Annotated in this window: 57 protein-coding genes (2 of these 57 cut by a window edge); 51 read left to right on the forward strand and 6 right to left on the reverse strand. The window is 44.4% G+C overall.

The window, feature by feature from the left end; translation table 11 throughout:
* From ADIAL_RS09715 to arcA, 22 genes are all read left to right on the forward strand, one after another.
* Positions 1 to 428, forward strand: the 3' portion of a protein-coding gene (locus ADIAL_RS09715; protein WP_034303035.1) for a prepilin-type N-terminal cleavage/methylation domain-containing protein. Its footprint begins 13 nt before the window's first position; 428 of the gene's 441 nt are visible here — the last part of the coding sequence; its start codon lies off the left edge, out of view; it ends in the stop codon at positions 426 to 428.
* A complete protein-coding gene (locus ADIAL_RS09720; protein ID WP_034303037.1) occupies positions 425 to 1,867 on the forward strand; it encodes a pilus assembly PilX N-terminal domain-containing protein in 1,443 nt (480 codons plus the stop codon). Before ADIAL_RS09715 ends, ADIAL_RS09720 begins: the two co-directional genes overlap by 4 nt.
* A gap of 15 nt (positions 1,868 to 1,882) precedes the next feature.
* Positions 1,883 to 3,508 carry a GspE/PulE family protein gene (locus tag ADIAL_RS09725; RefSeq protein WP_034303039.1) on the forward strand — a complete coding sequence of 542 codons (1,626 nt, stop codon included), beginning with the start codon at positions 1,883 to 1,885 and terminating at the stop codon, positions 3,506 to 3,508.
* 14 nt (positions 3,509 to 3,522) lie between these two features.
* Positions 3,523 to 4,557, forward strand: a complete 1,035-nt coding sequence (locus tag ADIAL_RS09730; RefSeq protein WP_034303041.1) for a type IV pilus twitching motility protein PilT — start codon at positions 3,523 to 3,525, stop codon at positions 4,555 to 4,557.
* A gap of 18 nt (positions 4,558 to 4,575) precedes the next feature.
* Complete coding sequence (locus tag ADIAL_RS09735; protein WP_034303043.1) at positions 4,576 to 5,778, forward strand: type II secretion system F family protein; 1,203 nt, start codon at positions 4,576 to 4,578, stop codon at positions 5,776 to 5,778.
* Positions 5,779 to 6,014: 236 nt separating this feature from the next.
* Positions 6,015 to 6,347, forward strand: coding sequence for a competence type IV pilus major pilin ComGC (locus tag ADIAL_RS09740; RefSeq protein WP_034303045.1), 333 nt, complete (start codon positions 6,015 to 6,017; stop codon positions 6,345 to 6,347).
* Between the two features lie 104 nt (positions 6,348 to 6,451).
* On the forward strand, positions 6,452 to 7,204 hold the full coding sequence (locus ADIAL_RS09745) for a prepilin peptidase (protein WP_034303047.1): 753 nt from the start codon (positions 6,452 to 6,454) through the stop codon (positions 7,202 to 7,204).
* A gap of 47 nt (positions 7,205 to 7,251) precedes the next feature.
* Positions 7,252 to 8,328: a type IV pilus biogenesis protein PilM gene (gene pilM, locus ADIAL_RS11160; protein WP_051503852.1), complete on the forward strand. Its 1,077-nt coding sequence runs from the start codon at positions 7,252 to 7,254 to the stop codon at positions 8,326 to 8,328.
* Positions 8,328 to 8,867: a hypothetical protein gene (locus ADIAL_RS09755; protein WP_034303049.1), complete on the forward strand. Its 540-nt coding sequence runs from the start codon at positions 8,328 to 8,330 to the stop codon at positions 8,865 to 8,867. The genes pilM and ADIAL_RS09755 overlap by 1 nt, the downstream gene beginning before the upstream one ends.
* Entirely contained in the window at positions 8,864 to 9,445 is a 582-nt protein-coding gene (locus ADIAL_RS09760) for a hypothetical protein (RefSeq protein ID WP_034303051.1), read from the forward strand. The genes ADIAL_RS09755 and ADIAL_RS09760 overlap by 4 nt, the downstream gene beginning before the upstream one ends.
* A 402-nt stretch (positions 9,446 to 9,847) precedes the next feature.
* Positions 9,848 to 11,110 (forward strand): tetratricopeptide repeat protein, encoded by a 1,263-nt coding sequence (locus tag ADIAL_RS09765; protein ID WP_034303053.1) that lies wholly within the window; start codon positions 9,848 to 9,850, stop codon positions 11,108 to 11,110.
* Between the two features lie 45 nt (positions 11,111 to 11,155).
* Positions 11,156 to 11,725, forward strand: a complete 570-nt coding sequence (locus ADIAL_RS09770) for a ReoY family proteolytic degradation factor (RefSeq protein WP_034303055.1) — start codon at positions 11,156 to 11,158, stop codon at positions 11,723 to 11,725.
* Between the two features lie 22 nt (positions 11,726 to 11,747).
* Positions 11,748 to 12,098, forward strand: coding sequence for a nucleotide pyrophosphohydrolase (locus tag ADIAL_RS09775; RefSeq protein ID WP_034303057.1), 351 nt, complete (start codon positions 11,748 to 11,750; stop codon positions 12,096 to 12,098).
* 57 nt (positions 12,099 to 12,155) lie between these two features.
* Positions 12,156 to 13,361, forward strand: coding sequence for a CCA tRNA nucleotidyltransferase (locus ADIAL_RS09780; RefSeq protein ID WP_034303458.1), 1,206 nt, complete (start codon positions 12,156 to 12,158; stop codon positions 13,359 to 13,361).
* 62 nt (positions 13,362 to 13,423) lie between these two features.
* Entirely contained in the window at positions 13,424 to 16,222 is a 2,799-nt protein-coding gene (locus ADIAL_RS09785) for a helicase C-terminal domain-containing protein (protein WP_034303059.1), read from the forward strand.
* 84 nt (positions 16,223 to 16,306) lie between these two features.
* A complete protein-coding gene (locus ADIAL_RS09790) occupies positions 16,307 to 16,780 on the forward strand; it encodes a cell wall elongation regulator TseB-like domain-containing protein (protein ID WP_034303061.1) in 474 nt (157 codons plus the stop codon).
* A gap of 20 nt (positions 16,781 to 16,800) precedes the next feature.
* Positions 16,801 to 18,096 carry an asparagine--tRNA ligase gene (gene asnS, locus ADIAL_RS09795; RefSeq protein ID WP_034303063.1) on the forward strand — a complete coding sequence of 432 codons (1,296 nt, stop codon included), beginning with the start codon at positions 16,801 to 16,803 and terminating at the stop codon, positions 18,094 to 18,096.
* A gap of 81 nt (positions 18,097 to 18,177) precedes the next feature.
* The gene (locus ADIAL_RS09800) at positions 18,178 to 18,891 is read left to right on the forward strand and encodes a DnaD domain-containing protein (protein WP_034303065.1); all 714 of its coding nucleotides are present in this window, start codon (positions 18,178 to 18,180) and stop codon (positions 18,889 to 18,891) included.
* Positions 18,892 to 19,057: 166 nt separating this feature from the next.
* On the forward strand, positions 19,058 to 19,699 hold the full coding sequence (gene nth / locus ADIAL_RS09805) for an endonuclease III (RefSeq protein WP_034303460.1): 642 nt from the start codon (positions 19,058 to 19,060) through the stop codon (positions 19,697 to 19,699).
* Between the two features lie 105 nt (positions 19,700 to 19,804).
* Positions 19,805 to 21,061, forward strand: coding sequence for an aminotransferase class I/II-fold pyridoxal phosphate-dependent enzyme (locus tag ADIAL_RS09810; RefSeq protein WP_034303067.1), 1,257 nt, complete (start codon positions 19,805 to 19,807; stop codon positions 21,059 to 21,061).
* Between the two features lie 5 nt (positions 21,062 to 21,066).
* Positions 21,067 to 21,372: a YtxH domain-containing protein gene (locus ADIAL_RS09815; RefSeq protein ID WP_034303069.1), complete on the forward strand. Its 306-nt coding sequence runs from the start codon at positions 21,067 to 21,069 to the stop codon at positions 21,370 to 21,372.
* Positions 21,373 to 21,471: 99 nt separating this feature from the next.
* A complete protein-coding gene (gene arcA, locus ADIAL_RS09820; RefSeq protein ID WP_034303071.1) occupies positions 21,472 to 22,713 on the forward strand; it encodes an arginine deiminase in 1,242 nt (413 codons plus the stop codon).
* A 132-nt stretch (positions 22,714 to 22,845) separates the two neighbouring features.
* Here arcA and ADIAL_RS09825 read toward each other — a convergent pair whose 3' ends face one another.
* Positions 22,846 to 23,274: a DUF2188 domain-containing protein gene (locus ADIAL_RS09825; RefSeq protein WP_034303073.1), complete on the reverse strand. Its 429-nt coding sequence runs from the start codon at positions 23,272 to 23,274 to the stop codon at positions 22,846 to 22,848.
* Between the two features lie 88 nt (positions 23,275 to 23,362).
* Between ADIAL_RS09825 and ADIAL_RS09830 the strand changes: the two genes are divergently transcribed.
* The 4 genes from ADIAL_RS09830 (at position 23,363) to trmL (ending at position 27,290) form a co-directional block, all read left to right on the forward strand.
* The gene (locus ADIAL_RS09830) at positions 23,363 to 24,199 is read left to right on the forward strand and encodes a putative RNA methyltransferase (protein WP_034303075.1); all 837 of its coding nucleotides are present in this window, start codon (positions 23,363 to 23,365) and stop codon (positions 24,197 to 24,199) included.
* 328 nt (positions 24,200 to 24,527) lie between these two features.
* Complete coding sequence (locus ADIAL_RS09835; RefSeq protein ID WP_034303077.1) at positions 24,528 to 25,550, forward strand: D-alanine--D-alanine ligase family protein; 1,023 nt, start codon at positions 24,528 to 24,530, stop codon at positions 25,548 to 25,550.
* Positions 25,551 to 25,598: 48 nt separating this feature from the next.
* Entirely contained in the window at positions 25,599 to 26,765 is a 1,167-nt protein-coding gene (gene queG, locus ADIAL_RS09840; protein ID WP_034303080.1) for a tRNA epoxyqueuosine(34) reductase QueG, read from the forward strand.
* Positions 26,766 to 26,780: 15 nt separating this feature from the next.
* Positions 26,781 to 27,290, forward strand: coding sequence for a tRNA (uridine(34)/cytosine(34)/5-carboxymethylaminomethyluridine(34)-2'-O)-methyltransferase TrmL (gene trmL, locus ADIAL_RS09845; RefSeq protein WP_034303082.1), 510 nt, complete (start codon positions 26,781 to 26,783; stop codon positions 27,288 to 27,290).
* A 511-nt stretch (positions 27,291 to 27,801) separates the two neighbouring features.
* Here trmL and argS read toward each other — a convergent pair.
* Positions 27,802 to 29,496 carry an arginine--tRNA ligase gene (argS, locus tag ADIAL_RS09855; protein ID WP_034303085.1) on the reverse strand — a complete coding sequence of 565 codons (1,695 nt, stop codon included), beginning with the start codon at positions 29,494 to 29,496 and terminating at the stop codon, positions 27,802 to 27,804.
* A gap of 292 nt (positions 29,497 to 29,788) precedes the next feature.
* Here argS and argR point away from each other — a divergent pair, with 292 nt between their 5' ends.
* Both argR and ADIAL_RS09865 read left to right on the forward strand, forming a co-directional pair.
* Positions 29,789 to 30,250, forward strand: a complete 462-nt coding sequence (gene argR / locus ADIAL_RS09860) for an arginine repressor (RefSeq protein ID WP_034303087.1) — start codon at positions 29,789 to 29,791, stop codon at positions 30,248 to 30,250.
* Positions 30,251 to 30,432: 182 nt separating this feature from the next.
* Positions 30,433 to 31,950, forward strand: coding sequence for a phosphoglucomutase (locus tag ADIAL_RS09865; RefSeq protein ID WP_034303089.1), 1,518 nt, complete (start codon positions 30,433 to 30,435; stop codon positions 31,948 to 31,950).
* A gap of 859 nt (positions 31,951 to 32,809) precedes the next feature.
* On the opposite strand, the gene zwf is transcribed toward ADIAL_RS09865, so the two are convergent.
* Entirely contained in the window at positions 32,810 to 34,264 is a 1,455-nt protein-coding gene (gene zwf / locus ADIAL_RS09870) for a glucose-6-phosphate dehydrogenase (protein WP_034303091.1), read from the reverse strand.
* Positions 34,265 to 34,574: 310 nt separating this feature from the next.
* On the opposite strand from zwf, the gene ADIAL_RS09875 reads away from it, so the two are divergent.
* Positions 34,575 to 35,894, forward strand: coding sequence for a DEAD/DEAH box helicase (locus ADIAL_RS09875; RefSeq protein WP_034303093.1), 1,320 nt, complete (start codon positions 34,575 to 34,577; stop codon positions 35,892 to 35,894).
* A 55-nt stretch (positions 35,895 to 35,949) separates the two neighbouring features.
* Here the strand turns inward: ADIAL_RS09875 and ADIAL_RS09880 are convergent, their stop codons facing one another.
* Positions 35,950 to 36,738: a DUF1189 family protein gene (locus ADIAL_RS09880; protein ID WP_034303095.1), complete on the reverse strand. Its 789-nt coding sequence runs from the start codon at positions 36,736 to 36,738 to the stop codon at positions 35,950 to 35,952.
* 226 nt (positions 36,739 to 36,964) lie between these two features.
* On the opposite strand from ADIAL_RS09880, the gene ADIAL_RS09885 reads away from it, so the two are divergent.
* Together ADIAL_RS09885 and ADIAL_RS09890 are read left to right on the forward strand one after the other, a co-directional pair.
* Positions 36,965 to 37,573 carry a superoxide dismutase gene (locus ADIAL_RS09885; RefSeq protein ID WP_034303097.1) on the forward strand — a complete coding sequence of 203 codons (609 nt, stop codon included), beginning with the start codon at positions 36,965 to 36,967 and terminating at the stop codon, positions 37,571 to 37,573.
* A 349-nt stretch (positions 37,574 to 37,922) separates the two neighbouring features.
* Entirely contained in the window at positions 37,923 to 40,088 is a 2,166-nt protein-coding gene (locus ADIAL_RS09890) for a penicillin-binding transpeptidase domain-containing protein (RefSeq protein ID WP_034303099.1), read from the forward strand.
* A 177-nt stretch (positions 40,089 to 40,265) separates the two neighbouring features.
* Here the strand turns inward: ADIAL_RS09890 and rpmG are convergent, their stop codons facing one another.
* Positions 40,266 to 40,415, reverse strand: coding sequence for a 50S ribosomal protein L33 (gene rpmG, locus ADIAL_RS09895; RefSeq protein WP_034303101.1), 150 nt, complete (start codon positions 40,413 to 40,415; stop codon positions 40,266 to 40,268).
* Between the two features lie 359 nt (positions 40,416 to 40,774).
* Between rpmG and ADIAL_RS09900 the strand changes: the two genes are divergently transcribed.
* The 9 genes from ADIAL_RS09900 to ADIAL_RS09940 all read left to right on the forward strand — a co-directional run bounded on the left by ADIAL_RS09900 (position 40,775) and on the right by ADIAL_RS09940 (position 50,039).
* Positions 40,775 to 42,640, forward strand: a complete 1,866-nt coding sequence (locus tag ADIAL_RS09900; RefSeq protein ID WP_034303104.1) for a BCCT family transporter — start codon at positions 40,775 to 40,777, stop codon at positions 42,638 to 42,640.
* Positions 42,641 to 43,410: 770 nt separating this feature from the next.
* Positions 43,411 to 43,773: a hypothetical protein gene (locus ADIAL_RS09905; protein ID WP_034303106.1), complete on the forward strand. Its 363-nt coding sequence runs from the start codon at positions 43,411 to 43,413 to the stop codon at positions 43,771 to 43,773.
* 19 nt (positions 43,774 to 43,792) lie between these two features.
* Complete coding sequence (locus ADIAL_RS09910; protein WP_034303108.1) at positions 43,793 to 44,323, forward strand: hypothetical protein; 531 nt, start codon at positions 43,793 to 43,795, stop codon at positions 44,321 to 44,323.
* Between the two features lie 73 nt (positions 44,324 to 44,396).
* Positions 44,397 to 44,654 (forward strand): hypothetical protein, encoded by a 258-nt coding sequence (locus ADIAL_RS09915; RefSeq protein WP_034303110.1) that lies wholly within the window; start codon positions 44,397 to 44,399, stop codon positions 44,652 to 44,654.
* A 196-nt stretch (positions 44,655 to 44,850) separates the two neighbouring features.
* Positions 44,851 to 45,540 carry a rhomboid family intramembrane serine protease gene (locus tag ADIAL_RS09920; RefSeq protein WP_034303113.1) on the forward strand — a complete coding sequence of 230 codons (690 nt, stop codon included), beginning with the start codon at positions 44,851 to 44,853 and terminating at the stop codon, positions 45,538 to 45,540.
* Between the two features lie 42 nt (positions 45,541 to 45,582).
* Positions 45,583 to 46,569, forward strand: coding sequence for an ROK family glucokinase (locus tag ADIAL_RS09925; protein WP_034303115.1), 987 nt, complete (start codon positions 45,583 to 45,585; stop codon positions 46,567 to 46,569).
* 59 nt (positions 46,570 to 46,628) lie between these two features.
* Positions 46,629 to 47,735 (forward strand): hypothetical protein, encoded by a 1,107-nt coding sequence (locus tag ADIAL_RS09930; RefSeq protein ID WP_034303117.1) that lies wholly within the window; start codon positions 46,629 to 46,631, stop codon positions 47,733 to 47,735.
* A 70-nt stretch (positions 47,736 to 47,805) separates the two neighbouring features.
* Complete coding sequence (locus ADIAL_RS09935; RefSeq protein WP_034303118.1) at positions 47,806 to 48,207, forward strand: rhodanese-like domain-containing protein; 402 nt, start codon at positions 47,806 to 47,808, stop codon at positions 48,205 to 48,207.
* Positions 48,208 to 48,557: 350 nt separating this feature from the next.
* Complete coding sequence (locus ADIAL_RS09940; protein WP_051503853.1) at positions 48,558 to 50,039, forward strand: MDR family MFS transporter; 1,482 nt, start codon at positions 48,558 to 48,560, stop codon at positions 50,037 to 50,039.
* An 81-nt stretch (positions 50,040 to 50,120) separates the two neighbouring features.
* On the opposite strand, the gene ADIAL_RS09945 is transcribed toward ADIAL_RS09940, so the two are convergent.
* Entirely contained in the window at positions 50,121 to 50,963 is an 843-nt protein-coding gene (locus ADIAL_RS09945; RefSeq protein WP_231492163.1) for a pyruvate, water dikinase regulatory protein, read from the reverse strand.
* Positions 50,964 to 51,085: 122 nt separating this feature from the next.
* On the opposite strand from ADIAL_RS09945, the gene ADIAL_RS09950 reads away from it, so the two are divergent.
* The 11 genes from ADIAL_RS09950 to glyQ all read left to right on the forward strand — a co-directional run.
* Complete coding sequence (locus ADIAL_RS09950; protein WP_034303119.1) at positions 51,086 to 51,508, forward strand: Fur family transcriptional regulator; 423 nt, start codon at positions 51,086 to 51,088, stop codon at positions 51,506 to 51,508.
* Positions 51,509 to 51,732: 224 nt separating this feature from the next.
* A complete protein-coding gene (gene rpsU, locus ADIAL_RS09955; protein WP_034303120.1) occupies positions 51,733 to 51,912 on the forward strand; it encodes a 30S ribosomal protein S21 in 180 nt (59 codons plus the stop codon).
* 40 nt (positions 51,913 to 51,952) lie between these two features.
* Positions 51,953 to 52,399, forward strand: coding sequence for a GatB/YqeY domain-containing protein (locus tag ADIAL_RS09960; protein WP_034303122.1), 447 nt, complete (start codon positions 51,953 to 51,955; stop codon positions 52,397 to 52,399).
* Positions 52,400 to 52,728: 329 nt separating this feature from the next.
* On the forward strand, positions 52,729 to 53,721 hold the full coding sequence (locus ADIAL_RS09965) for a PhoH family protein (protein ID WP_034303124.1): 993 nt from the start codon (positions 52,729 to 52,731) through the stop codon (positions 53,719 to 53,721).
* The gene (ybeY, locus tag ADIAL_RS09970; protein WP_034303126.1) at positions 53,699 to 54,172 is read left to right on the forward strand and encodes an rRNA maturation RNase YbeY; all 474 of its coding nucleotides are present in this window, start codon (positions 53,699 to 53,701) and stop codon (positions 54,170 to 54,172) included. The genes ADIAL_RS09965 and ybeY overlap by 23 nt, the downstream gene beginning before the upstream one ends.
* Positions 54,156 to 54,557, forward strand: coding sequence for a diacylglycerol kinase family protein (locus ADIAL_RS09975; protein ID WP_034303128.1), 402 nt, complete (start codon positions 54,156 to 54,158; stop codon positions 54,555 to 54,557). The genes ybeY and ADIAL_RS09975 overlap by 17 nt, the downstream gene beginning before the upstream one ends.
* A 13-nt stretch (positions 54,558 to 54,570) precedes the next feature.
* Positions 54,571 to 54,975, forward strand: a complete 405-nt coding sequence (locus ADIAL_RS09980) for a cytidine deaminase (protein ID WP_034303130.1) — start codon at positions 54,571 to 54,573, stop codon at positions 54,973 to 54,975.
* Complete coding sequence (era, locus tag ADIAL_RS09985; RefSeq protein WP_034303132.1) at positions 54,972 to 55,886, forward strand: GTPase Era; 915 nt, start codon at positions 54,972 to 54,974, stop codon at positions 55,884 to 55,886. The genes ADIAL_RS09980 and era overlap by 4 nt, the downstream gene beginning before the upstream one ends.
* 26 nt (positions 55,887 to 55,912) lie before the next feature.
* The gene (gene recO, locus ADIAL_RS09990; RefSeq protein WP_034303134.1) at positions 55,913 to 56,689 is read left to right on the forward strand and encodes a DNA repair protein RecO; all 777 of its coding nucleotides are present in this window, start codon (positions 55,913 to 55,915) and stop codon (positions 56,687 to 56,689) included.
* Positions 56,690 to 57,205 carry a hypothetical protein gene (locus ADIAL_RS09995; protein ID WP_034303136.1) on the forward strand — a complete coding sequence of 172 codons (516 nt, stop codon included), beginning with the start codon at positions 56,690 to 56,692 and terminating at the stop codon, positions 57,203 to 57,205.
* 405 nt (positions 57,206 to 57,610) lie between these two features.
* Positions 57,611 to 57,671, forward strand: partial view of a glycine--tRNA ligase subunit alpha gene (gene glyQ / locus ADIAL_RS10000; RefSeq protein WP_034303138.1) — the start only. It continues 869 nt past the right edge of the window; only the first 61 of its 930 coding nucleotides appear in the window; it begins with the start codon at positions 57,611 to 57,613; its stop codon lies off the right edge, out of view.

Here is a 57,671-nt window from a genome sequence, read left to right on the forward strand (position 1 = left end):
AAAAGGACCAGGGAATTACCTTGATTGAATTACTTGCAAGTCTTGCTATTTTATCACTAGTCATTCTTCTTATTGCCTCTGTACACTTGTTCGGGCAAACTCAGTTCGTCGATCAGGCTCAGTCAGCTAGTCAAGGCAATAATTTGAGGTATGGCCTGTCAGTACTGTCCCGGGAGGTTAGAAGAGCAGAAACAGCGTCTTGGGATGACAACAAAAAAACCTTGACTACTGACAATGACATTTTCATATGGTCAGGAAGTAGGCTGACAAAAAATGGCGAAATCCTTATCGAAGATATAGGGAAATTTGATGCTTCTGTTGATGCAAATGAAGGAAAAGTTGATATAACGTTGGCAGGAAGGGAGTCCAAGCAGGGAAAAGTTAAATCATACAGCACGACCATATACTTCAGGGGGAGTGCTAGATGAAGCGTTACTTGTCAGAACTAAAAACAGATGAAGAGGGAAGCGGTCTAATTCTGGCCCTTATGACCCTGGTGGTTCTCGCCGTATTGGGGGCCTCTTTGGGCGCCATAACCATCGGCAGTCATCGCTTGAGTGCTACCAACCGCGACGACAGCTCAGCCTATTACATAGCAGAAGCCGGAGCCAATCAGGCTTATGATGAGATTGAAAGGCTAGTATGGGAGAGCAAGACAGCAAGTAAACATTCCTTTTTCTCAAAGATTGACAATCACACATTCAAAGAGGGAACGATTATAAAAGACTTTGCAAAAGAACTGAATCGTTCTGTTTTTTCTGAAGTTTCTCTAAACAAAATCAGCGAAGTGGGGAACAGCAAGACGTACGACATTATTTCTGAGGGGAATGTTGATGGAAGTAAAAGAATAGTTGTAAAAAAAATCATTATCACTTGGATGGATAATACTGAAGAATCCTCTTTTCCATCAATACCTGAAGGAGCTAGTTTAATTGCAAATGACTATTTGTTTGTTGGCGGTAACATACTGTCGGGTAACGTAATAATCAATAATACAAAAAGAGAGAGTGCAGAAATTACTTATACTAATGTGGATAATGCCACATTTTTTCACCCAGCTGAAACCAGTGCTTCAGAAGTCATTCGTTATCCAAGTTGGAACAAGCCTAAGACACAGCCACTACCTCAGTTGATTGAATGGAATCACTACAAGAATGCAGCATTAGAATTTCCTGATATTCCAGTATTTCATTCGGTAGAAGGGAGTAAATCTATTCGGTTAGATGGAGGTCTTCCACCTGCGGTTGTGCAATTAAAAGAGAATGTCTCTTATGACAAAATTGAACTAAATAGTGAGAGGGTACTCAGGTTTGATATCGGGGACAGGAAATTAAAGTTAACAGTAAATGACCTGTTGATTAATAATGGCCATATTGAAATTGTAGGGGACGGATCTCTAATACTTTATGTTAAAAACAAGATGTATTTTGGATCATCCAGTACACTAAACAGAAAGGCTAATCACCCTGAACTATTATTGTATTATGGAGGAGCGCCGGCTATAAGCTTATCAGGAAATCAAAGACTCAATGGATCAATTTTTAGCCGGAAAGCCAATATCCATATTACGGGAAGTGCAGAAATTAAGGGTGTGATTGTTTCGGGTGGGGAAAAAGTGACATACTCAGGAAATACGTTCTCGAGTCCTTTGGTATTTGCACCTTTTGCAGATATAGAGCTGACTGGGAGCGGTGCAGTAAATGGAATAATTGTTGGCGATACTGTTCGGATGGGAGGAGGATCAGTTGTCAGACATAGTCCTTATAACTTTAATGAGTTTCCATTTAAACTGAATAGGAACTCAGAAAATCAGAAGGACTTCAGCAAAGAAATAATTTCTTCTGATCCAATAATAGAAACAAAATAGGATGTGTATGTTTACATGCAACAGTCAAAACGAAAGAAACTGGGAGATTTACTAAAAGAAGAAGGCTTGGTCACTGAGATCCAGATTGTCGAAGCACTCAGCCAGAAAAAAAGTAATCAGAAATTGGGAGATGCCCTTGTTAATCAAGGGTACATTACTGAAAAACAGCTCCTGGAGGGTCTTGAGATTCAGCTAAAACTGGAAAGCGTTTCGCTTTACCAGTATCCCATTGACAAAACCTTGATTGAGATTATCTCTAAAGATTTTGCCCGCTCGAACCTGGTCCTTCCCATTCAGCGTGAAAATACCCGCCTGATTGTTGCCATGAATGATCCACTGGATTTTTATGCTATTGAGGATTTGGAGCTGTCTACTGGGTACACTGTTCAGCCGGTTATTGCAGCCAAAGATGATCTCCTGCAGACCATTAATCGCCTGTATGACAGCAATAACCTAGATATCGAAGGCACCGAAGGGGAGGATGCACCAGCTGTTCGCATATTCGATCAGCTGCTCGAAACGGGTGTGGCCATGCATGCATCTGATATTCATCTGGATCAGAAAGAGAAATCTGTGACCGTACGCTATCGGGTAGATGGCGTGCTGCGGACAGACCGTACGCTACCAAAGGGCTTGATGAATGCTCTGGTTGCCCGGATTAAGATCATGGCCGGCTTGAATATCACTGAAACACGCCTGCCCCAAGACGGACGAATCAGCACTGAAGTGATGGAAAAGCGCGTCAATTTACGAGTCTCGACACTGCCGACCGTTTTTGGAGAGAAAGTGGTTATCCGTATTCTAGATATGTCCAATATATTTGAGAAGATAGATGATATCGGCCTTCAGGAGGATACACTTGCTGATTATGAGCAGCTCATCAGACAGCCGTCCGGCTTGATTTTACTGACGGGACCCACAGGTTCGGGCAAATCGTCCACCCTTTACGGATCGATCAATGAGCTGAACTGTCCGGAGAGCAATATCGTGACGGTCGAAGACCCTGTTGAGTATCAGCTGGAAGGCATCAATCAAGTTCAGGTGAACACAGCGATCGGACTGACATTTGCCGCTGGCCTGCGGTCGATTCTGCGTCAGGATCCCAACATCATCATGGTGGGTGAGATCAGAGACAAGGAAACAGCTGAGATTTCAATCCGTTCAGCTCTGACCGGGCACCTGGTATTTAGTACGCTGCATACAAACAGTGCGATCGAGGCCATCCCCCGTCTGTTCGACATGGGAATCGAACCCTATTTGGTCGTTTCCGCTTTGAGTGGAGTCATGGCCCAGCGCTTGGTCAAGACCGTTTGCAAGGACTGTGCAGTTAAACGAAAAGCTAGTCCTATTGAGCAAGATATCTTTAAAAGACGTAATCAGTCTATAGAAGAAGTGACAAGCGGAACCGGCTGCGACCGTTGCCGACATACGGGATACCGTGGTCGAATGGCTATTCACGAACTCATTATTGTTGATGATCAGATCAAGGCGCTGATGATGAATCAAGCGACCATGCAGGAAATCAAGCAGCATGTTAGCAGTCGCGGCATTCGTTTTTTAATCGATGATGGTTTGGAAAAAATCAGGCAAGGCAAAACAACTTTGGAGGAAGTACTGAGAGTAGCTTCCGCCGATAACTAAAGGATGGACATATTATGACTAAACTAAATGAATTACTTATCAAAGCGAACGCCATAGAAGCCTCAGATGTGCATATGATTGCTGGATCCCCACCGGTCTTTCGAGTTGATGGAAAGCTGATACAGGAAGCTCAAAACAAGCTGATGCCGGACGATACCAGAGAAATGGCTCGAGCTATCTTAAATGACCATCTTTGGGATAAGCTGCATGAAAACAGGGAAGTGGATCTGTCTTATGGTATTCCAGGAGTATCGCGTTTTCGGGTAAATATTTTCTACCAGCGTAGTGCCATCTCACTCGCTTTTCGCGTGATCCCGAGAGAAATCCCGACAATCGAAAGCCTGGGCATTCCGGATAAGCTGAAGGAATTAGCTAAGAAACCTCACGGCCTTATTTTGATTACCGGCCCGACTGGCAGCGGAAAGAGCACATCACTGGCGGCAATAATTGATTATATGAACCAGGAGATGAACCGCCACATTATCACACTGGAAGATCCGATCGAGTACCTACATTCACACAACAAGTGCATTATCGAACAGCGCGAAGTCGGTTTTGACACCTTATCTTTCAAGGAAGGCTTGCGTGCCAGCCTGCGTCAGGACCCCGATGTTATCTTAGTAGGAGAACTCAGAGACCTGGATACAATTCAGACCGCTATCACTGCTGCAGAGACTGGCCATCTGGTCTTAGGTACTCTTCATACTCAAGACGCTGCCGGAACGATTGACCGGATCATTGATGTCTTCCCGGTCCATCAGAAAAATCAGGTCCGCACGATGCTGGCAAATGTCCTCTTGGGTGTGATGTCTCAAAGACTGTTTCCGACTGCTGAGCAGCCGGGACGAATTGCAGCTACCGAACTGCTAATTAATAACCCGGCAATCAAAAACCTAATCCGTAACGAAAAAATGCACCAAATTCCAAATGTCCTGCAGACTTCAAAGGATAAAGGTATGCATACAATGGAAATGAGCATGCGTCAGCTGATTGCGCAAAAGGCTATTAGTGAAATGGACATCCTGCCTTATGTCAGCGGACAACTTTAAAAAGGAGGCAGTAAAGCTATGGCTACCTATGCCTATAAGGCAAAGACCACCGAAGGAAAAGTAATCAAAGGCCGGATGGAAAGCACCAGCAGAAAAGAAGCCGTGAGTGAATTGTCCCAGACAAACCTGATTGTTTTTGAAGTTGAGCCACTGAACACTTTTTTGTATAAGGATATCTATATCGGTAAGCCGCTAAAGCAGAAAGAATTCATCCTGTTTTTAAGGCAGTTTGCCACGCTAATGGAAGCGGGCATCCTTTTGGTTGATGCAATCGACCTTCTCGCTGAGCAGACTGACAGCAAGATGCTCAAGGAAGCACTCAAACAGATTTCCATAGATGTTAGGGAAGGAGTTGCTCTGTCAGATTCTATGAAAAACTATCCCAAATTGTTTCCGGATCTGCTGGTTCAAATGATTCGATCTGGAGAAATTAGCGGCCAGCTGGAGGATGTCATGGATCGAATGGCTACATACTATGAGAAACAGTACCGAATCAAGCAGAAGGTATCCACAGCACTGACTTACCCAACTGTCGTCGCCTCATTTGCCTTTATAATCACCCTTTTTCTGCTGGTCTTTATCGTTCCACTTTTCGGGGATTTGTTCGCTTCTTTTGGAGAAGATCTACCTTTGATCACTCAGTTAGTACTGAATTTCAGCAGCTTTGTTCAGCGGTTCTGGTGGCTATTTATTCTATTGATTCTCCTTATGTTTTTCCTTTTTTATCAGACAAAAAAAACAGAAGCGGGTGCTTATTTAATCGACAAAGCAGTATTAAAACTACCCGTCATCGGCTCTTTTGTACAAAAAGCAGTCCTAGCCCGAATGACCCAGACCCTCAGTTCACTCCTGAACAGTTCGGTACCGATTCTGCAGGCGGTTGATGTTACAAGCTGTGTAGTGGGGAATCGGGTAGTCAGAGATATTTTACTGGAGTCAAAAGGTGCTTTAGAAAAAGGAGAATCTCTGGCCAAGCCGATGGCTGATCACTGGGTCTTTCCTTCTCTGATCATTCAGATGGTTCGAGTGGGAGAGTCCAGCGGCTCGCTAGATGAAATGCTCAAGAAAGTAGCGGACATCTATGACCAAGAAGTGGAAGAAGCCTCAGACAAGCTGCAGTCTCTCATCGAACCTGTATTGATTATTTTTCTCGCAGGCATTGTCGGGCTGATTGTCTTGTCCGTTGTTATTCCAATGTTCAGCTTGTTCGAAACGTTTTAAAATATTTCGAAACAGAGGAGATAATCTATTGTAATACCATCCGATTTTATTTATAATTATTAGTGTACATAGCAGTTACATAGCTTTATTCGATTATGATCGCTGTATATGCACAAAACAAATGTATCTTTATGCTGACTATTCGTTCGAATCAGGACTTTACGTTCCCGCGTAATAACTTGAAAACGGACATATTTACTATACAGTATAATAGAAAAATTTAGGAGGACGAAATTATGAGAAACAAGATCAAGCAGATGATGAAAAAAGAAGAAGGGTTCACGCTAGTAGAGCTTTTGGCAGTAATAGTTATTTTAGGTTTGATTGTTGCATTAGCAGTACCAGCAATAGGTAATGTAATAACAAGAGCTAATAATGAAACACAGGCTGCTGAATCAGCTTTGATTGTTGATGCTGCAAGATTATATGAAATAGAAAATGGAAGAATCGGAAGTGAAGGAGTTACTGTAGAAGCTTTAATCAATGCTGAATTTTTAGAGGTTAGGGATGGGGACCAACCGACCGGTAGTGTGATTAGAACGAATGATGGGTTGAGTTACACGCCTTAAATAATAAATTATTAAAGAAATCGATAAGCTAGCAAGTAAGAAGAAAGAAGAAAGACCCTCTCGGGGGTCTTTCTTCTTTCCTACATATTTATTAGGAGCCAGCCATGGAAACCATTATCACTCTACTATTTTTTCTATACGGTCTGATTTTCGGTTCGTTTTTTAATGTCGTCGGTTTGAGAGTCCCCAACGGATCTTTATTTTGTAAACATCGTTCATACTGCGACACTTGCCAACGGACATTAAGATGGATTGAACTCTTACCAGTCTTATCTTTTGTTCTTCAAAAAGGGAAATGCCGGGGTTGCAAGCAGAAGATCTCCCCGCTGTATCCGCTGATGGAAATGCTCACCGGCATGCTGTTTGGCTTGAGCTATCTCCAGTGGGGATTCGATCACACCTTAATATTGAGTCTGCTTCTGATTAGTCTGATTATTCCGGTCACGGTCTCAGATCTGGCGTACAAACGCATCCCGAATAAAATCCTGCTGTTTTTTGCGCCTCTTTTTCTAATTTACCGGCTATTCTATCCGCTGAGTTCTTTTTGGCTGTCTTTATTCGGAGCCATACTGGCTTTTGGACTAATCGCCTCAGTCATTTTTTTGTCTAAGGGGGGGATGGGAATGGGGGATTTAAAGTATTTTGTCTTGTTCGGCTTTATATTCGGACCCGGGCAGTTTCTGCTGCTCTTTTTCCTGTCTACACTATATGGCGCCTTCGGGGGTTTAGTGACGATGCGGGTCAAAAAAATCAGCCGGCGCTCACAGATTGCATTCGGTCCTTATATCGGTTTGGCCGCATTGAGCGTATTCTTTTTTGGCGACCAACTAATCAGTTGGTATGTCTCATTTTTTTGATCCGCGATTAAACGCAACCCTTGATTATATATCCTGGAGGTCTGTCAATGTTATTTAAAAGTAAAATGCACCTACACCTGCAGTTTCTAGAAAAGAGTGTCCGCTATTTGGTCACGGATGCGTCGGGCAAAAATGTGATCGAAAAAGATGAACTGATTTTTGAGAGCTTTATCTTACAGGAAGGCAAGCTAGTTGGCTCTTCGTTTCTAAAAACTCGACTGGATGCCTTAATCAAAGAGAAGAAGTGGAAACAAGCCAAAGTGTCCATTCTACTGCCGGACGACTCTGTCACGATAAGAAAAGAGACGATCCCAGCTCAGCTCGATTACAATGAAATAAAGGATTACTTGAACCTGCATGTCAATCAGTCGATTCGTCTGCCTTTTGAAGACCCACGAATAGACTTTGAAGTGATTGAAAAAAATGAGTCCACCCAGACGTTGTTTTTGGCAGCTTATCCGGGGGAACAAGTCAGGCAGTATCTGGATCTGTTGGAAGCGGCACATTTGCAGCCTGAAGTGGCGGATCTTTCTTCATTATGTATTTATCGGATCCTTCTTGCCCAGTCCTGTTCGGCTGTCAAGTCCTCTGCCCACGTTATGGTTCTGCAGTGGAATCCGATAGATACATCAATCACTGTTTTCAATAAAGGAATTCCTCAGTTTAACCGGCATACCCGCTCGCAGCGTTTGACGGATGCCTGGACCCTTTCAAAAGAAAGTCGCTGGATCTGGAAGCGTTCGGAAAGGGAATTAAGCGAGAGTCTGGAAGACCAGTTAAATGGACTGGAGCGCTTTTTCGAGTTTTACCGCTACTCTGTAATGGACGGACAAGGCAGCATTTCAGAAATTGTCCTTTCTGGCTATTTTCCGGAAATGACTCGACTCAAGCAGCTACTGGATGAACGCTTTTCTGTGCCGGTCAACATGCTCGAGCTGCCGGAAGGTGTTTATCAGGCTGAATCAGCCCTTTACGGCTTGACGCTCAGAGAACATAAGCCTAAAAAAAGGCTCCTGGACTCAGCAAAACGTACAGAAAAAAGCCAGAGGGAAAAGAACCTGCATCGGCAAAACAAAAACAGGCTGTCCAATCTTGAAACAGAAAGCGAAGGAGACGCGGTGTGATGATCGAAATCAATTTTTTTGAAAAAAAAGCTAGAAATATTCTGCCGTACCTGTTGGGGGCACTCCTCCTGCTGGGTTTGCTCGTCATCGGTCTTTACTTGTTTCTAATGCACAGTTTGTACGCTAGTCAGGATGTTCAGAATCTGGAACAGATCGCTCGGCAGTCAGAAGATGTAGCGCTTTCCAGAGAAATGCAGAGGCTGAGCCGGGAGACAGAGCAGAACGCACAAGTCGTCTCAAATTTTGAAGATAGCCGATATCCGATTGTGTTTTTAACTGCGGACATAGCGAATAGTATACCGGAAAGCGAAGAAACTGTTATCAGCTTCAACCTGAACAGTCCGGAAGAACTGGTTTTGGAATTAAACCAGAGTCAGATTCAAGCTAGTGCCGATCTGATCAGTACATTTGAAGATAAGTCCTATGTCAATCATGTTCTCTTTGACCGTCTCATTAGTGAGCGTGAAGGTGACGAGCACGTGATCCAGCTGACTCTGATTATCAATCAGGAGGCAATGAGAGAGGAGGCAGAAAGATGACGGTAAAATGGACGCGAGAATCTGTCCTGGTCTTGGTGACTGTTCTGCTGGTCTTGCTTGCTGTTTTCTATTATGGCAATCACCTGCTTTTGACACCGTTCAGAGCCGCAGCTGATACTTCAGCCAGCATATTGAATGATCAAAACAATCTACTTGAGCGTTTTCCTCCTTCTGAAGTTGTGCTTAATGATCTGATCGCTAAAAAAGAGGAGTCTCATGCATATATTCCAGATGGAGAGAACATGAGGCAAGCCCTTCTAGCTCTTCATGAACAGGCTCAGCAAAATAACATCAATCTCAATCAGATTGCACGGGTCAGAGACAGTGAGGTACTTGAAGGGCAAAGTGGGCGTTACCGCAGCACAGGCTACTTGCTCGAATGGTCGAGCGCTTCCGCGGCCGACTTTACGGCTTTTCTAGAAGACTTGGATGCAGATGACCGTTTATGGAGCAGCGAAGAGCTCAGTTACCAGCAGGACGTGGATGGTGACACCATTGGGTTCTTACTCATTGATTTTTTTCACAGCGGAGACACTGAACCCGCAGAATCTACCGTAGAAGTTGAATCAGCATCATAAAAAAAACATTAAATATTCCATAAATAATCATATAAAAACAGTCAAATGATTAACCCTTTTGGCTGTTTTTGTGTATAATAAACTTACATAATATTTTTGAACAATTGTTCAATTTTTGCTGTAATAACCTTCATAACCTTCATAACCTTCATAACGTTCACCGCTGTCGTCCTCTTTTCTTATTTCCCGACTGCTTTATATCGTATCCTCTTTTAAATCTTCATTACCAGAACAGCTAGTGTGTCAAACCAAGTTTAACGCTTGCTGACAGACAATGCAAACGCTTTAAAAAAGCTTTTGTGCACGCTTTATACCGAGATTTTCTCTCACAATTCCTGTAGTAAAAACCTCCTGTTTTATGATAAGATAAAAGGAAACAGAACTGGAAAAAGGGATGGTAGTGTGTCGTATTCAAGACAGATGATTGAAGCAATTCAAAATCAGCAGCTGAAGGAAGCAGAGCATTATTTTCAGGAGGCTTTGATGCAAGACGGGGATGAAGAGTTGTTTGCTTTGGTTGAAACGCTCTATGACTTGGGTTTTTTAGGGGAAACAAAGCAACTGATCCGTCACCTGCTTCAAAAACACCCAGAAGAAGATGGTTTAAAGCTGATTCTAGCTGAAATCGCCATCGAAGAAGGCAGTGAACTGGAAGCTTTTGACTGGATAGACCAGGTGGAAGAAGGCAGCTCTTTCTATCCCCAAGCACTTCTGGTTGCAGCTGATTATTACCAGGTTTTGGATCTGCCTGAAGTAGCCCGAAAGAAACTGGAAGAAGCCAAAACGATTTTGCCAAATGAACCTGTCATTGACTTTGCTCTAGGAGAACTTCTTTTTACCAGTGGAAACTACAAAGAAGCAATCATGCATTACGAACAGTTGATTATCTCACATCATACGGAATTTGCCGGAACAAGTCTGAATAGCCGTCTAGGAAATGCCTATGCAGCAACGGGTGATCTGGAATCAGCGATAGACTATCTAAAAGAAGCGGTTGAACTTCAGGAAACCGGGGACCACCTCTTTCAGCTAGGTCTGGTTTATTTCCAGAAAAAGGATTACGACCAGGCGAATGAACAGTTGTATAAAGTCAAGGAGCTGGACCCAAGTTATACATCGGTATACAGCTATCTGGCTCAAGGTCTGCTTGAGCAGAATAAAGAGCAGGAAGCACTTGAAACAATCGAAGAAGGCTTATTGCATGACCGTCAAAATCCTTCTCTTTACGCAATGGGAGCCAGAGCAGCTCTAACATTAGGCTTAAAAGATAAAACGGAAGAGTTGTTTGGTAAAGCCCTCTCGCTTGATCCGGAAAATATTACGCTGACGCTCGAATACTGCCGGTTTCTGTTCAACCAGCAAGCTTTTGAGCAGGCACTCCAGCTACTTGGCCCTAAACTGGCTGAAGGTGAAGAAGACCCACAGCTTTTCTGGTATGCAGCGATGGCTTATAATGAGTTGGAAGAATTCGATGAGGCGAGAAGCTTTTATAATAAAGCTGTTCAGTATCTATCTGATAGTCCGGTTTTCTTAAAAGATTATGCTCTCTTTTTGAGAGAAGAGGGTGACCGGGTTCGCTTTATCGAAACTGCCAGAAAACTGCTGGCTATCGATCCGACAGATACAGAAGTAGATGAGTGGATTAAGTATGAAGAGACCGAATAAGTTTGGTATACTATAACTGAGCACAGATAAAGGAGGGGAGTTTCTATGTATAGTCGCATCCAACTAAAAGACAAGAAAAAATTTCTGAAATGGTTTCTGCAGCGCTATCAGATGAAGCGCAGAGAATCGATGTGGATTTTGAATTATCTGCTGAACCATGACATTGTACTGAATAAGACCAAGTTTGTTGAGAGAGCCGATCAGACTCCTCGCGGAATTAAAATGGCCACAGTGGGTACGGACGAGGAAGCTTTCCGCTTTTATAAAGACGGACAGGAATTCGACCACCCGGAACAGGCCTTTCATGAAGTGCGTCTTAACTGGCATACGGATTTGTACATCGAACTGATTTTTCAGGATGCACTGCTGTCTCCTGAATATGTATCGATACTGGAAGACAATCCTTTTGCAAAATGGAACGATCAATTGGATCAGACCATTGACGAAGAAGTAGATGAAGCGGTCGACAGTTTCTGCCAGCAGGAAAAACGTCATCAGCTGCTGGAAGCCATTGATCACGCACTGGAAACACAGAATCGGGAAGACTTTTATTCTCTCGCCAATGAGCTGAAGGCGCTGGAGGATAAGATAGATAATTGCGTTTCCCCTTCCTAATTGAGTTCAAAGGAGAAGAGATATGACAGAAATGGACGAGATGCAAAAAAGGGTCGATCAATATATCAGCCAGTTCAAGTCAGGATACTTTTCTCCTTTGGGCCAGTTAGCCAGGTTGACGGAAGAAGTCGGCGAGCTGGCCAGGGAAGTCAATCACCGTTATGGTGAAAAACAGAAAAAATCATCTGAAATAGAAAAAAAGGTTGAAGAAGAGATTGGCGATGTTATGTTTGTATTAATTTGTCTGGCCAACTCTTTAGATATCGACTTGTCGGAGTCTTTTGATCTGGTCATGAATAAGTTTGATGAGCGTGACCAGTTCCGCTTTGAGCGTCATGATGGCAGGGAAGAGAAAACTGAACCGAAGAGTTGAGATATAAAGGAGAGAAGGGATAGTGTGCCCGAGGGTGCCTATCCCGTTACTATGAGCATGATCGTACCGATCAAAGGAGAATTTGAAAAAGCGATTCCCGTCCTCGAGACACTCCAGGCTGCCGGTTTTGAGGCCTATTTTGTTGGAGGAAGCGTAAGAGATGCATTGCTGGGTAAGTCGGTCAATGATGTCGATATCGCGACTAGTGCTTTTCCGGAAGAAATCAAAAAATTGTTCAATAAAACGGTGGATGTGGGTATTGAGCACGGAACTGTCATGGTGCTACTGGAAGGCGAAAGTTATGAAGTCACGACATTTCGGACCGAATCGACGTATCAAGACTATAGACGTCCCGATTCGGTCACTTTTGTGCGCTCTTTGGAAGAAGATTTGAAGCGCCGGGACCTTACTATTAATGCTTTTGCGATGGATAATGAAGGTCGGATTCAGGATTTTTTTGATGGAGAAAAAGATTTGAAACAGCAAATCATCAGGGCAGTTGGCAAACCGGAAGAACGCTTTAACGAAGACGCCTTGCGTATGATGCGGGCTGTCCGCTTTGCCTCACAGCTCGGTTTTCACTTGGAAGCGGACACTTTTTATGCCATTGTAGTCAATGCGCATTTACTGGAAAATATTGCAGTAGAGCGGATCCAGGTAGAATTTGTCAAAATGGCCATGGGCGATTATTTACTGCAGGGCATGGAAGCCCTCTTTACGACGAATCTGTATCAGTACTGTCCTGGACTTAAACATGGAAAGCTTGCTTTGCGCCGCTTTTCTCTTATTCCAGCCAAACTAAAAAAAGAGCGTCATGTGTGGGCGTTGCTGCTGTATTTTTTAGGTATTCAAAACCCCAAAGAAGGTCAAGCAATCCTCAGGCACTGGAGGTTGTCCAATAAGATCATTTCAGACAGTGTTCAGCTGCTGGAACTGATTTTATACCGCCACCATTTGCCGCTCAACCACTACATCGTCTACCGCTACACGCCGACATTAATCTGGGAAGCGGAGGAACTGCTTGAAGTGATCAAGCTGCCTTCTGACAAGCAGACAGCGGCTAAACTAATCAACACAATCCCCATTCTTGAGCGGGACGAGATTGACATTGACGGCAAGGCTATTATGAACGTTGTTAATGCCAGAGGAGGAAGATGGCTTGGAGAAGCCATTGCGATGGCAGAAAAAGCTGTGGTGTTGGGCGCGGTCGAGAATGATCAGCAGGCTATATTAAACTGGCTCCAGAAGTATAAATATATTTGAAGCCTGACCTTCGTTCAGCAGGAGCAGGCACTACATATTAGAAATCGAAAAGGAGGGGACAGATGAAGAAAGATCAGTTATATGCCGTCGTGGATATCGAAGCTACCGGGGCTAGTCTAGGAAGAGACGAGCGCATGATTCAGTTTGCTTGTGTGCTGGTGAAAAACGGCGAAATCGTGGAGACGTTCGACACCTTTGTCAATCCCTCCCGTAAAGTGAACAAAACGATTCGAGATCTGACAGGGATCACATCCAAGGATCTGGCGACTGCACCTTATTTTGAAGATATTGCCGGCCTGATCCATCAGCTTTTGGAAGACACTATATTTGTGGCGCATAATGTTGGTTTCGATTTTCAGTTTCTTAATGAATGCTTTCAGCGAGCAGGAATAAGTCCTTTGACTATCCCTGCACTTGATACAGTGGAACTGGCTCAGATTCTGCTGCCCACTGCGGACAGCTATCAGCTGAAGGAACTGACAAGTGCGTTGGGGTACGATCTATCTCAGGCGCACAATGCTTTATTTGATGCCAAAGCGACTGTTTTTCTGCTCCAGCAGCTCGATAAAAAACTATTGACGTTGCCACTTGTCACTTTAGAGTCATTGGCAGAGCTAGCTCCATCGACGACAGCTCAGACTGCTCTTTTTTTTGAAGAGGCTTTAGCTCGTATGCAAGCTGAACCTCAAGATCTGAAAGAGGATCTGATGATTGTGGGAGGAATGGCGCTTAAAAAACCTCAGGCATCAGGTGAACAGGAGCTGCACCGCAAGTTGCCGGCCTATCCTTATCAGGATAAAGACAAGAAGCGTCTGTTCGATCAAATCGGACTGGAGCAACGCGAAAGCCAAATGCAGATGATGAATGACCTGTTTCGTTACTTGAAAAAAGAAAATCCAGAGCATAGTCAGCTTATGGAAGCTGCTCCGGGCGCCGGGAAGACATTCGGCTATCTGCTGCCAGCCTTGTATCTGGCTACGCCACAAGATCGCATCGTTATTTCGACTTTCACTAAAGTACTGCAGAAACAGCTGGTTGATGAGATTTTGCCACTCTTAAACAGCAGACTGCCCTTTCAAAAAACAGTGGCCCTAGTCAAGAGTCCTAGCCACTATATATCTTTGACAGCCTTTTACAAAAAGCTTAAGACAGTCTCAGCCAGGGGAACTGAGGCTAAATTTTGTATGAAAGTGTTGGTATGGTTGACAGAGACAGAGGAAGGCGATCTGGAAGAGCTAGGAATACGGACGAGAACGCCGCATCCTTTCTGGCTGGACATTCGTCCCTCTCATAGGCTGCAACCCATGGCTGCTTTTGAAGAAACAGACTTTCTGTTCCGTCGGAGCCAAAGAATCAATCAGGCCTCTATACTGGTTACTAATCATGCTTTTCTGGCTAGGGACTGGTTGAATGCAGAACGGCTTTTAAGTACAAATAAACTGATTGTGGACGAAGCACATCATCTGCCTGATGTAGTTGATGAAACATCGACCGTCACTTTAAAAATCAGCACGCTGCTTAAAGAACTGAAAAACCTGGGAAACGTAGAAAAAGAAGATTCGCTGCTGCATCAGTTGAATACACAGGCAGTAGAAGCCGTCAAGCCCTATCAGATCCAGGCACTGGGGATGGCGGCGCAGGTCTTGCTGGAAGATTGGGAAGACTGGGGGATTCAGTGGGTAGAATGGCTGATCTCTTTCAAAGACTATGATCCTAAAGTAATCGAATGGAAAGAGAAAACGATTGACCTCAACACCCTGCCCATGACACTAAAAAAAGAAAACAAGCGCATCAAGACAGCTCTGGATGAGCTGATTTATGTCAGCAATCAGCTGACTTCAGTGCTTGAAGACCAGCCGGAGACCTTGTCGAATGACAGCAAGCGACTGCTTACCCGTCTACAGGGTCTAACGGACCTGGCCCAGACCGTATCAAAGCGCCTCACTCAGCTCTTTTTTGTTCGTGAAAAAGGCAGTCTCACGGGCCTGAGATTTTACTCGAAAAATCCCATGAGCACCTTGACCTTTTACCGCTTCAATCAGGACGTAAGAACCGAGTCTTTGAATAAGCTGAAAGATGCAAAGCACCTGATTCTGACGAGCTCAACGCTTTCTGTCAAGGGGTCGATCCGCTATATCGAACAGGCTCTCCAGCTGGAGAGAACGGCTTACGTGGAGTACGCTTCCCCTTACGATTTCAGTAAGCAGGGTCGCATTTTTGTTCCCTCAGACCATTATCCGCCTGATTCCAGTACAAGAGCTCATGTGACCTTGCTGGCTGATCAGATTGAAGCTGTCGTGAAAGAGAATCCGGAAAACGCTCTGGTCCTTTTCCGCTCGCAAGAAATGATTCAAACTGTACATGATGTGCTGAAACAACGTGGACGACTATCTCATAAAACTTTGCTGGCTCAGAATATTTCTGGAACACCTTTGAAAATTGCCAAGCAGATTCGTAAAGCTAAGGAAGTACTGGTACTCGGAGCCGATACCTTCTGGGAAGGTGTTGATTTTCCTGAAGATGAATTGCGAATCGTGATCATTGCCCGGCTGCCGTTCGATTCACCGGACATGCCGCTCGTCAAGAACCGTCACCGTCTGCTGAGCGAGCAGGGGCTGAATCCTTTTGTACAAGATATGCTGCCGCGGGCAGTCATGAAATTTAAACAGGGAATTGGGCGGCTGATTCGCTCCCGTGAAGATAAAGGGGTCTGGATTGTTCTGGATCGCCGGCTCATCGATTCCAGTTATGCCACCGCTTTTGTTGATTCCCTGCCCAAAGGCCTTTCAATTGAAGAAGAGCCCCTGGACACGATTGTTCAGGAAAGCTCTGCTTTTTTTGGACAAAAAGAGAAAGACTAGAGCAGTTATTTATTTCTGCTGGTTCATTTGCTATACTGTAGAAGTTGAAGTTTAAAACAGCGAAATGGTAATGAGGAGATCTATGTGAAAAAAGTTTTAATTAGTCTCATCATAGTGATGAGTGTTATCCTGGCAGGCGGATCTTTTCTCCTGTACCGGTCTATTCAGCCTCATTCCCGTGCCAGAAGGGACACGATTGCTTTTGTGTCTGAAAGAACCAGCCTACAGGAGGCGCAGGACTTCTTTTGGTACAATGGGGAAGAAACATTTCTGACCGTCACTGGGATCAATGAAGAAGGTGTTGAACGCATTTATATCGTTCAGCAAGATGGGGGACAAATCCTGTCTTTGTCCAAGGAAAATACTTTGTCCAAAGAGCAGGCCATTCAAATGACAAAGGAAAGCCGTCAGCCTGACCGCATTCTGAATGCCCGTATTGGTATGCAGGACGACACCCCAATCTGGGAAATCAGCTACCGGAACCAGAACAACCGGCTGGGTTATTTTATCATCGACTTGCGTACCGGTGAATGGATACGCACGATCGACAATATTTAGTTTAAAAGGAGACGACAATAGTGAAGAAGATTCAGATCATTGATGCCAAGAAACACGTGGGAGAAAAAGTGAAGATAGGGGCATGGATCGCCAATAAGCGTTCCAGCGGGAAGATTGCCTTTTTAAACCTGCGTGATGGTTCAGCCTTTTTCCAGGGTGTAGTGGTAAAAAGCCAAGTAGAGGAAGAAGTCTTTGCAGCAGCAAAAAACGTAACACAGGAAAGTTCGGTCTGGGTAATTGGAACAATCTCTGAAGATGCCCGTTCAAAATTCGGATATGAAATACATATCGAATCGCTTGAGGTAATAGGGGAGTCCGTCGATTACCCCATTACACCGAAAGAACACGGAACTGAATTCTTGATGGACAACCGTCATTTGTGGCTCCGTTCATCCAAGCAGCATGCGGTGATGCAAGTCCGTAATGAAATCATCCGTGCCACCTATGAATTTTATAATCAGGAAGGCTTCGTCAAAGTGGACCCACCGATTCTGACTGGAAGCGCAGCAGAAAATACAACTGAACTCTTCCATACGGAGTACTTTGATCGTGATGCCTATTTGTCTCAAAGTGGACAGCTATACATGGAAGCAGCAGCTATGGCTTTAGGTAAAGTTTTCTCCTTCGGACCGACTTTTAGAGCTGAAAAGTCCAAGACGCGCCGTCACCTAATTGAATTCTGGATGATAGAGCCGGAAATGGCCTTCATGGACCAAGACGAGTCCCTTGAAATTCAGGAAAAATATGTTGCCTATCTGATTCAAAGCGTGCTGGATAATTGTGACCACGCACTGGATGTTCTGGAAAGAGACAAGGAACTCTTGAAGAAATATACAGAACTTCCTTATCCTCGCGTCTCTTATGATGAGGCGGTCGATTTGCTAAAAGCCAATGACTTTGATGTCACTTGGGGCGAGGACTTCGGTTCGCCTGAGGAAACGTTTATCGCTGAGCAGTACGATAAGCCCATCTTTATTCTTAACTACCCGAAAGCAATCAAGCCCTTTTACATGAAGCCCCATCCGACCCGCGAAGATATCGTTTTGTGTGCGGATATGATCGCACCTGAAGGCTATGGTGAGATTATTGGCGGTTCTCAGCGTGAGGATGACTATGAAGCGCTAGGCAAGCAACTGGAAGCTTTTGATCTGGATATGAAAGAATACGAATGGTATCTGGACCTTAGAAGATACGGAAGCGTGCCGCATTCTGGTTTCGGTCTAGGGCTGGAACGTGCGGTAACCTGGATTAGTGGAACAGAACATATCCGTGAAGCCATCCCATTTCCACGCTTGCTGAACCGTATTTATCCGTAAGCATTTAAGATATGTGAAGAAAGGATTGGGTAGATATCCCAGTCCTTTTCTTCATGTCAGAAACAGAAAAGGAGCTGAACTATGTCAGACAAAACAGTGAAAAAATGGATCAATGCAGGAACAACATCTGTGTCCAATGTCCTGTTAATGCACTACAAGGCGGTCGGCCTGACTGACCAGGATTTAGTTGTGCTCATTCAGCTGATGTCTCTGGTCGATCAGGGACAAAGTTTTCCTGACAGCCGTCTGCTTGCCGATCGGTTGAATGTATCCAGGGAGGAAGCCTACAAGGCAATCCACAAGCTGATGACAAAGAAATTAGTGACTATTGAAACAAGTACGGACGAAGAAGGGATCACACATGATGAATTTTCCTTTGAGCTGCTGTATGATCGCCTGATCCGTTTGCTAGATCAGCAAGATCAGCAAGAAGAAGAAGAAACGTATATTTTAGATTCAAAGGAATTATATCGTTTATTTGAACAAGAATTCGGCCGCGGATTGTCTGCAATGGAGATTCAGACACTGGATATGTGGCTGAATGACGACCAGTATGCTCCGGAACTGATTGAATTGGCTTTGAGAGAAGCGGTCCTCAGCCAAGTATACAGTTTAAAGTATATCGACCGTATCCTGCTGACCTGGGACAAAAAAAATATCCGGACAAAGGCTCAGGTGGAAAAGGAAACCAAGCGCCACCGACAGCAGGCTGATAAACAGCAGAAAGATGAAACGGATACTGAAGATAAACCGGTCCCCATGTACAACTGGCTGAAAGAGCAGCAAAGGGACTGAGTCGCCTTAAGTAGCCGGGGGAAAGATTGACTGTCTGAAACTTTTGAGATTTATACCGGTCAAAGGCAGGCCAAATCAATAGCATTCCACTAAAATGAGAGCTAACTGATTTAAACCTGGAACCTACAATAAAGTGAGGAGCTTGTTAATGACAAAAAAACAGAAGCTGCTGAATGCGGCAGAAACGACCCGTCTGATTGAAGCCATGGGTGTGATGTTTCCGGATGCGGAAGCTGAACTGACTCATAAGAACGCTTTTGAGCTTCTGATTGCAGTGATACTTAGTGCACAGACAACAGATATTGCAGTAAATAAAGTGACACCGGCCTTGTTTGAAGCCTATCCTACACCTGAAATGCTGATGGAAGCTGATCTGGAGGATATAATGGATAAGCTGAAAACGATCGGTTTGTACCGAAACAAGGCAAAGTTTATCAAAAAATGTTCAAAAGACCTGGTAGAGCGCTTTGGCAGTGTGGTCCCTTCGACACATAAAGAGCTGGAAAGTCTGGCGGGAGTCGGGCGTAAGACAGCTAATGTTGTGCTGAGTGTTGCTTTTAATGAGCCAGCCATTGCAGTAGACACACATGTGGACCGGGTCAGCAAAAAATTTGGTATATGTGAACCCAATGCGACAGTACGTCAAGTTGAAGAAGCCCTGATGCACAAGCTACCCAAAGAATTATGGAGTATTGCTCATCACCGTATGATTTTCTTTGGACGTTACCAGTGTCCGGCTCGCGCGCACGATCACGATCAGTGCATTGCCAAAATTGCTGAGGCCAGTCGGATGATATCTTCAGTGTAGAAGGCTGTCCTGACTCAACTGGTTCAGGATTCGTTTTCATTAATGAAGACAGTAAGGTATAATTGAATAAAAGGAGAATTTATTTAAGACAAGGAGTACGGATGCATGACTAAAGAAGAAACAGCAGAACAGCTAAGTGCCCTAAAAGCGCAGTACAGCCTGTATGAAAACCGGCCTTTTGATCTGACTATTGCCCGTGGCATTCCTTCAACGGACCAATTAAAACTATCTGAAGCTTTATTGAATGAAACACCGATAAAAAAATGGTATAGTGAAGACGAGCTTGACATAAGAAATTATGGTGGCTTGTTTGGTATCAGAGAAGCAAGAGCTTTGTTTGGGCAAATGATGGAGACTTCGGTTGATGAAACCTTTGTAGGAGGCAACTCCAGTCTGCAGCTGATGTATGCGACCTTGAATCATTTCATGTTCACGGCCGACACTCCCTGGTCCAGAGAAGAAAAAGTGAAGTTCATCTGTCCGAGTCCGGGCTATGATCGTCACTGGTTTATGCTGGACCATATGGGTATCGAAATGATTCCAGTTGAACTGACTGGAGAGGGACCGGACATGGAAGTGGTTGAAAAGCTGGTTTCTCAGGATCCTGCTGTCAAAGGGATGTTTGTCGTTCCTACATACAATAACCCTACAGGGGAAACGGTATCCGACGAAGTGGTTGAGCAACTGGCTAATATGCATACAGCAGCAGAAGACTTTATTATTTTGTGGGACAACGCTTATGTCGTGCATCACCTGAACGGCGTAAAAGAAAAAGCAGCCAATCTGCTTGAAGCCTGCAAAGCGGCGGGCAGTCCCGACCGGGTCATCCAGTATGTATCGACATCCAAGATGACCTTGCCTGGCGCAGGAGTTGCCGCTATGGGAGCTTCTGAGGCTCGTATCAAAGAACTGGCCCTGGAATTCAGCAAGCAGCTGATCAGCTTTGACAAAATCAATCAGATGCGCCATGTCCTCTTCCTGAAAGATATGGAAACGATCGAAGCCCATATGGAAAAGCATGCTGAAATCCTGGCACCCAAATTTGAATGGATCGATGCAATCCTGTCGGCTTACTTCTCAGGCGACCGGTCTTCCTTTGTGAGCTGGACCCGACCGAATGGTGGGTATTTTGTCCATTTAACGACTCAAAACGGCTGTGCTACTGAGATTGTTGCCAAAATGAAGCACATTGGGATTGAACTGACCCCGGCAAATGCAGCGTACCCTTACGGCATTAATCCTAAGGATAACAGTATCCGTTTGGCACCAAGCTTTGCCAGGATGGATGATCTGGAAATCGCCATGGAAGCTCTCTGTATCTGTATCGAACTGGTCACACTAGAAAAAAACAATGAGGAGTAGATGATATGTCTAAAAAAACGTTTGGTTTTGGAATGATCCTGGGTTCACTGGTTGGAACAGCTGCAGCTTACCTGCTGGCTCCCAAGTCCGGTGAAGCTTTTCAGAAAGATATTAAGTTTAAGGCACAAGAAACAAAAAACAAAGCAGTGGTCCGTCTGGATGAAGCACTGATGGAAACGGAAATGTGGCTGGATCAGAAAATGACGGAGCAGGATATCAGAAATGAACCCATCCGTTACGAACGTACACCCGAAAATACGGCGCCGGCGCCTGATTATACAGAATCCCCGGACGTCTTTATAGAAGAATAAAGAAATCATAAGAGAGGAGAGAGGATCTTTCCTCTTTCCCTTTAAATTCAAATGAATAAATATGCTATTTTTTAAATAACTATACCATAGGAGGCAATCATGTCTAAATTATTTAATGTCTATTCTGAAATAGACCCGCTCAAATCGGTTGTGCTTAAGAGGCCAGGCAGAGAAGTAGAAAACCTGACGCCAGATACTATGCATGACCTGCTTTTTGACGATATTCCTTATCTGCCGGTCATTCAGCAAGAACACGATGCTTTTGCTGATGTACTGAGAGAAAATGGTGCGGAAGTTCTTTATCTGGAGAAACTGCTTGAAGAAGCGATTAAAACAGACGCTGACCGGACGCATCTAGTGGAAGAGCTGCTCAAGGAATCGGGAATCGATGTCCCAGATATCCGTCAGGAACTAAATGCTTATTTCATGAATATGGATGCAAAAACAATGGTCGACACGATGATGGCTGGTGTACGGACAGACGAACTGGACATTCAGTCGCATTCTCTAGGCTGGCTGACTGACCGGAAAAAAGAATCGCCTTTCTTGCTTCAGCCCATGCCTAACCTTTACTACACAAGAGATATTGCATCTACAATCGGCCAAGGACTGTCAATTAATAAAATGACCTATGACGCCCGCAAGCGCGAATCTCTTTTTATGGAGACGATTGTTAAGTCTCATCCTGATTTCAAATCAGATCACTTTTCGCTCTGGCGTGACCGCGGATCGCATACTTCAATTGAAGGTGGCGATATTTTAGTTCTTAGTGAGGAAGTCATTGCGATTGGCGTTTCTCAAAGAACAAGCGGCCGGGCCATCGAAGAATTTGCACAGTCTCTTTTCTCAAAACAAACTGCGTTTAAAAAAATACTGGCTATCGAGATTCCGCGTGTCCGTGCCATGATGCATTTGGATACGGTATTCACCATGGTCGATCGCGATGCCTTTACTATTCATCCGGGTATCCAGGATTTGGACCAGAAAATGTCGATATATATGCTTGAACCTTCCAGTGTGGAAGGGAAGCTGAAAGTGTCTCACCACACTGAGCTGGATAAACTGCTTCAGACTGTCCTGAAGGTGCCGGAGATCAATATGATCCCCTGCGGAAACGGCGACGCGATAGCGGCTCCAAGAGAACAGTGGAACGACGGTTCCAATACCCTGGCAATCAGTCCAGGAGTTGTTGTCACTTATAATCGCAATCATGTATCCAACGAGCTGCTTAAAGAAAACGGGATAAAAGTTCTGGAGATTCCATCCAGTGAGCTGTCACGTGGACGCGGTGGACCACGCTGCATGAGTATGCCGTTGTTTAGAAATTCTGACGGGAAATGATTGTTTATGTGATCGTTATTAAGCGCAATTAAAAACAGCCCGTACAGGCCGACAGATCATATGATCTGAGCCTGTACGGGCTGTTGCTTTGAGAGAGCAGCTGGCGGTATAATAGATGAACAGGCTTTGAGCTTACTGCCTGTTTCCGTCTTTCGTGTACGTAATAACGGCTGAACTTTTGTTGTCAGCTATTTTTTCAGCCCGGCTAATGGCTTCGCTTTTAGTTTTAAACGTTGAGTCAGCCTGTTTGGCCTCTTTGGTTCGGACAATCCAGTGCTCTGACTCAAAATAAACCAGCACATCGTTGTCCAGCAGTTGTTCATTGGTTGTGTCCTGATGACTGTCATCTTTTTTCGGTGTACTGTCATACTTGAAACTTCTGATTTCATCCTCTGAAGCTTTCGCTGCCCATTCTTTAGCCTGCTTTGTGGCTATCGGAATGGCCTCGCTATCAGAATAGCCGTTGTCCAGCAAAGCGTTGGCGATAGCAATAGCCTTCTTTTTCACTACATGATCCAAATTCTTGAAGGAATCCGGGTAATCAGTCATATCCCAAGGCATAAATAGATCTTCCTTTCCTGTAAGTTACATTCGTTATAACATGTAAAAAATCAAGCGTCTAATATTAACAACCGAAAAGAGGAATAACATGCTAAAAAAAATAGACAGGGCCCAGTTGTTTCTTGAAAAGCATCTGGAGCTGTTCCAGTGTCCGGTATGCAGAGAACCGTTTACAGCAGTAGCAAACCACCACCTGACCTGCCATAAGGGGCACCGTTTTGATTTGTCAAAAAAAGGAACGCTGCATCTAATGCTCAAGTCTCCTGAGTCTGACTATACGAGGAGCATGCTTGAAGCCAGACAGCGCATAGCACAAGCCGGTTTCTGGCATCCCCTGCTGGATAATCTCCTGACTAGAATAAAGGACCAGACTGGTGCGCTTCTGGACGTTGGAGGAGGAGAAGGGTCTCACAGTGCTTATTTGAAGCAGCAGGGTTTAAGCGGACCGCTCATTAGTTTTGATATTTCTAAAGAAGGTGTGAACCTGGCGGCCGCTTCTCATGAAGACGTTTTTTTTCTGGTAGCAGATCTGGCTCAGTCTCCGTTTGCTTCAGATCAGTATACTACCTTATTGAATATCCTTTCGCCCTCGAATTACAGCGAATTTAAGCGCTTGTTGAAGCCGGGCGGACAAGTCATCAAAGTCGTTCCCAATGCAGGTTACTTGAAAGAGCTTAGGGCTGTTAAAGGAGACAAAGCACAGACTTATTCCAACAAGCAAGTTGTTGATAAGTTCAGTCAGCATTTCGATCAGGTGACAAGCGAAACTGTTTACTACAGCTTTCGCTTAACTCCGGACCAAATTGACGATTTTATCCATATGACCCCGCTTGGTTGGCATGTGAAAAAAAAAGATGAAAAAATACACACTTTACTGGAAGAAATTACAGTGGATTTGACTATTTTAACCGGAGAAATAGGGTAGGGTCAGAAATAGGTGTAAAATAGCTTTATAAAGTCCGATTATGACACAAAAATCTAGTGATAAGCCTTGTGTTTTTATTCAGGAGATGCTAAGATATATTTCATAAGCTAATTTGATTCATTGGTTTTTATCAGTCAACCCATCAGAAGCTGATAAAAACACGTGAGTTTTCAATGGCTTCATTAACGTATTGTTTCGCAGTGCTTGACACCGAAGCAATACGTTTTTTTGTGCATTCAGACAGGGAACACTCGAAATTTTCAAAAAAAACGATTATAATACATAGGTTGCTTGGTGTATAATACACTATAAATAGGAGGATGCAAGCATGAATATTGTAGTATTGGCTGGAGGTTACAGCCACGAAAGAGAAGTCTCACTGAGTTCCGGCAGTCTGATAGCAAACGCCCTGATGGAAAATGGTCACCAGGTTGTTCTGCTGGATCTGTATTTTGGAACAGATGTGGCCTCACATTTTGACGAGGCCTACAGCAAATTGAGGAAAGATAAATATGACTATAAAGTCAAGCGTGCAATACCAGACCTCGAAGCTTTGAAAGCTCAAAAAGAGAAACCGAATGAAATGATTGGGAACAATATAATCCCGATTTGTCAGTCTGCTGATTTAGTCTTTCTCTCCCTGCACGGAGAACTGGGCGAAAATGGTCAGTTGCAGGCTGTATTTGATCTTTACGACATTACTTATACCGGTACAGGATACGTGGGCAGCGCCATTGCCATGAACAAAATTTTGTCCAAGGAAATTATGGCCTCGCGCGGCATTATCACACCGGACTGGGAAGTACTTGATCAGCAGGACCAGCCAACGAGCTCAGTCCCTTGCGTCGTCAAGCCTAATGCAAGCGGATCGAGTATCGGGGTTTACATTGTTGAAGAGAAAGCGGACTTAGCTCATGCCGTTTCGGAAGCTAAAAAGTATTCAGAATCCGTTCTAATAGAAGAAAAGATTGAAGGCCGGGAATTTTCTGTAGGCGTATTGAATGGCGAGGCCTTACCAGCCATCGAAATCATTCCTAAGTCTGGATTTTATGATTATGAAAACAAATACCAGGAAGGTGCAACAATCGAAATCTGCCCGGCTGAACTGGATCCCGAAATCGCTGAACGCATGCAAGGCATTGCGCTGGATGTTTTTAAAGCGCTGCGCCTAGAATACTACTCCCGCATCGATTTCATGGTCACAGCTGAAGGCGGTATATACTGTATTGAGGCCAACACGCTGCCGGGCATGACACCGACTAGCTTATTTCCCCAGGAAGCTGCCGCTCATGGGATCAGTTACAACGAACTGTGCAACACGCTCGCACAGATTGCCATCGATAAAAAATAAAAGCAGTACAGGCTAAAAACATCTGGTCAAAGAAAGAGGGGCCTAAGCATGAATGAAGAACTTAAGCAAAAAATTATCCGGCAAGCAGAACGGATCGGGATAAACAAGATTGGCTTCACCCATGCAGATCCCTTTTATGACTTGGAACCCAAGCTGCATGCACAGCAGGAGAAAGGGCACCATTCGGGATTTGAACACAAAATCATCGAAGAACGGATTTATCCTGAGAAAATCTTTGATCAGCCTCAGTCAATCATTGCGATTGCATTAGCATATCCGTCGAAGATGTCGAGAAAGCCACCAAGGGTCAAAGGTGAGCGCCGCGGAGAGTTTGCCCGAGCTTCTTGGGGCAGGGATTATCATGAGATCCTCAGTGAAAAAATGGACCAGCTAATTGCCTATATCCGCTCTGAGGCTGGAGAAGATGTGCGATTCAAGCCAATGGTCGATACAGGGGAACTCGTGGATGTTGCCGTGGCTCAGCGGGCTGGATTGGGCTTTATCGGACGGAACGGCCTGCTGATTACAGAGGAATATGGGTCCTATGTTTATCTAGGGGAAATTATTACAAATATTCCTTTTGAGCCGGATAAGGAAGTGGCCTTTGGTTGTGGGGACTGCACCCGCTGTATTGATGCTTGCCCGACAGATGCCTTGCTAGGTGACGGCCGTATGAATGCGAAGTGCTGTCTATCTTTTCAGACCCAGACTAAAGGCTATATGCCAAAAGAATATCGCCGTCAGATGGGTCACGTCATCTACGGCTGTGACATCTGCCAGATTGTTTGTCCCTACAATAAAGGGATAGATTCTCATTTTCATGAAGAGATGGAGCCTGAATCTGAAAATACCAATCCAAAATTGAAGCCGCTTTTGACTATCTCCAATAAGGAATTCAAGCAGGCCTTTGGACCGCTAGCTGGTTCCTGGAGAGGAAAGAAACCTATCCAGCGTAATGCCATTATCGCCTTGGCCAACTACCGAGATTTTTCAGCAGTTCCCGATTTGTTAAATGTCATCGATAACGATCCAAGACCGATGATCAGAGGGACAGCAGCCTGGGCTGTTGCCACAATTGTCAAAAAGCGACCAACTGATGACATTTTAAGCTTTTTGGAAGAGGCTGCTGAAAAAGAATCAGAGCCGGAAACGGTTCAGGAATTTGCTGAAGCAATTCAGGACTTGAAAGACCGTCTGAATAGAAAAAATAGTTAAAGGAGAGTTAGCTTAGTGACGAATCATATCGCTTTGTTTGAGCCGCAGATTCCAGCCAATACTGGGAATATCGCCCGAACATGTGCCGGGACCAACAGCAGCCTTCATCTGATCGAGCCACTAGGGTTTAAAACAGATGACAAAAATTTAAAACGGGCTGGACTAGACTACTGGCATGCCGTTGATATCCATTACCATAAGGACCTGGAAAGTTTCATGACCTTTGTTGGTGAACGTTCTTTGTATCTGATTTCTAAATTTGCGGAAACAGTCTACTCGGATGCAGATTTTTCGGATCCAGAGCAGGACCATTTTTTCCTTTTTGGCAAGGAAACGACAGGCCTGCCGGAAAATTTTATGCGTGAGCATGCAAAGAAATGCCTGCGCATCCCGATGAACGATACCCACGTCCGGTCTTTGAACCTGTCCAATACTGCTAACATATTAGTGTATGAGGCACTCAGACAGCAGGACTTTACTGGCCTGGAAAAAGTGCATACCTATGCTGATGATAAACTGAAATAAATGGTTCAGCAGCAGGTCATCATGAGCCTGTGTTCTGTCCAGATATGTTTTATCCCAAACGACAAGCCTGTCCCTGCTTCGACCAACCGTGAAGAGGGGACGGACTTGTTTTTTTATTTATATAAAAGCAAAACAACTGATGGTGAGGATCAAATATCAGGTAAGTTGAATGGTGTACCGGACAAGAGCATACCAGTCAAATACCTTTAGGTTCTTTTCAAACCCGTGTTCAGTTTGGCTAATTACTCTGACCTTCTGCAGACAATTCAGTTCTACCGGGGATTGTAACAAGAAAGGGTGTAAAGTGTAAAAGCAAAGGACAACCGATTTGGTTTGTGTAAAGAGAGTACTGGCTTTTCAATATGATCTAAAAATGAAAGATAAAGGATACTCAGCGCGTCAGATCCTTTTAAGGCAGCCCATTCAGCTGAACCAAAAAAACCCTCATGACAAGGCTGCTAGTCAAAACCAGCAGCCTTGTCATGAGGGGATCGAACAGCCTGTTTACTTTTTACATCTCGTCAGGAGACTCAACACCCAAAATTCGCAGATCTTCTTTTAGAATATCTGTAACCGCAGAAACCAGAGCCAGACGGGCTTCTTTCTCAGGATGCGCATCCAGGACACGCACGTTGGCATAAAAACGGTTGAATGCCTGTGCCAGTGTGATGGCATGTTTAGCGATAATTGACGGCTCAAAGTTCTCATACGCACGTCTAATGGTGTGTGGGTAATCGTGTAGCAGTTTGACCACTTCCCAGCTGTAATCGTCAGTTAAAGCCAGACTGTTGGCTGACTCAACGGTCGTCACGCCGGCTTTGTTCAAGATACTCATTGCACGTGCTCTGGTATATTGAACATAAGGGCCCGTTTCCCCTTCAAACTGAACAACTTCTTCGATTGTAAAGTCAAAGTTATTGAGACGGTCATTTTTCAAGTCGTGGAATACAACAGCTCCTACACCGACCTGTTCTGCTACGCGCTCTTTGTCAGGCAGATTGGGATTTTTGTCTTCGATCTGTTTAAGTGCCTGAGCAGAGGCTTCGTTTAAAACATCTTCGAGCAGAACAACTTTTCCTTTTCGAGTGGATAATTTCTTGCCGTCTTTGGTAATTAAACCAAAGGGAATATGGTGGACATCGTCTGACCAGTCTAGACCCAGTTCTTTCAAAACAGCAATCAGTTGTTTGAAGTGGTTGGACTGCTCCTGACCAACCACATAAAGTGATTGGGCAAAGTCATAATTTTTCTTTCGGTACAAAGCGGCAGCCAAATCACGTGTCATATAAAGAGTTGCGCCATCTGACTTTTTAATCAGCGCTGGATTCAGATCATACTTTTCCAGATCCACAATATAAGCGCCGCGATCCATAGTCAAAAGCTCTTTTTCATTTAGCAAGTCAACGACCTGATCCATCTTGTCATTGTAAAAGGCTTCTCCGCTAAGTGAGTCAAAAGAAATATTTAAACGGTCATAAACTTTTTTAAATTCTTTCAATGATTCTTCTCTGAACCATTTCCACAGTTCAACCGCTTCTTCGTTTCCGTCTTCCAGTTTTTTAAACCACAGACGGCCGTCATCTTCCAGAGTCGGATCGTTTTCAGCTACTTCATGGAACTTGACATACAGTGCCAACAGTTCCTTAATTGGTTCAGCTCTAACGGCCTCTTCATTGCCCCATTTTTTATAGGCAGTGATGAGCTTGCCGAATTGAGTTCCCCAGTCGCCCAAGTGATTGATGCGAATAGGTTTGAAGTCTACTTTTTCAAGAATATGTGACAAGGCATTACCGATAACGGTTGATCGCAGATGTCCCATTGACATAGGTTTCGCGATATTCGGGGATGACATATCGATTGGGACATTGCCGCCGTTTCCAATTGATAAGTGGCCATAGTTCCCTTTTTCAGCAACGACTTCGGACAAGACGCCTTGTGAAACAGACTCTTTGTTTAGGAAAAAATTGATGTAAGGGCCAACGACCTGCTTTTTAGAAATGAGGGGAGAAGAAATGTCCTCAGCGAGCTCCTGAGCAATATGAGCCGGATTTTTTCTGAAGACTTTAGCTAGCTGGAATGCGGGAAAAGCGACGTCTCCATGCTCAGCATGCTTGGGTTTTTCAAGCAGCAAGTAAATGTCTTCTAGTGTTAAGTGCTCATTTAGTACTGAATAAATGGTTTCAGCGATTTGTTGTTTATAGTCCATAAAAAGACCTCCTGTTATTGAATAGCTTCCGATAGCTTATTGATTCATTAAGGCATAAAAAAAGGCTGACTTTTGATCAGTCATCATAAAGTCCTTCAGTTCACTTTAATGATTAGCACTTGTATTATAGCAAAGCTAAGACTTTCAAGCAATACTAAGGATCAAGCGCCTTTTGTGAATCCTGCATGAAAAGTTACTAATTCAAAGTATTAAAATAGTGAAAATTACATGAAAATAAGGTATACTGATTATGACAATATGAATACATATACAAAAGAAGGAGGGGTGCACAATGAAAAAAGTCGAAAGACAGATGATGATTAAACAGATCATATTGAACAATGACATTGCCACACAGGAGGAATTGCTGACTCAGCTGCAGAATAAGGGAGTCAAGGCGACGCAGGCGACGATTTCCAGAGATATTAAGGAGTTGAACCTGATTAAGACCAATAGTTCTGACGGGGGAGTCAAGTATACGATTTACCAGAATCATCATATGTCTCCGGAAGACAAACTGAATTCAACAATTCGAAGTGTGGTGACTGCTTATAACTGTGTGCAGTTCATGAATATTATCGTGACACTGCCTGGTAATGCACATGTCATCGGCGCGTTGATTGACGATATCGAATTTCCGGAAATCGTCGGAACAGTTGCCGGCAATGATACGATTATACTAATCAGTAACACCAACGAAGAAGCACAGAAAGTTTATACTTATTTCGAGTCGGTCATGGCAGATACAAACTGACAGATTAAGGCACCTGTACGGGATACAAACCGCGGTCTGAGAGCTGATCAGCGGAGGAATGCTCCAGGTGTCTTTTTGTGTGCCTTCAAATAAAATAACGCTTGCAAAGCTTGCTTGCAGCACTTATAGTTTAATTGTATGCAGAACGGATCTGCACAATACCAGACGTGAGGGGACCTACTATGACTACCATCGACTTAGCTTCACTTCAAAACGGCTCAGATATTAGAGGTTTTGCCATAGAAACTGATTTACATAAGAAAAACTTGACCAAAGAGAGTGTATCAGCAGTCGCTCAGGGGCTGATCCAGTGGTTTTGCAAATATAGTGTGAAACCAGCCGCGGACACTGTGATTACAATTGGGCACGACAGCCGACTGACCGGACCTGCAATCAAAAACTGGCTAATCGATGTCTTTAGCCGTGCAGGTATTCAGGTCATCGACGCTGGACTGGCTACAACACCGGCATTGTTCATGTCCACCCAGTATGAGGATTTTCAGTCTGATATTGGTATCATGATTACCGCCAGCCATCTGCCCAAGGAATATAATGGCATGAAATTTTTCACCACAGACGGTGGTCTGGAGCATGAAGATATTGAAGCGATTTTGGAGCTTGCAGAAAATAGCTCCGCTGAAATTGAAGCGGCAGTCGATACTCAAAAGCCAGTAGAGAAAGATTTAATTTCTGTTTATGCACAGGACTTGACTGCTAAAATCCGTCAGACTCTAGGGGTCAGTGCGGAAGAAAAACCGCTGTCAGGCCGGCATATTTTGGTCGATGCCGGTAATGGGGCAGGAGGTTTCTTTGCTGATAAGGTACTTGAGCCATTAGGTGCTGATACGACGGGGAGTCAGTTTCTCGATCCGGACGGTTCGTTTCCTAATCACGAACCCAATCCGGACAATAAGGAAGCCATGGAGAGTATCTCAAAAGCAGTACTCAAGCATGGGGCGGATTTGGGGATTATTTTCGATACCGATGTGGACCGCTCGGCGATTGTGGACTCAAAAGGACAAAGTATTAACCGTAACAATCTGATTGGGCTGATTGGCGCCATCATTTTAGAGGAGAATCCGGGGACAACGATTGTGACCAACTCGCCTGTTTCCGACCATCTGATTGCTTTTGTCGAAGCCAAAGGTGGTTGGGTCGACCGCTATATTTCCGGCTACCGTAACGTCATCAACCGCGGAATTAAGCTGAATGAGAAGGGTACTGACTGTGCACTGGCAATTGAAACAAGTGGACATGCGGCCATCAGGGACAATTTCTTTCTGGATGACGGAGCCTATCTGGCAGCCAAAATCCTAGCCAAGGAAGCCGAGCTGGCTGAAGAGGGTAAGAGTGTCACCGATTTGATTGCTCAACTCAAGCAACCGGCAGAAACGGAAGAGATCCGCTTCGTTATTCAGACCCCTGCCTACAAAGAAGTCGGGCAGGATATGCTGGACCGTTTTGCTCTGTGGTTGAAGGAGACAGAAGGCTTTAAACTAGTTGAAGACAATCTCGAAGGAGAAAGAAGCCAGATCACTGCTCCTTACGGTGACGGCTGGCTGCTGCTGCGTTTAAGTCTGCACGAGCCGAAGCTGGTCTTGCAGATCGAAAATGATGTGGCCGGCACAATCCCGTCAATCAAGGACAAACTGAAAGGCTTTTTCTACAGCCTGGAAGACCTCGATACCAGTAAACTTTAAATTCTATAGACTGAAAGCTTTCAGCCATAGAGTGCAAATCAGTTTATGCTAAGATCGAACAACTGAATGCCTATAATTAAAAAGACTAAATTTGGTATCCATCCAGATTCAGTCTTTTTTGCTTTACTGGATTCAAAATCACCAGACCTCAATCTGCATACAAGAATAGGCCTATATATCATAAATGAGCGCACAGATAGTTCATATATCAATACTGGAATTGTAGGCGGGTAGCAGAGAGACAATCAAGTCCTTATCTAATTTTGTCTCATAGGTTTATTTAATCTGTTGGATATTAGCGGATTAAGTTTTCATCTCAGCTCTTATATTTTAATTGAAGGAGCGACACATGCTGGACTAGCTTCCTTCAATTAACCTATCTTTAATTGAAGGAGCAGCGTATGCTGAACTAGCTTCCTTTAAATAACTTATCTTTAATTGAAGGAGCGGCGCATGCTGAACTAGCTTCCTTCAAATAACTTATCTTTAATTAAAGGAGCGGCGCATGCTGAACCATCTTCCTTCAATTAACCTATCTTTAATTGAAGGAGCGGCGCATGCTGAACTAGCTTCCTTCAAATAACTTATTTTTAATTGAAGGAGCGACACATGCTGGACTAGCTTCCTTCAATTAAACAGTCTAAAATGAAGCAAGCACTCATATAATAGACACGTACGTTAGAATATAGAACTTTTGTAAAAAGCTTCCGCTTTTATTTTGAATTTAAGCAGTTTCTCGTTTGCATACGGGAAATTAAACGAGAAAAACATTCCCTCAGGTCAGTGTTTGAGCTGCATCCGAGGGAATGTTTTTATTTGACTAGACGCCAGTTTCAGGGGCGGGGGATTCAGTTTTGAGTTATCCTTTATAAACCCACTCGTGGCCGTTTTGTGCGAGTAGCTGATCCGATTCCTCTGGTCCCATGCTCAAAGCCGGGTAGAAAGGGATGGACTCAGTGTTGCAGTCCCAGACTTTTCTGATTTGATCAACATATTTCCAGGAAGTAGCGACCTCACCCCAGTGGGCAAAATGTGTTTCATCTCCCTGTAAAACATCCAGAATCAGTTTTTCATAAGCTTCCGGACTTTTTTCAGTTTCTTCATCCGAACGAAGGCCGGAAAGAGTAATTGGCTCAAGATTCATGCCTGGTCCGACTTGCTTGTTGTTTACAGTCAGTTCAAATCCTTCTTCCGGATTGATATGAATCGTCAGAACAGATGGCTGGTCGTTAAAGAGAGAAGAGTCTGTTTCTTTAAAGACTACATCGACACGCGTCGTTTTTTCAGCAAGGCGTTTACCGGTGCGGATATATAGGGGCACACCTTCCCAGGTATCATTGTGAATAGCAATTTGTCCGGCTACAAAGGTTTCGGTTGTAGTTTCTGTGTTGACCTTGTCTTCTTCACGGTAGGCTTTAACTTTGCCGTCAGTGGACTGGGCGTACTGTCCCCGCACAAAGTCCGTCTTTTCATCAAAGGACACAACAGGTTTTTTGAGCGCCTCTAAGACTGCCATTTTTTCCTGACGGATGGTGTCGGTATCAAAGACTTCAGGCTTGTTCATGGTCAACAAGCTAACTACCTGCAGCACGTGATTCTGAACCATATCTCTGAGTGCACCGCTCTTGTCGTAGTATTCGCCGCGTTCTTCGACGCCCAGTTTTTCACTTAGGGTAATCTGAATATTTGAAATAGATTCTTTGTTCCAGCTGTTTTCAATTAGACGGTTGGAGAAGCGCAGCGCCAGAATGTTCTGGACCATTTCTTTTCCTAAATAGTGATCGATACGGTACAGCTGGTCTTCGTCAAAAGAGGCATTGATTTCGTCATTAAGCTCTTTAGAGCTGTCGAAGTCTGTTCCGAAAGGTTTCTCGATGACGACACGGCTGAAGCCTCTCTCAGTCACTAGAGACTGCTCCTTTAAGTGGCTGGTAATAGTTCCAAAGAAGCTGGGAGACATGGAAAGGTAAAAAATGCGGTTTCCCTCCAGTCCGTACTCTTCATCCAGCTGATCAGCTAGTTTTCTGAGGGTATGGTAATGTTCCGTGTCTTTGACATTGTGCGACTGGTATCTGAAATGACTGGAAAAGCTTTCTTTTTCCTCCTCAGATCCGTTCATTTTCGCAATAGAATCGAGGACGACTTCCTGGTAGTAGTCATTGGACCATTCTCTGCGGGCCGTTCCGACGACGGCAAAAGTTTCTTGTAGGTAGCCTTTCTGGTACAGGCGGAAAAGTGCCGGATAAAGTTTGCGGTGAGCCAGGTCGCCGGTAGCTCCAAATATGATGAATAAAGCTTTTGTTTCTTGAGACATTGTTTTCCTCTTTTCTACATGGTAATCATGCCAGTAGCATCTTGTTATCTATTTTACTTTTAATTTATGAATCATTCAACACTATTGTCTGAAGATCGATTCAACATAGTCGGAAGTATAAAAAGCTGCAAGCCTTGAGCCAAGCCAGTGCTGGCCAGTCAGGAGGGGAGCACTGGCTATTTTGAAGCATACCTTTTTGCCAAGAGAAGGGGGCAAACCGATATGTAAAGTGTACTGTCTTTATTTTACTGTGGCTTGAAGGCCACAGCTTTGGTACAATACATTAGAGAAAAGAAAAGAGGAATAGAATATGACACACGCTTTTGATAAATTCAATTTATCACCCTATCTGATCGAGGCCATTGAAGCTATTGGCTTTGACCAGCCGACAGAGATCCAGAACAAGGTGATCCCTGAAGTTAAAAAAGGAAGAGACATCATCGGACAGTCTCAGACAGGATCCGGCAAAACCCATTCCTTCCTGCTGCCCTTGTTTAACAAACTGGACCCGGCCAGACAGGAAGTACAGATCGTAATTACAGCGCCCAGCCGTGAGTTGGCTGAACAGCTCTATAATGCAGCTTCCCAGCTGGCTGAGCATTCTGCAGAAGAAATCACTGTTCAGTCCTTCATGGGCGGAACAGACAAGAGCCGTCAGGTGCAGAAACTGAAAAACAAGCAGCCCCATGTTGTTATCGGCACACCGGGTCGACTACTTGATCTGATCAATAACAACGCTCTGCTGACGCATACGGCGCCCTTTATGGTTGTAGACGAAGCAGATATGACTCTGGACATGGGCTTTTTGGAAGATGTCGACAAGATTGCGTCCAAACTGCCGTCCAACGGTCAGATGCTGGTTTTCTCGGCTACAATCCCGCAAAAGCTGCAGCCTTTCCTTAAAAAATATATGCGCAATCCCCTGATCATCGAAGTAGAAAATGAACAGGTCATTGCCGATACAGTCGACAACTGGCTGATTTCAACTAAAGGCAAGAACAAGATTGACATGATCCATGACTTGCTAACAATTGGTCAGCCCTACATGGCTTTAGTTTTTGCCAATACAAAAGAATATGTGGATGATATCGCCCGTTCACTGAAGAAAAAAGGCCTGACTGTGGCGGTTGTCCATGGGGGGATCTCTTCACGTGAACGCCGTCGTGTGATGCGTCAGATTCAGAACCTCGAATATCAGTACGTTGTCGCGACCGATCTGGCAGCCCGAGGAATCGATATCGAGGGCATTTCTCATGTCATCAACGCGGAAGTCCCTCAGGATCTGGACTTTTTTGTCCACCGGGTTGGACGGACTGGACGAAATCAGCTTCCAGGAACAGCTATTACCCTTTATGGACCGGACGATGAAAAAGATATTGAGATTATCGAGAAAAAAGGCATTGTTTTCAAGCCTAAAGAAATCAAGAATGGCGAAGTTGTGGATTCCTATGACCGTAACCGCCGTGACCACCGTAAAAACAAGAACCAGGACCAGACCTTTGATCCGGAAATTCATGGCATGCGAAAGAAAGCCAAGAAAAACATCAAGCCGGGCTATAAACGAAAAATTGAGCGCCGCAAGCAAGAAAAGAGCAAGCGTGCCCGCCGTTTAAAAGACCGTAACCAATAAAAAAGAAACAGGGAACTACTGTAATTGTTTGCAGTAGCTCCCTGTTTTATTGTGCCTAATCTCTGTGCTTTTTTTTCTTTTTCGGCGCAATGGACTTGTAGGATGTGAAAATAAAGTAAGCCGCAAAGCCCAGCTTCAGTTCAAAAGCAAAAGGGACGAAAAAGCCGAAAGCCTCTATCGCGGACAAAATCAGTGTCGGTACGCTGATGCTGAGTAAGGCGACCCGGGCATTTTTTTTGAAAGGCCAGCGCAGACGCAGGAAAGAGGACAGCAAGTTAGCGAGCAGCGCGACAATCAGCCATTCATACGCTAAAGCCAGAGCGCTAGCGAGATAGGCAATAATAAATATGACCAGCAGCACTAGTGGTGACAGTTGGCCAAACTGGTTGAACAGAGCGGCAAACTGGGTATCGTCGATCCCCTCAAGTTGATCATAGCTGACCGGAAGCGTCTGATTTGCTACATTGACATAGATGTCTTCCTGCAAAAGTCCTATACCGACCGGCACGTTCAGACGATCAAGGTTCGCAGTAATTTCTTCGGCCTGGATTACTCCATTGGGATCGAAGAAAAATAGAAAGGAATCGGTTTGGTGTACAAAAGATTCTTGGCCTTCTTGGGTGTTCAGACGACTGTCTTCAATGGTAAATGGCGGAATATTACCGGCTATTTCCTGCCCGTCCCGGTTTAAATCTGTTAGCAGCGTCGATAGAAGTGAAGTCAGTGAAAAAGTCAGTATCAACGCCAGTAAAGCAAAATAGCCGGCGAGTTGTCTGCCTGACATATGTTGAGCACGGGTCAGTTTTTGTGGATGTAAAAATCCTGTCTGCAAATATTTTTTCAATGGATCCCTTCCTTGTCTGTAGTGTTGTCGTAGAGTCAGTTTATAGTTAATTTTTAAAAAAAGCAATCAGACTTTCGGTTAAATACCGTTTATGCTTAACAGGAATACGTTATCACTCGCAGTGGCAGAAAAAAGTTCAAAGGAGCATGAGCGTTTTATTTGCTAATATCATCATAAGTGATAGAATAGTATTGTACGAAAAAATGCTCTAGGAGGAATGTATATTATGACATATACTTTACCAGATCTACCTTATGCTTATGATGCTCTAGAACCTCATATCGATGAACAGACCATGCACCTTCATCATGAGAAGCACCATGCAGCTTATGTATCCAAAACAAATGCAGCTTTGGAAAATCATCCTGAACTGGCTGAACTCAGCATTATCGATTTGATGAAAAAGCTGGACTCGGTACCTGAAGATATTCAAACAGCAGTAAGAAATAATGGTGGCGGACACGCCAACCACTCTCTTTTCTGGGAAATTCTGTCTCCAAATGGGGGAGGCGAACCGGAAGGTGAACTGGCAAAAGCAATCGATGACGCATTCGGTGGTTTTGGCGATTTTAAAGAGAAATTTAATACAACGGCAGCTGGCAGATTCGGTTCAGGCTGGGCCTGGCTGGTTGTTTCTGATGGAAAACTAGAAGTAATGGATACCCTGAACCAGGATTCACCCTATACTTCAGGTAAAACACCTATTCTAGGACTAGATGTCTGGGAACACGCTTACTATCTGAACTACCAGAACAAGCGCCCGGATTACATCCAGGCTTTCTGGAACCTTGTAAACTGGGATGAAGTAGCCAAGCGTTTCGAGGCTGCCAAGTAACATTAACCTTTTCTATAAAAGTGGTCTTTTCTGCTGTTTTCAAGCAGGGAGGCCGCTTTTTTTATGCAGAGACTTTGGAGACAGGTGGAAACAAGAGCAAGGATGAGTCAATTACGGGAATAATCAGTCTATTTGTCCTTATTTGAAAGGCTTTGCTTAAAACCTTGACAAATATAAGAATTCTATATATTTTCATAATTTATTCCCTGCTGCGATATGGTATTTAGGCGTACGATTTGGTAAACTTATACGAGTGTTTATGCCAGTTTGAATTATTGAACTGCCTGGATGACTGATCAACTAAACTACTGGTAAACCGATCAGTTTTACCTATATAGGAGGGACTTGAGTGAAAAAACCAACTCAAAAACGAACAGAAAAACATAAATCCCATATCCCTTTCCGTTTGAATCTACTATTTTTTCTAGTATTTTTGATGTTTGCCAGCCTGATTCTCAGATTGGGCTACATGCAGATCATTCGTGCCGATGACTTTATAGCTGAAGTGCAGCGGACGGAACGTACAACGATCACTGGAAGTGTGCCACGAGGAGAAATTTTCGATGCCAACTTGAGAAAGCTGGTCGGGAATGAAGCCCGTGCAACGATTACTTATACAAGAGGCCGTAACGTGTCGGCCAGTCAGATGGCTGAAGTGGCCTATGACTTGGCGGGATTCATTGAAATGCCGTCTGTACCATTTTTTGAAGTTGATTCCGGGGCAGATTTGACCAGACGCGATCTGCAGGATTTCTTTATTGCTACCAACCAGGAGGAGATCAGAGAGCGCATGTCGGATGAAGATATGCAGCTGGACGGAGGAGAAGCTTATCAGTCCATGATTTCTTACGTAGAGGATGAGGAACTGGAGGAATTCTCCAGACGGGAGTTGGCTGCCGCAGCGATTTTTAGGCGGATGAATGCGGCCTTCGCCTTAAGTACTGTAAATATAAAAAATGAGGACGTTTCTCAAGACGAAATTGCCCGCGTTAGTGAAAACCTGGATTCTCTGCCTGGAGTAGGGACAGGAACTGACTGGGTTAGAATGTTCCCTGAAGGGGACATGTTGCGCAGTATCATTGGCCGAGTCAGTACGGAAAGACAAGGCGTCCCTTCAGACCAGGTAAGATCTTTCTTGGCCCGGGGTTATACTCGCAATGACCGGGTCGGCCGGACCCAGCTTGAGTCCCAGTACGAGTCTGTCTTAAGAGGGACCCGTTCAAGGCTGGATACGGAAACCAACAGCAGGGGCGAAATTATCAACCAGATTGAGAAATATTCCGGTCAAAAAGGGGACAACCTGATCTTGACGATTGATATCGATTTCCAGGAAACAGTGGAACAGATCGCGATCGATTCGCTCCAAGAGCGTCAGGGTCTGAACAACAGTATTTATATTGTCGCCATGGACCCGAGAAATGGCGACGTGCTGGCGATGACGGGTAAAACGGTGGATGAAAACGGTCAGGTCAGAGACAATGCCCTAGGAACAATTCAGGCAGCCTATGAGATGGGCTCCTCCGTCAAAGGAGCCAGCATACTGGCAGCGGCGATGGACGGAGTTTTAGATGAAACAAACAACCAGATTTTTGATACACCGATCCGGATGGCGGGCAGTCAAGACATCCGATCCTTCTTTAATCCGACCGGAGCCAACAGTGTGATGATGAATGAAGTGTCAGCTCTGGAACGGTCCTCCAACGTTTACATGTCCAAGCTAGCCATGCGTATGGGAGGGGAGTTTGACCATGTTCAGGGATCCGGCTTGAGCATGGATGCTCAAAGAGCTTTGGATACTCAGCGCATGTATTTTAATCAGTTTGGTCTAGGTGTACCTACAGGCATCGATTTACCGAACGAATCAACAGGAATAGCTGCACCACTGGTTAACCCGGGACAGTCGCTATTCTTCTCCTTCGGTCAGTTCGATACCTACACACCGATGCAGTTAGCCCAGTACGTGGCTACTATTGCCAATGGCGGAACCCGCCTGGCACCGAGACTGGTCTCAGAAATACGAGATACGGACCCTTCAACAGGCGGAGTCGGTAATTTAAGAACCGAAATTGAACCAAGAATCTTAAATCATATCAATGTGGAAGAAAGCATGATGGAGACCGTTCATCAAGGTTTTTATGCAGCCGTTAACGGCAGCAACGGAACAGCACGGTCTCACTTTGCCAATACACCTTACGTTTCAGCAGGTAAAACGGGTACCGCGGAAGCCACTTTCTGGCGTGAAGGCTCAGACAGAAACGGAGAGGGAGTAATCAACACGACTTATGTCGGTTTTGCACCTTTCGATAATCCTGAAATTGCGATAGCTACCGTTGTCCCGCATCTGCCTAGATCCGGACGGACCAATCAGGAAAGTCAGCGCGCAACCAGACGAGTGTTGGATGCCTTCTTTGGAGTCGGAGAGTTTGAGAGCAACACGCAACCTACAGACAACATTCACGAGCTAGAAGAAATGAATGAAGAAAGTGAACAAGAAGAAACAGAAACCGAAGAATAATGCATTCTTTCAATGCCTGCTTTCTCCTCCTTACACAAATTTTAAAAGACGGCTGTCGGACAGTTTACTCCTGTTTGACAGCCGTCTTTGTCCGTTTAAAATGTATTGAAACCAAGTGCTAGAAAAAAGCAATCGGTGCAAAAAAAAAGACACCCGAAGGCATCTTTTCTAGGGTAATTATTTTGTTTCTCGGTGCAGTGTAACTTTACGTTCGCGTGGGCAATATTTTTTAACTTCCAGACGCTCGGTGTTGTTACGCTTGTTTTTAGCTGTCAGATAATTGCGTTCTTTACAGTCTGTACATTCTAAAGTAACGTTTACTCGCATGATTGTCCCTCCTATATTCCTGTTTTGAAGGCTATCAAACATGATAGGTGTCTAGCCATTCGCCTTGACTAGAATACCACGTTTTAAAATAAAATGCCAATCTTTTTTAATAAACGGTTCACGAACAGCAGATTATGTTCCAAAAATACCAATCTAAATAATTTTTATGTATTACTGAGATATGCATGCTCATCTTTTTGTAAAATAAATCGTAAAACCCGTATGCTCTAAGCTTACAGCGCTGCATACTCCACAGACCTGTTCCTGTTTTCTTGCTTGTCTTAAAAAAAATGGGCGTTTCAACAAGACTTTTAATGGACAAATATGTTTAAATTGATATATGGAAAGGAGCGAAGACTATGAGTGATCAAAAGAAACAAAAAATAACCAAGCACAAAAGAGAGGAGACAGAGTTTGACAGACGTCTGGAGTCTGAACGCCAGCTGGCCAAAAAACTCCGTAAAGAAGAAGTAACCGCCCGTAAAGAGGCCATCAAAAACAGAGAAAAGTTTAAAGGTCTGCAAATCAAGCCGACCGTATCCCTTTTTGATGAAGAAGGCCGGGAAGAGGTCGGAGAAAGAAACTGGGAAGGCTACGGCTTTGATATTCACCCGGAAGTAACCATTACATCATCTATTATTTTAGTTATATTTATAGCAGTTACGCTCATCTTCCCTCAACAGGCCCAGGCCTTTTTTGAAAGTACACTGGATATCATTTCCAGTACAACAGGGTGGTTCATGATTTTTGCAGCAGTTATTTTTATTGTTGCTGCTCTGTTCTTTGCTTTCAGTCGCTACGGAACAATCCGCATTGGCGGTCCGAAAGCTCAGCCTGAATTTTCTCGCTTTGCTTGGTACTCGATGCTTTTGAGTGCCGGTATGGGAATTGGCCTTTTGTTTTGGAGCGTGGCTGAGCCAGTCATGCATCTGAGTGAGCCATCACCAATGTTTGATACGGTAGAACCCAATACGGCAGCAGCTGCTCAGGCAGCCATGGCGTCGACGTTTTTCCACTGGGGAATACATCCTTGGGCAATCTATGCGATTGTTGGACTGGGACTGGCCTTTTTCTCGTACAACAAAGGGCTGCCCTTGACGATCCGCTCGCTGTTTTATCCTTTGATCGGGAACAAGATATACGGTCTATGGGGAAATGTTATCGATATTTTGTCGGTTCTCGCAACGTTGATGGGATTAGCAACATCATTAGGGCTAGGTGTTGCCCAAGTCAATGCCGGCTTGAATCAGCTGCTGGGTATCAGTATCAGTACAACCGTACAAGTCATTTTGATTGCTGTCATTACCGGCTTCGCGACCATTTCAGTAGTCATGGGTCTAGATGGCGGGGTCAAGCGTCTGAGTGAGATCAACATGGTTCTGGCCGGCGTGTTTTTAGTGTTTGTTCTGATAGCCGGTCCGACAGTCTATATCATGAGTGGTTTCACTCAAAATGTCGGCTTTTACATCGCTAACTTTGTTGAGATGAGCTTCTGGACTGAAACGTTCAGAGATAGTAACTGGCAGGGAGCATGGACCGTCTTCTACTGGGCCTGGTGGATATCCTGGTCGCCTTTTGTCGGCATGTTTATTGCCCGCGTCTCCAAAGGAAGAACAGTTAAGGAATTTATCATCGGAGTTATTCTTATCCCGACAGCAGTCAGCTTTATCTGGATGAGCGTATTTGGCGGAACAGCCTTGTTCCAGGAGTTGAACGGTATTGGTGAACTGAGCAGTGTGGTTGCTATCGATGAATCGCTGGCCCTGTTTTCACTGGTAGAAAATCTTCCCTTATCAACTTTGCTGTCCGTAGTTGGAATTGTCTTAGTCATTGTGTTCTTTGTTACGTCATCTGACTCAGGGTCACTGGTCGTTGACCACCTGACTTCCGGAGGTAAACTGGATTCTCCAGTGCCACAGAGAATTTTTTGGGCTATTATGGAAGGGGTCGTTGCGGCGACGCTTCTGGTCGGTGGAGGCTTAACAGCTTTGCAGACTGCTTCAATCATTACAGGTCTGCCGTTCACGTTTATTCTGCTGGTCATGATTTATTCCCTGTACCTGGGACTCCGACAAGAATACCTGATTGAACGTGCAGTAAAAGATAGACTGCAGCAAGTCAAGGATGATCACATTATTGGCGAAGTTATACAGGAAAGAGTTCAGGACAAAGCACTGGCTGAAGCAGTTACTGAAAGGCTGTTGGAAGAACGTCATGATTCCTGATTGATATTTGACAGATCCGATTCAGATACTAAACGTGTGCCACTTAACAAACAGACGATAAAGATGAGGCCGGGACAGCTGTCCCGGCTTCTTTTTATATGCAAGACTGACTGTTACAGAAAAAATGCTGTAAGCGTTGAAGAATTATGCAGGTTCACCTGGACTTTCTAAGGTAAAAACTGTGTGAAATCATGCAGACTCTTCTTAATATGCATACTAAAACTGAAGCAGAGTCACTCATACTGAATCAAGAGGATGAGCTGACCCGCTAAACACGCAGCGTTCAAACTCGGCAAGGAAAACGCCTGAGTTGATCCGCAGATGCACTAGCCCTCTAGCTGAAAGCGGCTGAAGGCAGTGAGTTGGACCGTTAAGCGCGTAGCGTTCAAACCTAAAGAGGAAGCCAGAGCCGGGCTAGTCTGATTCTGGACTTTGTTCAGAAACCCAAGGCATAACAAAACGAAGATGACGCCTGATACTGACGATTTGAAAGATCAGCCCCAGCGCCACTTGCATAACATGCATACGGTTGCAGCTATCTGTTTTTCTGAGCTGGAAGGATGTTTAAGCAAAGTGTTGGTCAGGAAAACTTAAATCGGAACAGAGCCTCCAAGGGCGACCGTCATAAAATAACGTATTGAATTATGCCCGGGATATTAACATTCATGCAGATATATTCGGGTCTTATTTGCTTATTCCATTCTTCCTATATGCAAGTAAATGTGATAGTATTTTAAATAGTTGAATACATATAGAAAAGAGGGGAAACTATGGAGATATGGATGATAGCAGGTTCGCTTATGCTGATGTCTGCTGTGTTATTTGGCTATTCATTTGTTAAAAAAGAAGAGAAAGAACCGGCCTATAAAGAGCTAGAGTCTTTTTCGCTAGCAGTGACAAAAACAGTCTATGATCTGAACCGGCGCGTACATACACTGGAATCTAAACTTAATCTGTCGCTTGAAGATGAAGAGCTGCAGTCTGACCAGATGACACGTCTGATGAAAGATAATACGATCACGCTGTTCACTAAAGGAGTAGCGACCAAAGAAATCGCTCGACAGCTCAGCCTGTCACACGGTGTCGTTCAGGAAGTCGTCAATGACTATATCACTGAGCACATTGAATCTTAATTAAGAAATGAGGAACATCATGACTAAAAAGAATATACGCATCCTTGCCTCAGGTTTTCTGCTGTCCGGGCTGATGATTCTGCTTATTCATTCTTTGGGACCTGTGCAGTCAGAAGCGGCAGATCAAGAAAAGATTGAAACCCTGGAGGCAGAAATTAACTTTCTGGAAGGCATGATTGCTGATCTGGAGATGGAAAATGAACGGTTAGCCAGTGAATATGGTGTTTTTGCGGATTTAGATGACAGTATTGAAGAGGAAGCCTCTTCAGCAGAAGCTGATCAGGATCGTGCAGATGAGACGGAAGAAGCAGCTGATGAGTCTCAAGACTCACAAGGAGACGACGCGGTCGAGCATACCGTAGTGATTGGGGAAGGCCAGCCGAGCAGTGTGATTGCAAGTCAGCTGCAGTCATTCGGTATGATTGATGATGTTTTTGCCTTTAATGACTATATGGAAGACAACGACCTAATCAGACGCGTTCGTCCGGGTTCCTACGTGGTACGTACGGATATGAACCGTGATCAGATTATCGAAGCCATCATTCGTTAGATTTTCACTCTCTGCTGCTTTGGGGTATCATAAAGATATAAGTAAGAAACTTAATATGCGAGGAGACACTATAATGAGTGAAACTGCAGTAATCTTTATGTCCAACGGGAAGACTTATACAGTAAGCAAAACACCGGATGCTATACTGGCGGATCTGACTTCAAATCCTGCTTCAAGTAGCTACCCAATTCAGAAATACACATTGCCAAACGGCAAAGACGTGCTGCTGAATGTCAGCCATATCGTTGCAGTAGAAACCAGTGAACTTAGCAATATGGACGTGTCCAGTCAGGATCAGCATAATCCTGTAGAGGATAACCGTACGCACTGAATAGGATCAGCGAGCTAAACAGCGCATACTTTTGATCATTGGTGTGTATGCAAAAAGCAGTGAGGAACGTGACCCAGTCCAAGTGACGGTGACACTTCCTCCTGCTTTTTGTTTTTTCTTTAAATAATTTTTTTCTAAATTGGTTGAGGATTAAGAATATGCTATACTGAAACTAAAGGTTAAGGGAGCTAAAAGAGTGAACTACCAGACAAAAATGAAATTGCGAAGATGGAATAGAAAGCCCTTTATTGCATACGGACTGCTGGGGATAACGGGACTCATGTACTTGCTCCAAGAGGCCTTAGGTGGAAGCACCAATCAGTTTGTGCTTGTTCAACTGGGAGCCAAAGTCAATGAACTGATTGTCATGGGAGAATGGTGGAGACTGTTCACGCCGATGTTTTTGCATATCGGAATCACACACTTGCTGTTCAACGGACTGGTTCTGTACTTTTTGGGAATTCAGCTGGAGATGGTCTTTGGACACTGGCGGTTTTTCCTGCTGTATGTACTCAGTGCACTGGCCGGGAATGCAGCCAGCTTTGCTTTAAACCAGAGCATATCTGCAGGAGCCAGCACGGCATTGTTCGGCTTGTTCGGTTCTACTCTCGTTTTAGGTAAGCTCTATCCGACCAACCCGCAAATTGGAGCAATGGCGCGAAATTTTTCTCTTCTCATTGTTTTGAACCTGGTGTTTGGCCTGCTGAGTCCCGGCATCGATATGGCCGGACATGTGGGAGGTCTGATTGGAGGCTATCTGCTGGCTTATGCCCTGTCTACACCTAACACCTATAATAATAATAAAAAGAACCAGCTCAAATATGCCTTACTTTACGTAGGTGTGGTGCTCGTGTTCTTAATTATCGGTTATGCCAGATTTGCTTAATTGAACGAGCAGCTTGGCTGACCAACTGGAGGAGGAAAACGATTGAAAAACAGAAAAATCATTGGCATTGACTTGGGTGGTACCACCGTCAAGTTTGCTGTTGTCACAACGGACGGCGAAATTATCAGCAAGTGGAGTATTGTGACGGATACTTCAGAAGAGGGAACATGTATCACTCCTTCGATTATTCACGCGCTAAAAACTTATATGTCAGAGCATGGCTACACATCCGACGACTTTATCGGTATTGGTATGGGTTCTCCCGGTACAGTCAATAAAGAATACGGTACGGTAATCGGAGCTTACAACCTGAACTGGGTGACAACTCAGAACCTAAGAGAAGAAATTGAAGGGGCTACGGGTATTCCATTCTTTATCGATAATGACGCCAACGTCGCTGCACTTGGTGAACAATGGATAGGGGCCGGAAACAAAGAGCCCGATGTCGTGTTCATTACACTAGGGACAGGTGTCGGTGGCGGTGTAATCGTCAACGGACAGATTGTACATGGTTCAGGTGGAGCGGCAGGTGAAATCGGGCACATGACAGTTGACCGGGGTGGATACGACTGTACTTGCGGGAAACAGGGCTGTCTGGAAACAGTGGCCAGTGCTACAGGAGTCGTCAGGGTAGCGAAAGACCGCGCTCGCACGTACTCTGATGATTCAGTCTTGAAAGACAGTATAGTGGCTGAAGAGCCGGTCGATACAAAAATCATCATGGATGCGGCTAAAGAGGGAGATGCTTTCGCGCTCTCGGTTATAGATGAAATTAGCGACTATCTTGGACTGGCCTGCGGGAATATTGCCAATCTGCTGAATCCGTCGACCATTGTTATCGGTGGAGGAGTATCCAAAGCGGGAGATTTTCTGGCTGAAAAAATCCGCGATCGCTTTTCTGTTTACGCCTTTCCAACAATCAGAACATCCACTCATATCCGTCTAGCGGAACTAGGCAATGATGCAGGAGTTATTGGAGCAAGTTCCCTTGTGTTGAATGAGTCCGTATATGAGCAAATAAGTGAATAGAACTCGTCTTTTGTGGTAAAATAATAACAAATAAACCCCATGATAAAGAGGTGAGTAGCATGTTCAATGAACTGACGCACAACATTTTTTCTTGTGTTTCTTTTACATGCTGCTCTCTTTTTTTATTTGCCTGTGCCGCTTCAGGTGAACAGGAAGAAAAGGATCAGCAGGCAACTGAGCTGACGCTACATAAACTTGAAATAAATTATCAAGACTTTCAAAAAATAGCAGGCTGGGTAAGCAATGATACCCTGCTAGTGCATTCAGGAGACAGTCAACTGCATGCTTTCCATCTTTTTGATATTTTTACCGGAGAAATTGAGCTCATTTATGAATCAGATAGCTATATTCTCAGTACAGAAATAAACCAGGGGGAAAATTTGGTGCTTTTTCAGGAAGTATCTGATGACATCAGTCAGCTTCATGTGATGGAGCTCGAGGGGGGGATCCTGCACAGCACTGAACTGCCCCACGGCGGATATGTGACTTTGGACTGGAATACCATCGATCCGGGCCGGATTTTTATCTCGCATTATGCCTATGATCCAGGTGAAGCCCTTGAGTCTATTCGTGTTCAAGTCTGGGATACCGAACAAGGCAGTCTCGAAGACATAGCTGTCCCGTCCATGTATCCAAAATGGTATTCTTCCAATGTCTATCTCTACGTTGATGAGCTAAAAGGACAAAACCTCTATATTGTAGACTCGAGGGAAGCTGATAGTGACATGCTGATCAGCCGGGACATCAGAGACTTTTTTCTGCACCAGGATACCTTTATCGGCATTGTCCCTTCGGACATCAATGAGAATCATGTCTACCTCTTTCACGAGTACCCCTTTCTCGTAGGTGAGCAAGTCATCACCATCCCCAAAGTCAGCTTGTTCGATGCGCCAGTAAAGCCTTTTTTGACCCAGTCAAGACGTGATGGAGATATTTACGGCGTTATTGCCCGGGAACCCGTCACACTGGAAGAGGAGCTGGGAACCTTTGCGCTTCAGAAACTGGACTTTGAAGCAGAGGACATGACTGAAATCATGCCCCTGCCTTATGATGCGCCTGTTCTGTTGTCGCCCAATGAGGAATATGTGCTCTTTGGATGGCGATATGAGTACCTGATTGACTTGGGCAATCAAGAGATGCATGAACTCGTGGACTTGCCCTCTTAAAAATGTACTAGAAATTTGGACGTTTCTCATGTAAACTATTAGATGACATGGATTAGAGAGGAAGTTGTTATTGGATAATTGGACACTTATTACTATCATTTTATGGATTGGAATCATTGCCTGGGGAATCTGGGAGCTTGTGCAGTTCTTCAGACGAAAAAAAGCGGCGACTGTTTTGAGCAATGAAGAATTCAAGCAGGATATGCGTAAGGCACAGATTGTCGATGTACGCGGTAAGGATGAATTTGATGCTGGTCACATTCTGGGTGCCCGCAATATTCCTTATATGCAGCTAAAACAGCGCGCAGGGGAACTACGAAAGGATCAGCCGATTTACTTGTATGATGACAAGAAAACGATCAGCTTCCGTTCTGCCTTGCTCTTGCAGAAAAAAGGCTTTGAAAATCTTTATATCCTCAAAGACGGTTACAGCAAATGGGATGGAAAGATTAAGCGCAAAAAAACAGTCTGATTTTCTGTAGAGTAAACAATACTTTTCACAGCATAGACTGCAGTTGAATAGTCGAAAAAGGAATCAATAGCGATTCCTTTTTTTATATAATTATTGCATAAATATGGCGGCATGACAGTGAGGGGACTTCTATTAAAGTCAAAGAGTTTTTGACTAAATCAGCTGCCTGCTTTACATATAGGCGGTCAGTCATGCTATACTGCTAGCATATTTTTTGCTTTAACTGCGTCTTCTTTTGTCAGAAATAACAGAGAACGTTGAGGCAAAAAACAGTAAAAAAGGGTATAGGACCAAAGCAGAAGAACATAGGTACTTGGTTTTATACCATTAAAGATTAAAAGGAGAAAATTTTGGATATTAGACAAACAAAATGGGGTAAAAAAGGGGTATTTTACCTTAGCAAACAACTGGACCGACGTGACAACAACGAAGTACCCTACTGGCTAATCTATACGGCCCTGTTTGCCGGTTCTTTGATGGTAATTATGAATCAGACGGCGATTAAGACTGCGTTGCCAACGATGATCAGGGATCTAAATGTATCCCCATCCATTGGGCAATGGACAGTTTCCGGCTATACGCTCGTCAAAGGGATCATGGTTCCCATTACAGCCTTTGCCATGAATAAGTTCCGCTCGAGAAACCTGTTCATCCTGATGATGATTATTTTTGGCATGGGCTCATTCATAGCTGGCCTGGGTATCCATTTTACGGTAGTGCTGTTTGGAACTTTGCTTCAGGGCGTGGGTGCCGGTATGGTCATTCCGCTGATGCAGACCATTATTTTGACGGTGTCTCCTCCTGAAAAAAGAGGAAGTGCGCTTGGATTAATGGGAGTCGTGCTGGGCCTCGGGCCAACACTAGGACCCGCCATGGGTGGCTGGGTCGTTGATGCACTGTCCTGGCACTTTATTTTCTACTTTTTGACTGTCGGGTCTGTTCTCGTCATTCCGTTAGCCTTGCTGACATTGACTGACGTCCTCCCTATGAGTGATCCGACGATTGACTGGGTGTCAATCAGGCACTCTTTAATTGGCTTTGGTGTACTACTGTTCGGCCTGTCTGTGCTCGGGTCAGAAGGCTTTGATTCTGTCATAGCCTGGATAGCTGTTCTAATTGGCTCAGTTTTTATTACCCTTTTTATCAGACGTAATTTAAACCAGCCGGAACCCATGCTGAATGTATCTCTCTTCAAAAATAAAACCTTCAGCATATCAGTGATCATTACGATGCTGGGCCTGATGGTTATTACAGGCATTTCAAACATCATGCCCATGTACATTCAAACCGTTCTGGGGCGTTCTGCAACGCTATCAGGACTCATTCTTTTGCCTGGTGGACTGTTTAAAGCCTTTGTTTCTCCTGTTACCGGTAAGATTTATGACAATTACGGTGTGTCCAGAGTTGGCCCGATAGGTGGCTTTCTAATGTTTGCCGGAACCCTGATGCTGGTTTTTGTCGGACAGACTACTCCAATCTGGTATGTTGTCACGGTCTATTTACTGCTGTCAGTCGGTTTTGGTATTTTTAATATTCCGGTTACTACTGCTGGTATGAATGTACTGCCGGATACCGAAATGGGGCATGGCACCTCTGCCAGACAGACAGTCAGACAAATCGGCTCCAGCTTTGCGATTACCCTGGTTTTTGCCTCCATGTCGATTGTTTCTGCTTTTGCAAATGCTTCAAGCCTGACAGAATCAGATGGAGGAGGCGCCGGTCCAGAGCTGACAATTGAAGGTATTCGAGGCGGTTTTGGAATGGTTGCTTTTCTTGCTTTTGTGGCGTTTGTACTGACCTTCTTCCTCAGAGAAAAAGCGTCTCGTAAATAAAATAAACACTTCAGCTTCACGCGAAGGCCTGTCGATAAACTGACACGCTCTCTGTGCGGCTGAAGTGTTTTTTATAATGGCTTAAGCATCGGTACCTTCAATGGAATTAACGATGATTGCAGCTGTTTCTTCGATCGACTTGCTGGCCACGTTAATGATCTGGATACCTAGTTTACTGTAAAGCTCCTCGGCGTATTCGATTTCTTTACGGATTCGGTTCCGGTCGGAATAAGGCGTATCCGGTTCCATGCCGTAAGAGCGCATGCGCTCTTGTCTGATTCGTGAGAGCATATCTTCTTCATTCGTCAAACCGATAATTTTACTTGAATCAACCAGCCAAAGTTCATCAGGCAGCTTGGACTCTGGAAGCAGAGGAAGGTTAGCCACCTTGTAGTTCTGATTGGCTAGGAATATGCTTAATGGAGTTTTTGACGTTCTGGATATTCCTAAAATGACAATGTCAGCTTCAAGAAAACCTTTCGGATCTTTTCCGTCATCGTATTTGACAGCAAACTCCAGTGCGCTGATTCGGTCAAAATACTTTTCATCCAGTTTATGCTTGGCTCCCGGCTTATGTGTCGGAAGAGAATCGGAACGTAAAGTCAGCTCATTAATCAAAGGTGTAATGACATCGAAGCAGGTCAGGGATTCTCTAGTGCAGAAGTCCTCAATGATTTCGACCAGTTCGGGATTTACAAACGTATGCAGGACAATGGCATTGGCCTCTTTAGCCTGTTCTAAAATACTCTGCAGCTGCTCTTCCTGGCGGATAAAGGGAAAATTCTTCATCTCAAAGGGAACATCGGGAAACTGCGCACGTGCGGCATAAAAGACGTTGCTAGCTGTGCCGCCTACAGAATCCGAAAGTACAAAAAGAGTAGCTGCCGGTTTGATGGTCTCATCCATCGCTATCAGTCCTTTCATTCTGGTTATATCCTTAGTATATAGCAATAACTGAAAAAAATGTACCATAATTCACTGTTGTAATTTTATGCCTTTTCGTTATACTTAACTATGATAATCAAAAGACAAAGGAAGCGATACTGTTGACAGCTTTTGAAACAGCCGTAAAGACACTGAAGAAAAACGGCTACAAAACGACCGGTAAAAGACAGCGCATTCTGGAGATTCTCTATAATCAGAATAAATATATGTCTGCCAAAGAAGTTCAGGATCAGCTCAAGCCGATGTTTCCTGGTATCAGCCCGGACACCATTTACAGGAACCTGCATACTTTCGTCGATCTTTCCGTTGTTGAAGAAACGGAATTGAATGGAGAAAAACTATTTCGTTCGCGCTGTGAGGTGCACGGCCATCATCACCATTTTATCTGTACGGAGTGCGGACAAACACGGGAGTTGAATCAATGTCCGCTTGATCTGATTCAAGGTCAGCTTCCTGGCTGCGAGGTTACATCCCACCGGTTTGAAATCTTCGGTAAGTGTGAAGAGTGCTGCTCAGTCAGCTGAGTGCAGCATCAGAGAGTGAGAGTGTTTACATTTTGTCCTTATTTAATTAAGGCATAGTGTTGACGCTCTCTATTTATTTGTATATAATGAAAAATGAATTGTTTGAGTGCATACGTGTATATTGAACAATTACATCATTTCTTGATAGGGAAGTTCAATTGTGAATAGAGAGCTATTTATAAGCAATAGGAACGCCCTGAACGTACGAGGGGAGGGGAACAACGTTGACTAAAACAGATATCAAAAAAGGTGAAAACCTTGAAGATGCTCTTCGTCGTTTCAAGCGTTCCGTATCAAAAACGGGTACATTGAAAGAAGCCCGCAAACGTGAATACTATGAAAAGCCAAGCGTTAAGCGTAAAAAGAAATCTGAGGAAGCCCGCAAGCGTAAAAGCTTCCGTTAAGGTTTAGCGGATCTTTTATTTTCCTACGAAAGGTGATCACATGACTAGACTTGATGAATTGAACCAGGAAATGAAACTCGCAATGAAAGCGAAGGACAAGGAAAAGCTTACGACTGTCCGCATGCTGAAATCTGCCTTGCAGACCGAACAGATCAATAAAGGGGAAGCATTGACAGAAGAAGACGAGCTGACTGTTCTCGCCCGCGAGAAAAAACAGCGTGTCGAGTCTCTGAATGAGTTCAAAGCTGCAGGTCGTGAAGACCTCATCACCAAACTCGAAAGAGAAATCGAGATCGTCGACCACTATCTTCCAGCTCAGCTGAATGAAGACGAAGTGCGTCAGATCGTTCAGGAAACCATCAGTCAGACTCAGGCTTCGTCCATGAAAGATATGGGCAAGGTTATGGGAGCGTTGATGCCTAAAGTCAAAGGAAAAGCAGACGGGAACCTCGTTAGTTCGGTCGTCAAAGAAGAATTGAATAAATAATTCAGTTCGAATCCGCAGTTCCATCAGATCAGTGATCTGGTGAAACTGCGGATTCTTTGTCGTATAGGGTAGGCAATGCCAGGCAATCGACTGGGTCTAACAGGAAAAACTTTCTGACCAGAGGAACACACCTGATCCTGTTCGCTTAAGTTTTCAGCTGTTAGTCTGCTCCAGAAGCATAGACAATTAGTTAGCACACAGACCAGCGGGATTCAGTAAACGGGCCCGATTAAAGGAGGCATGAGCTGTTCAGTAACCTTTATAGAGTTTTAGGCTGTTTTATGCTATGATTTAAACTAACACCTCAATACAAAGGAGATGTTTAGTGTTTGACTGAACAGACAGAAAAAAGGCGCATAGAGCTCGAAGATTCACAGCGGGTTTTTGCATTATTTGGACCCCAGAATAGTTATCTTCATTTGATTGAAGATGAACTGTCTGTCGCCATCAACAGCCGGGGAACCCAGCTAGAAGTTGAGGGAACGACAGGCGCAATCAGAGAAATCGAATTGCTTTTCAATCAGCTGCTCGTTCTGCAGGACAAGGGCATCAATATAAAAAAAACAGATATACTAGCTGCGATCCGTATGTCCAAACAGGGCAAGCTGCAGCAATTTGTGCGTATGTATGAAGAAGAAATCACTAGAGACCGCAACAACAAGGCGATTCGGGTCAAAAATGTAGGACAGCGGAACTATGTAGAGTCGATCAAAAAAAATGACATAGTATTCGGTCTTGGACCGGCGGGGACGGGGAAGACTTTTATCGCTGTAGCGATGGCAGTCGCTTCGCTAAGAAAAGGCGAAGTCAAACGGATTATCCTTACACGTCCGGCAGTTGAAGCGGGAGAAAATCTCGGATTCTTACCGGGAGATCTCAAAGAGAAGGTCGATCCTTATCTCAGACCGATTTACGATGCTTTATATGCCATTTTGGGTACAGAGCATACTAATCGTTTGCTGGAAAGAGAAACAATTGAGATTGCGCCGTTGGCTTACATGCGCGGACGCACACTGGATGATGCCTTTGTTATTTTGGACGAAGCGCAGAATACAACCGTGCAGCAGATGAAAATGTTTCTGACCAGACTGGGATTCAATTCCAAAATGGTCATTAATGGAGATACCTCTCAGGTGGATCTGCCCCGGCGGACGACCAGTGGGCTTATTCATGCCGAACGTGTTCTGACCGGTGTCAAGGGCATCGGGCACATCAAGTTTGAAGCAGAAGATGTCATCAGACATCCTCTGGTAGCTAAAGTAATACAAGCATACGATAAAGAGGCGGATAGAGAAGATTATGCAGACGATAGTATACGATGAAACAAATAAAATAAATGAACAGGCCGTGCAGTGGATGGAAGATCTGCTGAACTTTGCAGCTGATAAGCTGAATGTGGCTGAACATGCAGAGGTATCGGTGTCCTTTGTTGATAACGCTAAAATAAAGGAAATTAATAGAGAGTATCGTGACAAGGATGCTGTAACGGATGTGATCAGTTTTGCAATTGAAGACGACGAAGAGGATCTGTTCAAAGAATTTGAGGGAAGCGGCATTACAATCCCCCGAGATCTAGGCGATATTTTTATTTCCTATGACAAGGCAGTTGAACAGGCGGAAGAATACGGCCATGACATCAACCGGGAAATCGGCTTTCTGCTTGTCCATGGCTTCTTGCATCTCAATGGCTACGACCATATGACAGTCGAGGAAGAGAAGATCATGTTTTCATTACAAGAGGAGATTTTGAGGGACTATGGACTTAAACGATAACGAGGAACAGCAGCTCCCACAGAAGAACAGAACATACAGGGATTCCTTTAGATTTGCCTTCAAAGGGATCCAGACAGCCTTCCAGGAAGAACGGAATATGCGGGTGCATGTGATGACCGGGGCAGCAGTTTTGCTGCTCGGTCTGCTCCTTCCGTTAAACCGGACGGAATGGCTGTGGCTTATATTGGTATCCTACTTAGTGTTCGTCATGGAATTAATCAATACCGTCGCGGAAAATGTGGTCGATCTGGTTACTGAAGAGTACCATCCGATTGCCAAAAAAGTGAAAGACATGGCTGCTGCTGTTGTACTGGTCACAGCTTTGTTTTCAGTTATTGTGGGCGGGATCATTATCGTGCCGAAACTAATACAAATCATAATGTAAAGAGGCGAAAACAATGGATGATACAATCAGACAAGACTTAGTTGACAAAGCAACCGCTATGCTGGACAAAGCGTATGTACCGTATTCTCATTTTCCGGTAGGCGCAGCACTGATTTCCAAAAGCGGAGAAGTGTTTGCGGGCTGCAATATAGAAAATGCTTCTTATGGTCTGTCCAACTGTGCTGAACGGACAGCTATTTTCAAGGCCGTGTCGGAGGGACACACTTCATTTGACTACTTAGTGATCACTGGCAATACAGAAGGGCCCATCTCGCCTTGCGGGGCCTGCAGGCAGGTTATGGCAGAATTCTGTGAAGCGGATATGCCGGTATTGCTGACCAATAAAAAAGGAAAAGTCAAGGAGACAACAGTTAAGGAATTGTTGCCCGGTGCTTTTCAATCAGGAGATATGGTATGAATACAGAACAGGATAAACAATTCAAATCAGGCTTTGTCTCGCTTGTCGGCAGGCCGAATGTCGGAAAATCAACCTTGTTAAACCGTCTGGTCGGACAGAAAATTGCCATTATGAGTGACAAAGCTCAGACCACACGGAATAAAATTCAGGGAATCATGACAGGCAAGCACGAGCAAATTATATTTATCGATACACCAGGTATCCATAAACCAAAGCATCGCTTGGGTGACTTTATGGTCAAAACAGCACTCAGTACGTTCAACGAAGTCGATGTAGTCCTATTCTTAGTAAATGTCAGTGAGAAAAGGGGACCTGGTGATGATTTCATCATTGAAAAACTGAAACATGTCCAGAGCCCGGTCTTTTTAGTTCTGAACAAAATTGATCAGGTTCATCCGGATGAACTACTACCAATCATTGAAGATTACAGCCAGCAGCTTGATTTTGCGGAAATCATTCCCATCTCTGCAACGGAAGGAAACAATGTCGACCGACTGACGGAAACGTTGCGGAAGTATATCCCAGAAGGTCCCCAGTTTTATCCGGAAGATCAAATCAGTGACCATCCGGAATACTTTATCGTTTCGGAACTGATTCGAGAAAAAGTGCTGGAGCGCACGCGTGAAGAAGTCCCGCATTCGGTTGCCGTAGTCGTAGAGAGTATGCAGCGTAACGAGAACGACAAAGTAGCAGTCAATGCAACAATCATCGTGGAAAGAAAGTCGCAAAAGGGGATCATTATCGGTAAGGGCGGTAAGATGCTTAAAGATATCGGTATCAACGCCCGTCAGGATATCGAGCGGCTTTTAGGTGATAAAATCTATCTTGAATTGTTCGTTAAAGTGCAAAGTGACTGGCGTGACAAGCAGTTTTACCTTAGAGACTACGGATACAACAAAGATGAATATTAAAGCAGGCAGTAGAAGAGGGTGAGAGTGTGGCGCATCTAGAGGAAATTGACGGACTGGTCTTGTCTGTCCGAAAACACCGTGAACGGGATTACCTAGTCAAAGTCTTCACTGACCGTTATGGTAAGCTCATGTTTTTTGTCAGAGGGACAAAAAAGCCCAATTTTAAACTAAGAACAGCCATTCAGCCCTTTACTCATGCAACCTTTATTGCAGACGTCAGAGATGAAGGGCTCTGTTTTATGAGGGATGCCAAAGATATTCAGTCCTATACGGCCGTGCAGACAGATATATTTAAAAATGCCTATGCAACCTATATTCTGCAGCTGGCTGATGCGGCTCTAGACGACCGCAAACCTGACCTTGGTCTGTTCCGGCAGCTCCAGACTGGTCTAGAGATCATAGAGGGTGACCAGGACCCTGAAATCATCATGGCAATTTTCGAGATGCGTTTCATGCGTTACTTTGGAGCCTTGCCGGAACTCAGAGGTTGTGTCATCTGCGGTAAGACAGAAGGGGCATTTGATTATTCGAGTCGTCATCATGGTCTGTTGTGTCCCAGACACTTTCATGAGGACGAGCGTCGACTCCATGCTTCGCCGAAAGCCATTCACTTTATCCGCCTTTTTTCAGTGGTATCCCTTGAGCAGATCAACACAATCACACTGAAACCGGAAACGAAAAAAGAAATCAGGCAGGTGATTGATCAGTTGTATGATGAACTGATTGGTCTCAACCTCAAAAGTAAAAAGTTTATAGACTCGATGCACCAGTGGGAAGGGGTACTGAAACGTGAGGATGATTAAATGATTGGTATAGATGTCCGCTTGCTGGTTGTTTTGTTTGCTGTCGGCGGATCGGTGCATAAGCTGATTCAAATCAGAAAAGTGGTATTGAGCCACCGTCTGGCTGAGGTGCTAAAAAACGTTAAGATAATAACCGCTGTGTTGGCTGTAGTGATCCTGGCTCTTATTCTAACTGGTCTCAGCTTGATCGACTGGCTAATTGTTCTCTCAGCAGTTACGTTTGTCTATCTGTCTCAGCTTAATAAAGGCTTTACCCAAAACGGAATTATCCCTATCGAATCAGGCCTCTTTGCCAGAGGACTGATTAGCAAGGAATACCCTTTTGAAGCCACTGATAACTGGGCTGTGCTGGAGCAGAGCCGTCAGATCAAAGTCAGCTTTAGCCCAACAGACTCCCCTGAGCAGCTAAACTACCTTGATTTTGACATCGCGCACAAAGAAAAAGTTCTTGCTCTTTTGCGTGATCATCACAAGAAAGTCGTGCTCAGCAAGGAAAATCAGGGCAGACCTTCCTGAATTAAGGTTTGACAATCAGCTCACATGTTGTAATATAGTAAATGATTATACGCACGATGACAGAAGGAGTAAAAACAGCCTCTTTAGAAGCGACTGTGGGCGGGTGTGAGCCACGGAAAGAGCTGGTTTGAAAGGCAGCTGGAGTGCAGAACGTAAAGTGCTGGTTTGGTTTGATTCCAAAGCAGAAGTAGGGTGGAACCGCGAGAAAGCTCGTCCCTATACTGACAGGAGTCTGTCGGTATAGGGACGGGTTTTCTTTTGTCTTGCCCGACGGTCATCTGGAGTCATCGCAGTCACTTTCTGCGCGTTCGCGCTACTGTCTGTCTGTTGACTGTGATTAGGCAGATTATTTCAAAGCGGTAGCTGTCAATCAGCGAAATGGACCACAAAAAGGAGAGAGTAAAAATGAATGAAACAAAAACATTTCAGGATATCATCCTGACTCTGCAGCAGTTCTGGTCAGAAC

The organism is Alkalibacterium sp. AK22 (genome assembly GCF_000585255.1).
Lineage (GTDB): Bacteria > Bacillota > Bacilli > Lactobacillales > Carnobacteriaceae_A > Alkalibacterium.

What these genes read in the sequence shown, in the direction of transcription:
- ADIAL_RS09720 (WP_034303037.1), top strand. Translation starts at nt 425, where the DNA reads ATGAAGCGTTACTTGTCAGAACTAAAAACAGATGAAGAGGGAAGCGGT.
- ADIAL_RS09725 (WP_034303039.1), top strand. Translation starts at nt 1,883, where the DNA reads ATGCAACAGTCAAAACGAAAGAAACTGGGAGATTTACTAAAAGAAGAA.
- ADIAL_RS09730 (WP_034303041.1), top strand. Translation starts at nt 3,523, where the DNA reads ATGACTAAACTAAATGAATTACTTATCAAAGCGAACGCCATAGAAGCC.
- ADIAL_RS09735 (WP_034303043.1), top strand. Translation starts at nt 4,576, where the DNA reads ATGGCTACCTATGCCTATAAGGCAAAGACCACCGAAGGAAAAGTAATC.
- ADIAL_RS09740 (WP_034303045.1), top strand. Translation starts at nt 6,015, where the DNA reads ATGAGAAACAAGATCAAGCAGATGATGAAAAAAGAAGAAGGGTTCACG.
- ADIAL_RS09745 (WP_034303047.1), top strand. Translation starts at nt 6,452, where the DNA reads ATGGAAACCATTATCACTCTACTATTTTTTCTATACGGTCTGATTTTC.
- pilM (WP_051503852.1), top strand. Translation starts at nt 7,252, where the DNA reads ATGTTATTTAAAAGTAAAATGCACCTACACCTGCAGTTTCTAGAAAAG.
- ADIAL_RS09755 (WP_034303049.1), top strand. Translation starts at nt 8,328, where the DNA reads ATGATCGAAATCAATTTTTTTGAAAAAAAAGCTAGAAATATTCTGCCG.
- ADIAL_RS09760 (WP_034303051.1), top strand. Translation starts at nt 8,864, where the DNA reads ATGACGGTAAAATGGACGCGAGAATCTGTCCTGGTCTTGGTGACTGTT.
- ADIAL_RS09770 (WP_034303055.1), top strand. Translation starts at nt 11,156, where the DNA reads ATGTATAGTCGCATCCAACTAAAAGACAAGAAAAAATTTCTGAAATGG.
- ADIAL_RS09775 (WP_034303057.1), top strand. Translation starts at nt 11,748, where the DNA reads ATGACAGAAATGGACGAGATGCAAAAAAGGGTCGATCAATATATCAGC.
- ADIAL_RS09780 (WP_034303458.1), top strand. Translation starts at nt 12,156, where the DNA reads ATGATCGTACCGATCAAAGGAGAATTTGAAAAAGCGATTCCCGTCCTC.
- ADIAL_RS09785 (WP_034303059.1), top strand. Translation starts at nt 13,424, where the DNA reads ATGAAGAAAGATCAGTTATATGCCGTCGTGGATATCGAAGCTACCGGG.
- ADIAL_RS09800 (WP_034303065.1), top strand. Translation starts at nt 18,178, where the DNA reads ATGTCAGACAAAACAGTGAAAAAATGGATCAATGCAGGAACAACATCT.
- ADIAL_RS09810 (WP_034303067.1), top strand. Translation starts at nt 19,805, where the DNA reads ATGACTAAAGAAGAAACAGCAGAACAGCTAAGTGCCCTAAAAGCGCAG.
- ADIAL_RS09815 (WP_034303069.1), top strand. Translation starts at nt 21,067, where the DNA reads ATGTCTAAAAAAACGTTTGGTTTTGGAATGATCCTGGGTTCACTGGTT.
- arcA (WP_034303071.1), top strand. Translation starts at nt 21,472, where the DNA reads ATGTCTAAATTATTTAATGTCTATTCTGAAATAGACCCGCTCAAATCG.
- ADIAL_RS09825 (WP_034303073.1), bottom strand. Translation starts at nt 23,274, where the DNA reads ATGCCTTGGGATATGACTGATTACCCGGATTCCTTCAAGAATTTGGAT.
- ADIAL_RS09830 (WP_034303075.1), top strand. Translation starts at nt 23,363, where the DNA reads ATGCTAAAAAAAATAGACAGGGCCCAGTTGTTTCTTGAAAAGCATCTG.
- ADIAL_RS09835 (WP_034303077.1), top strand. Translation starts at nt 24,528, where the DNA reads ATGAATATTGTAGTATTGGCTGGAGGTTACAGCCACGAAAGAGAAGTC.
- queG (WP_034303080.1), top strand. Translation starts at nt 25,599, where the DNA reads ATGAATGAAGAACTTAAGCAAAAAATTATCCGGCAAGCAGAACGGATC.
- argS (WP_034303085.1), bottom strand. Translation starts at nt 29,496, where the DNA reads ATGGACTATAAACAACAAATCGCTGAAACCATTTATTCAGTACTAAAT.
- argR (WP_034303087.1), top strand. Translation starts at nt 29,789, where the DNA reads ATGAAAAAAGTCGAAAGACAGATGATGATTAAACAGATCATATTGAAC.
- ADIAL_RS09865 (WP_034303089.1), top strand. Translation starts at nt 30,433, where the DNA reads ATGACTACCATCGACTTAGCTTCACTTCAAAACGGCTCAGATATTAGA.
- zwf (WP_034303091.1), bottom strand. Translation starts at nt 34,264, where the DNA reads ATGTCTCAAGAAACAAAAGCTTTATTCATCATATTTGGAGCTACCGGC.
- ADIAL_RS09875 (WP_034303093.1), top strand. Translation starts at nt 34,575, where the DNA reads ATGACACACGCTTTTGATAAATTCAATTTATCACCCTATCTGATCGAG.
- ADIAL_RS09885 (WP_034303097.1), top strand. Translation starts at nt 36,965, where the DNA reads ATGACATATACTTTACCAGATCTACCTTATGCTTATGATGCTCTAGAA.
- rpmG (WP_034303101.1), bottom strand. Translation starts at nt 40,415, where the DNA reads ATGCGAGTAAACGTTACTTTAGAATGTACAGACTGTAAAGAACGCAAT.
- ADIAL_RS09900 (WP_034303104.1), top strand. Translation starts at nt 40,775, where the DNA reads ATGAGTGATCAAAAGAAACAAAAAATAACCAAGCACAAAAGAGAGGAG.
- ADIAL_RS09905 (WP_034303106.1), top strand. Translation starts at nt 43,411, where the DNA reads ATGGAGATATGGATGATAGCAGGTTCGCTTATGCTGATGTCTGCTGTG.
- ADIAL_RS09910 (WP_034303108.1), top strand. Translation starts at nt 43,793, where the DNA reads ATGACTAAAAAGAATATACGCATCCTTGCCTCAGGTTTTCTGCTGTCC.
- ADIAL_RS09915 (WP_034303110.1), top strand. Translation starts at nt 44,397, where the DNA reads ATGAGTGAAACTGCAGTAATCTTTATGTCCAACGGGAAGACTTATACA.
- ADIAL_RS09930 (WP_034303117.1), top strand. Translation starts at nt 46,629, where the DNA reads ATGTTCAATGAACTGACGCACAACATTTTTTCTTGTGTTTCTTTTACA.
- ADIAL_RS09945 (WP_231492163.1), bottom strand. Translation starts at nt 50,963, where the DNA reads ATGAAAGGACTGATAGCGATGGATGAGACCATCAAACCGGCAGCTACT.
- ADIAL_RS09960 (WP_034303122.1), top strand. Translation starts at nt 51,953, where the DNA reads ATGACTAGACTTGATGAATTGAACCAGGAAATGAAACTCGCAATGAAA.
- ybeY (WP_034303126.1), top strand. Translation starts at nt 53,699, where the DNA reads ATGCAGACGATAGTATACGATGAAACAAATAAAATAAATGAACAGGCC.
- ADIAL_RS09975 (WP_034303128.1), top strand. Translation starts at nt 54,156, where the DNA reads ATGGACTTAAACGATAACGAGGAACAGCAGCTCCCACAGAAGAACAGA.
- ADIAL_RS09980 (WP_034303130.1), top strand. Translation starts at nt 54,571, where the DNA reads ATGGATGATACAATCAGACAAGACTTAGTTGACAAAGCAACCGCTATG.
- era (WP_034303132.1), top strand. Translation starts at nt 54,972, where the DNA reads ATGAATACAGAACAGGATAAACAATTCAAATCAGGCTTTGTCTCGCTT.
- ADIAL_RS09995 (WP_034303136.1), top strand. Translation starts at nt 56,690, where the DNA reads ATGATTGGTATAGATGTCCGCTTGCTGGTTGTTTTGTTTGCTGTCGGC.